Annotated in this window: 55 protein-coding genes, 1 riboswitch and 1 other annotated feature (2 of these 57 cut by a window edge); of the genes, 45 read left to right on the top strand and 10 right to left on the bottom strand. The window is 30.6% G+C overall.

The genetic code is table 11. The features are described from left to right. On the bottom strand, positions 1 to 470 hold the start of the coding sequence (locus tag RYO54_RS06945; RefSeq protein WP_315116990.1) for an AMP-binding protein. It extends 1126 nt beyond the left edge of the window; the window shows 470 of its 1596 coding nt (coding positions 1–470); it begins with the start codon at positions 468 to 470; the stop codon falls past the left edge of the window. Positions 471 to 782: 312 nt separating this feature from the next. Between RYO54_RS06945 and RYO54_RS06940 the strand changes: the two genes are divergently transcribed. Then, positions 783 to 2222 carry a sigma 54-interacting transcriptional regulator gene (locus tag RYO54_RS06940; RefSeq protein ID WP_315116988.1) on the top strand — a complete coding sequence of 480 codons (1440 nt, stop codon included), beginning with the start codon at positions 783 to 785 and terminating at the stop codon, positions 2220 to 2222. A 90-nt stretch (positions 2223 to 2312) separates the two neighbouring features. Here RYO54_RS06940 and RYO54_RS06935 read toward each other — a convergent pair whose 3' ends face one another. Beyond that, complete coding sequence (locus RYO54_RS06935; RefSeq protein WP_315116986.1) at positions 2313 to 3074, bottom strand: ABC transporter permease; 762 nt, start codon at positions 3072 to 3074, stop codon at positions 2313 to 2315. Then, the gene (locus RYO54_RS06930) at positions 3071 to 3721 is read right to left on the bottom strand and encodes an ATP-binding cassette domain-containing protein (protein ID WP_315116985.1); all 651 of its coding nucleotides are present in this window, start codon (positions 3719 to 3721) and stop codon (positions 3071 to 3073) included. The genes RYO54_RS06935 and RYO54_RS06930 overlap by 4 nt, the downstream gene beginning before the upstream one ends. 171 nt (positions 3722 to 3892) lie before the next feature. Between RYO54_RS06930 and RYO54_RS06925 the strand changes: the two genes are divergently transcribed. The 3 genes from RYO54_RS06925 to RYO54_RS06915 are packed head-to-tail and all read left to right on the top strand — an operon-like array spanning position 3893 to position 6987. Beyond that, entirely contained in the window at positions 3893 to 4789 is an 897-nt protein-coding gene (locus RYO54_RS06925; RefSeq protein ID WP_315116984.1) for a D-alanine--D-alanine ligase, read from the top strand. Positions 4790 to 4808: 19 nt separating this feature from the next. Further along, positions 4809 to 6251: a PLP-dependent aminotransferase family protein gene (locus RYO54_RS06920; RefSeq protein WP_315116983.1), complete on the top strand. Its 1443-nt coding sequence runs from the start codon at positions 4809 to 4811 to the stop codon at positions 6249 to 6251. A 10-nt stretch (positions 6252 to 6261) separates the two neighbouring features. Beyond that, complete coding sequence (locus tag RYO54_RS06915) at positions 6262 to 6987, top strand: Crp/Fnr family transcriptional regulator (RefSeq protein WP_315116982.1); 726 nt, start codon at positions 6262 to 6264, stop codon at positions 6985 to 6987. A gap of 278 nt (positions 6988 to 7265) precedes the next feature. Here RYO54_RS06915 and RYO54_RS06910 read toward each other — a convergent pair whose 3' ends face one another. Then, positions 7266 to 8498 (bottom strand): FprA family A-type flavoprotein, encoded by a 1233-nt coding sequence (locus RYO54_RS06910; protein ID WP_315116981.1) that lies wholly within the window; start codon positions 8496 to 8498, stop codon positions 7266 to 7268. A gap of 166 nt (positions 8499 to 8664) precedes the next feature. Between RYO54_RS06910 and ric the strand changes: the two genes are divergently transcribed. After that, positions 8665 to 9366 carry an iron-sulfur cluster repair di-iron protein gene (ric, locus tag RYO54_RS06905; protein ID WP_315116980.1) on the top strand — a complete coding sequence of 234 codons (702 nt, stop codon included), beginning with the start codon at positions 8665 to 8667 and terminating at the stop codon, positions 9364 to 9366. Positions 9367 to 9409: 43 nt separating this feature from the next. Here ric and RYO54_RS06900 read toward each other — a convergent pair whose 3' ends face one another. Beyond that, positions 9410 to 9916: a hypothetical protein gene (locus RYO54_RS06900; RefSeq protein ID WP_315116978.1), complete on the bottom strand. Its 507-nt coding sequence runs from the start codon at positions 9914 to 9916 to the stop codon at positions 9410 to 9412. Between the two features lie 232 nt (positions 9917 to 10148). Here RYO54_RS06900 and RYO54_RS06895 point away from each other — a divergent pair, with 232 nt between their 5' ends. The 6 genes from RYO54_RS06895 to RYO54_RS06870 all read left to right on the top strand — a co-directional run bounded on the left by RYO54_RS06895 (position 10149) and on the right by RYO54_RS06870 (position 19447). After that, positions 10149 to 10886, top strand: a complete 738-nt coding sequence (locus tag RYO54_RS06895; protein ID WP_315116976.1) for a hypothetical protein — start codon at positions 10149 to 10151, stop codon at positions 10884 to 10886. Between the two features lie 644 nt (positions 10887 to 11530). Next, positions 11531 to 12388 (top strand): AraC family transcriptional regulator, encoded by an 858-nt coding sequence (locus RYO54_RS06890; RefSeq protein WP_315116974.1) that lies wholly within the window; start codon positions 11531 to 11533, stop codon positions 12386 to 12388. 593 nt (positions 12389 to 12981) lie between these two features. Continuing rightward, on the top strand, positions 12982 to 16428 hold the full coding sequence (gene addB / locus RYO54_RS06885; protein WP_315116972.1) for a helicase-exonuclease AddAB subunit AddB: 3447 nt from the start codon (positions 12982 to 12984) through the stop codon (positions 16426 to 16428). Between the two features lie 52 nt (positions 16429 to 16480). After that, positions 16481 to 17299, top strand: a complete 819-nt coding sequence (locus RYO54_RS06880) for a MerR family transcriptional regulator (RefSeq protein ID WP_315116970.1) — start codon at positions 16481 to 16483, stop codon at positions 17297 to 17299. A gap of 109 nt (positions 17300 to 17408) precedes the next feature. Continuing rightward, positions 17409 to 18443: a PTS sugar transporter subunit IIC gene (locus RYO54_RS06875; protein ID WP_315116968.1), complete on the top strand. Its 1035-nt coding sequence runs from the start codon at positions 17409 to 17411 to the stop codon at positions 18441 to 18443. A gap of 17 nt (positions 18444 to 18460) precedes the next feature. After that, complete coding sequence (locus RYO54_RS06870; protein ID WP_315116966.1) at positions 18461 to 19447, top strand: D-isomer specific 2-hydroxyacid dehydrogenase family protein; 987 nt, start codon at positions 18461 to 18463, stop codon at positions 19445 to 19447. A 96-nt stretch (positions 19448 to 19543) separates the two neighbouring features. On the opposite strand, the gene RYO54_RS06865 is transcribed toward RYO54_RS06870, so the two are convergent. The 4 genes from RYO54_RS06865 to RYO54_RS06850 form a co-directional block, all read right to left on the bottom strand. Continuing rightward, on the bottom strand, positions 19544 to 19873 hold the full coding sequence (locus RYO54_RS06865) for a DHCW motif cupin fold protein (protein WP_315116964.1): 330 nt from the start codon (positions 19871 to 19873) through the stop codon (positions 19544 to 19546). A 193-nt stretch (positions 19874 to 20066) separates the two neighbouring features. Next, a complete protein-coding gene (locus RYO54_RS06860) occupies positions 20067 to 20864 on the bottom strand; it encodes a TIM barrel protein (RefSeq protein ID WP_315116962.1) in 798 nt (265 codons plus the stop codon). Between the two features lie 170 nt (positions 20865 to 21034). Continuing rightward, positions 21035 to 22633, bottom strand: a complete 1599-nt coding sequence (gene serA, locus RYO54_RS06855) for a phosphoglycerate dehydrogenase (RefSeq protein ID WP_315116960.1) — start codon at positions 22631 to 22633, stop codon at positions 21035 to 21037. Between the two features lie 22 nt (positions 22634 to 22655). Further along, on the bottom strand, positions 22656 to 23717 hold the full coding sequence (locus tag RYO54_RS06850) for an alanine--glyoxylate aminotransferase family protein (protein WP_315116958.1): 1062 nt from the start codon (positions 23715 to 23717) through the stop codon (positions 22656 to 22658). A gap of 61 nt (positions 23718 to 23778) precedes the next feature. After that, positions 23779 to 23983 (bottom strand) — a binding site (T-box leader). A 130-nt stretch (positions 23984 to 24113) separates the two neighbouring features. Between RYO54_RS06850 and RYO54_RS06845 the strand changes: the two genes are divergently transcribed. The 3 genes from RYO54_RS06845 (at position 24114) to RYO54_RS06835 (ending at position 29099) form a co-directional block, all read left to right on the top strand. After that, positions 24114 to 26426, top strand: a complete 2313-nt coding sequence (locus RYO54_RS06845; protein ID WP_315116956.1) for a diguanylate cyclase — start codon at positions 24114 to 24116, stop codon at positions 26424 to 26426. Positions 26427 to 26486: 60 nt separating this feature from the next. Next, the gene (gene cooS / locus RYO54_RS06840; RefSeq protein ID WP_315116955.1) at positions 26487 to 28610 is read left to right on the top strand and encodes an anaerobic carbon-monoxide dehydrogenase catalytic subunit; all 2124 of its coding nucleotides are present in this window, start codon (positions 26487 to 26489) and stop codon (positions 28608 to 28610) included. Between the two features lie 120 nt (positions 28611 to 28730). Continuing rightward, on the top strand, positions 28731 to 29099 hold the full coding sequence (locus RYO54_RS06835; RefSeq protein WP_315116954.1) for a DUF3232 domain-containing protein: 369 nt from the start codon (positions 28731 to 28733) through the stop codon (positions 29097 to 29099). Between the two features lie 83 nt (positions 29100 to 29182). On the opposite strand, the gene RYO54_RS06830 is transcribed toward RYO54_RS06835, so the two are convergent. Beyond that, positions 29183 to 30580: a PdaC/SigV domain-containing protein gene (locus RYO54_RS06830; RefSeq protein WP_315116953.1), complete on the bottom strand. Its 1398-nt coding sequence runs from the start codon at positions 30578 to 30580 to the stop codon at positions 29183 to 29185. 199 nt (positions 30581 to 30779) lie between these two features. On the opposite strand from RYO54_RS06830, the gene RYO54_RS06825 reads away from it, so the two are divergent. From RYO54_RS06825 to RYO54_RS06675, 31 genes are all read left to right on the top strand, one after another. Next, on the top strand, positions 30780 to 31682 hold the full coding sequence (locus RYO54_RS06825; protein WP_315116952.1) for a GNAT family N-acetyltransferase: 903 nt from the start codon (positions 30780 to 30782) through the stop codon (positions 31680 to 31682). A 32-nt stretch (positions 31683 to 31714) separates the two neighbouring features. Then, positions 31715 to 32617, top strand: a complete 903-nt coding sequence (locus tag RYO54_RS06820) for a hypothetical protein (RefSeq protein ID WP_315116950.1) — start codon at positions 31715 to 31717, stop codon at positions 32615 to 32617. Positions 32618 to 32741: 124 nt separating this feature from the next. Continuing rightward, positions 32742 to 33245 (top strand): GNAT family N-acetyltransferase, encoded by a 504-nt coding sequence (locus RYO54_RS06815; RefSeq protein WP_315116949.1) that lies wholly within the window; start codon positions 32742 to 32744, stop codon positions 33243 to 33245. A 16-nt stretch (positions 33246 to 33261) separates the two neighbouring features. Further along, on the top strand, positions 33262 to 33903 hold the full coding sequence (locus RYO54_RS06810; protein WP_315116947.1) for a lactate utilization protein: 642 nt from the start codon (positions 33262 to 33264) through the stop codon (positions 33901 to 33903). Positions 33904 to 34040: 137 nt separating this feature from the next. Further along, positions 34041 to 34186: riboswitch (cyclic di-AMP (ydaO/yuaA leader) on the top strand. A 2-nt stretch (positions 34187 to 34188) separates the two neighbouring features. Further along, complete coding sequence (locus RYO54_RS06805; RefSeq protein WP_315116945.1) at positions 34189 to 34788, top strand: C40 family peptidase; 600 nt, start codon at positions 34189 to 34191, stop codon at positions 34786 to 34788. 109 nt (positions 34789 to 34897) lie between these two features. Further along, complete coding sequence (locus RYO54_RS06800; protein ID WP_315116944.1) at positions 34898 to 35644, top strand: SPOR domain-containing protein; 747 nt, start codon at positions 34898 to 34900, stop codon at positions 35642 to 35644. A 180-nt stretch (positions 35645 to 35824) separates the two neighbouring features. Further along, positions 35825 to 36403: a Maf-like protein gene (locus RYO54_RS06795; RefSeq protein WP_315116943.1), complete on the top strand. Its 579-nt coding sequence runs from the start codon at positions 35825 to 35827 to the stop codon at positions 36401 to 36403. A gap of 18 nt (positions 36404 to 36421) precedes the next feature. Beyond that, positions 36422 to 37108, top strand: coding sequence for a DNA repair protein RadC (gene radC / locus RYO54_RS06790; protein WP_315116942.1), 687 nt, complete (start codon positions 36422 to 36424; stop codon positions 37106 to 37108). 19 nt (positions 37109 to 37127) lie between these two features. After that, positions 37128 to 38144: a rod shape-determining protein gene (locus RYO54_RS06785; RefSeq protein ID WP_315116940.1), complete on the top strand. Its 1017-nt coding sequence runs from the start codon at positions 37128 to 37130 to the stop codon at positions 38142 to 38144. An 8-nt stretch (positions 38145 to 38152) separates the two neighbouring features. Beyond that, positions 38153 to 38992: a rod shape-determining protein MreC gene (gene mreC / locus RYO54_RS06780; protein WP_315116938.1), complete on the top strand. Its 840-nt coding sequence runs from the start codon at positions 38153 to 38155 to the stop codon at positions 38990 to 38992. Between the two features lie 5 nt (positions 38993 to 38997). Further along, positions 38998 to 39489: a rod shape-determining protein MreD gene (gene mreD, locus RYO54_RS06775; RefSeq protein WP_315116936.1), complete on the top strand. Its 492-nt coding sequence runs from the start codon at positions 38998 to 39000 to the stop codon at positions 39487 to 39489. 14 nt (positions 39490 to 39503) lie between these two features. Continuing rightward, entirely contained in the window at positions 39504 to 42335 is a 2832-nt protein-coding gene (locus RYO54_RS06770) for a penicillin-binding transpeptidase domain-containing protein (protein WP_315116934.1), read from the top strand. 120 nt (positions 42336 to 42455) lie between these two features. Continuing rightward, entirely contained in the window at positions 42456 to 43088 is a 633-nt protein-coding gene (gene minC / locus RYO54_RS06765) for a septum site-determining protein MinC (RefSeq protein ID WP_315116933.1), read from the top strand. Between the two features lie 15 nt (positions 43089 to 43103). Further along, on the top strand, positions 43104 to 43901 hold the full coding sequence (gene minD / locus RYO54_RS06760; RefSeq protein WP_315116931.1) for a septum site-determining protein MinD: 798 nt from the start codon (positions 43104 to 43106) through the stop codon (positions 43899 to 43901). Positions 43902 to 43912: 11 nt separating this feature from the next. Continuing rightward, positions 43913 to 44179, top strand: a complete 267-nt coding sequence (minE, locus tag RYO54_RS06755) for a cell division topological specificity factor MinE (protein WP_216437931.1) — start codon at positions 43913 to 43915, stop codon at positions 44177 to 44179. Between the two features lie 207 nt (positions 44180 to 44386). After that, entirely contained in the window at positions 44387 to 45508 is a 1122-nt protein-coding gene (rodA, locus tag RYO54_RS06750; protein WP_315116929.1) for a rod shape-determining protein RodA, read from the top strand. Between the two features lie 11 nt (positions 45509 to 45519). Continuing rightward, positions 45520 to 45894, top strand: coding sequence for a methylglyoxal synthase (gene mgsA, locus RYO54_RS06745; protein ID WP_315116928.1), 375 nt, complete (start codon positions 45520 to 45522; stop codon positions 45892 to 45894). 223 nt (positions 45895 to 46117) lie between these two features. Further along, positions 46118 to 46885, top strand: a complete 768-nt coding sequence (locus RYO54_RS06740; RefSeq protein ID WP_315116926.1) for a M23 family metallopeptidase — start codon at positions 46118 to 46120, stop codon at positions 46883 to 46885. Between the two features lie 14 nt (positions 46886 to 46899). Next, positions 46900 to 47757, top strand: coding sequence for a M50 family metallopeptidase (locus RYO54_RS06735; protein WP_315116924.1), 858 nt, complete (start codon positions 46900 to 46902; stop codon positions 47755 to 47757). A gap of 123 nt (positions 47758 to 47880) precedes the next feature. Beyond that, entirely contained in the window at positions 47881 to 49728 is a 1848-nt protein-coding gene (locus RYO54_RS06730; protein WP_315116922.1) for a TIGR03960 family B12-binding radical SAM protein, read from the top strand. Then, positions 49712 to 50425 carry a TIGR03936 family radical SAM-associated protein gene (locus RYO54_RS06725; protein ID WP_315116921.1) on the top strand — a complete coding sequence of 238 codons (714 nt, stop codon included), beginning with the start codon at positions 49712 to 49714 and terminating at the stop codon, positions 50423 to 50425. Before RYO54_RS06730 ends, RYO54_RS06725 begins: the two co-directional genes overlap by 17 nt. Before the next feature lie 28 nt (positions 50426 to 50453). After that, positions 50454 to 51896 carry a ribonuclease E/G gene (locus RYO54_RS06720; protein ID WP_315116920.1) on the top strand — a complete coding sequence of 481 codons (1443 nt, stop codon included), beginning with the start codon at positions 50454 to 50456 and terminating at the stop codon, positions 51894 to 51896. Positions 51897 to 52014: 118 nt separating this feature from the next. After that, on the top strand, positions 52015 to 52329 hold the full coding sequence (rplU, locus tag RYO54_RS06715; protein WP_315117024.1) for a 50S ribosomal protein L21: 315 nt from the start codon (positions 52015 to 52017) through the stop codon (positions 52327 to 52329). Positions 52330 to 52334: 5 nt separating this feature from the next. After that, positions 52335 to 52664 carry a ribosomal-processing cysteine protease Prp gene (locus tag RYO54_RS06710; protein ID WP_315116918.1) on the top strand — a complete coding sequence of 110 codons (330 nt, stop codon included), beginning with the start codon at positions 52335 to 52337 and terminating at the stop codon, positions 52662 to 52664. A gap of 1 nt (position 52665) precedes the next feature. Continuing rightward, positions 52666 to 52974, top strand: coding sequence for a 50S ribosomal protein L27 (gene rpmA / locus RYO54_RS06705; protein WP_315116917.1), 309 nt, complete (start codon positions 52666 to 52668; stop codon positions 52972 to 52974). A gap of 56 nt (positions 52975 to 53030) precedes the next feature. Next, positions 53031 to 53576 (top strand): Spo0B domain-containing protein, encoded by a 546-nt coding sequence (locus RYO54_RS06700; RefSeq protein WP_315116916.1) that lies wholly within the window; start codon positions 53031 to 53033, stop codon positions 53574 to 53576. 24 nt (positions 53577 to 53600) lie between these two features. Next, positions 53601 to 54875: a GTPase ObgE gene (gene obgE / locus RYO54_RS06695; RefSeq protein WP_315116914.1), complete on the top strand. Its 1275-nt coding sequence runs from the start codon at positions 53601 to 53603 to the stop codon at positions 54873 to 54875. Positions 54876 to 54901: 26 nt separating this feature from the next. Further along, a complete protein-coding gene (gene yhbY / locus RYO54_RS06690) occupies positions 54902 to 55192 on the top strand; it encodes a ribosome assembly RNA-binding protein YhbY (protein WP_315116912.1) in 291 nt (96 codons plus the stop codon). A 25-nt stretch (positions 55193 to 55217) separates the two neighbouring features. Beyond that, entirely contained in the window at positions 55218 to 55820 is a 603-nt protein-coding gene (nadD, locus tag RYO54_RS06685; protein ID WP_315116910.1) for a nicotinate-nucleotide adenylyltransferase, read from the top strand. Between the two features lie 53 nt (positions 55821 to 55873). Continuing rightward, entirely contained in the window at positions 55874 to 56446 is a 573-nt protein-coding gene (gene yqeK / locus RYO54_RS06680) for a bis(5'-nucleosyl)-tetraphosphatase (symmetrical) YqeK (RefSeq protein ID WP_315116908.1), read from the top strand. Position 56447: 1 nt separating this feature from the next. Next, on the top strand, positions 56448 to 57671 hold the 5' portion of the coding sequence (locus RYO54_RS06675; RefSeq protein WP_315117023.1) for an LCP family protein. 45 nt of this gene lie beyond the right edge of the window; the window shows 1224 of its 1269 coding nt (coding positions 1–1224); the start codon lies at positions 56448 to 56450; the stop codon falls past the right edge of the window.

The raw sequence follows: 57671 nt of genomic DNA, 5'->3' as shown, positions 1-57671 counted from the left end.
TAGCTCATGTTATTATAATTAGAAGTATTGAGGCTATTGAAACTATTGTCAGTGTTATGGAGAGTAATATATTTGTTTATAGTAGTAATGTTATCTTTTAGTTGTTCTACTATAGGTGAAAATAAGTCTTCAAAGAATAATACATTAGGTTCTTCTGCATTCATAAGAAGTGTAAGTTCTTCAGATGAAAGTCTTAAATTATAAGGTACAAATATTGCTCCTAATTTACCACATGCAAACACGCCATCAAACATTTCTATTCTATTTCTGGATATAAAGGCTACCCTATCACCCTTTTTTATACCACATTGTTCCGACATAAAATTGGCTAGTCTGTTAGCGCGGTGATTTAAGTCTTTAAAAGTATAAGTAATGTTATTATCTAAATCTAAAATTGCCTCTTTATCAGGACTTAGTTTTGCTCGATTTCCTATTATATCCCCAAGCCATTCAAATTCTCTTACTAACATAATGCAACCTCCTAATATTAATATAGTTAATTTAATAAAGTTTAAATTTTATTACATATTTCATTTTCACAATATATAAAAGCAAAATATATGCCAATGTGTAAAAACTTTAATATAGTCTTAAACCACAGTGCATAACACTTATTTAATATCTAAATATTTTGAATTCGTAACATATTGATACGGTATTTGAAGTTTACATATGTATCATTGGTTAGCATAGATTGTAAAAAATCTGTTACATTCACATCATTTTAAAGGAAAATTATACAATAAAAGAGAATATACTGAAGTAATAAGTGGGGTGATTATATGAGTGAAATAATAGATACAAAGCTTACGGAAGAAGAATTTAAAAATCTTTTCGTTTCCACCATTTCTTTAATTTTTAATCAAATGCCTATACCAATAAACTTTGTTGATTCAGATTGTAATGAAATATTTATGAATAAAGCTTTTCTTAACTACTTAGGACTTGAACTTGAAGATGTAATAGGGAAGCATATAACGGAAATAGATCCTTTTGTTAGACTTCCTATAGTAGTTAAAACTGGTAGGGCAGAGATAGGGCAAAAACATAGATTTAAAGATGGCCGTGAAGTTATAGTTCATAGATTACCAATATTCTATGGGCAAAAGATTATTGGTGGAATAGGTATTATATTGATAGATGATTTAAACTACCTCTATGATTTAGCTATGGAAAGCAATTTAATAAATAAACTTAACCCTCATAAAAAGAGTAGAGCAGTAGACGTTTATAAAGCTAAATATACCTTTGAAGATATATTTACTCAATCTTCAGAGGGGAATAGCTGTAAGTTAAGAGCAGAAAAATATGCTAAAACGGATTTTACCGTTCTTATCACTGGAGAAAGCGGAACGGGAAAGGAATTGTTTGCTCACTCAATACATAATCATAGCAATAGAAAGGAAGGGCCTTTTGTCAGTATTAATTGTGCATCAATTCCTAAAACCCTAATTGAATCAGAACTTTTCGGGTATGAGGAAGGTTCTTTTACTGGAGCTAATAAATCTGGTAGGGTGGGTAAATTTGAAATAGCTAATGGGGGAACTATTTTTTTAGATGAAATAGGCGATCTCCCATTGGATATGCAAGCAAAGCTCTTAAGGGTGCTACAAGAAAATGAAATACAAAAGATAGGAAGTAATAAAATAATTAATGTGGATGTAAGAGTTATTGCTGCCACTAATTGTAATATAATGGAGATGGTAAAGGACGGGAAATTTCGTTCGGATTTATTTTATAGATTAAATGTATTAAATCTTAATATTCCACCACTTAGAGAAAGAAAAGAGGACATAAAACTATTAATTGAACACTTTAATACAGAATTATATCAAGATTTTAATATATGTAAAAAATTTAATAAGAATGTTATAGAAGTATTTTTATTGCATAAATGGCCAGGCAATATAAGAGAATTAAAAAATGTAGTTACAAGTAGTGTTGTGAATGCTTTAGATGATATTGTAGAAATAAAAAATATACCACAATATATAATGGATGACTTAGATTTTCAAGAAAGCAATTCTGAAGAAGTACCTGAAAACATTAAAATATCTATAGATAATAATTCATTAACAGATGCTGTTTATAAGACAGAAGAAAAGTTGATAATTGAAACTCTGAAATCTTGCAATTTTAATAAGACAGAAGCTGCAAAGAAACTAGGAATATCAAGAATGTCTTTATATAGAAAATTAAAAAATATACAGCTTGAAAGATAGAAACTGTACACCTTGAAAAGTAAAATTATAAGTATATAGTAATATCACTATATACTTACTTTTTATTATATTTATATTTAAAAATTTCAACTAAAGAAGCTGTTTTCGTTCATTAAAAAACCCTTTATATCCTAAATAACATGCTAAGTAGGAGGAGATAGAAGTGGTAGATAGTATCATAAATGTAACCATTAATTGATACTTTATAGCCTGTGCTGGGGAAGTACCTGCCAATATCAACCCTGTCATCATTCCAGGCAAGGAAACTATACCTAAAGTTTTCATTGAATCTATCATAGGAAGCATTCCTGTTTTTATAGAATCTCTTATAATTTCTACAGAAGATGTTTTTATGTCAGCTCCTAAGGATAGTTTTATCTCTATCTCATCTCTTTTACTTTTAAAGTTGGATAAAAGTTGCTTGTAACAAAGTCCTATAGCTATCATTGCGTTACTAATTATCATGCCACCTACTGGAATTACTTGGTTAGGTTCGTATTTTATACTTCCAGCTAGCACTAGTATTATTAAAGTTATAGAAGTACCTGATGCTATAGAAACAAAGGAGATTATATATTTGGACTTTATTCCATTTCCTCTTTTACCTGCATTATAAGAAGCATTTACTATCATGAATAGAAGTAATAATGAGGTATAAATAGGGCTTTTAAAGCTAAATATTAAATCTAACAGGTATCCAATCAAGGCAAGCTGGATAATTGCTCTTATTACACCAACCAAAGTTTCTTTTTCTAAATCTAATTTTTCTTTATAGGAAAAAAATAAAGATATAATTATTAAACAGGAGCTAAATAATAAAGAATAGGTATTCATAGCAACGGTAGTATTCATTTTAACACCTCCAAGGACTTTATGCTTCCATCTTCTATTGTTAAGAGCTTATTTGCATATTTAATACTTTGTTCTTTGTTATGAGTTATCCATAGAATAGTAATACCTTCTTCGTTTAATTTACAGATGATATTTTCAATTATAAGGGTGTTTTCACTATCTAAAGCTGAAGTTATTTCGTCAAGAAGTAGTATATTTGATGGGAAAATTAAGCTTCTCATTAGAGCCACCCTCTGCTTTTCACCACCAGAAAGATTTGTTATCTTTTCGTCTAATATTTTTTTATGTAAATTGAATGAATCACATAAGCACTCTATTCTTTTTATATCTAGGCCTTTATTTCTTATCTCATAAGGAAAGGATAAATTATCTATTACTTTATTTCCAAATAAATAAGGAGTCTGAAAACAATAGTTAATCTCTTTTCTAAGCTCAATTGGATTATAACTTAATATGTCTTTTCCTTTATATGATATATTTCCACCACTAGGGCTTATCAAATTATTGCATAATTTTAAGAATGTGCTTTTTCCGCTACCAGAGTGGCCTACTATGGAAATATAATCTCCTTTTTCTATATGTATATCTATATTTTTAAGTATAGCTTTATCATCGCTTTTATAAGAAACCTTTGAAAAACTTAACATATTATAACCTCCACTAAATCTCTTAATAAATTATATTGCCCCATTTTAAAAAAATCAACAAAAGCTTATGTTGAGCCACTGCACTTTCAAATTAGAGAGGAGGTGGTTCTTTCATTTTTAGAGTTAAATGAATAGAATATAATTGATATAGTATGTTAGGAGGTTTTTTATATGCAAATCGGTGTAGTTATGGGAGGAATTTCCTCAGAAACAGAAATATCATACCTAACAGGAAAGCATATTATTGATAGTTTAGATAAGGATAAATATGAGGTTTTGCCTATTCCTATAAATACTAAATATGAATTGATTGATGGAGTTAAGTGTTTAGAGTTTGCTTTTATAGCTCTCCACGGTAGCTTTGGAGAAGATGGTAAAGTTCAGGCTATTTTAGAGAGCATGGATGTGCCTTACTCTGGGTCAGGAGTATTATCAAGTGCTCTTTGTATGGATAAAAATACTTGTAAAAAAGTATTTATAGCAGATAGAATAAAGACTCCTAAGTGGGTTATGATAAAAAAAGTTGAGGAAATAGATTTTCAAGAAGTAGATAAAATGGGTTTCCCACTGATTGTTAAACCTAATAGCGGAGGATCTAGTATAGGAATTGCTTTAGTTTATAATAGAGAAGAATTAATGGATGCTGTGAAAGAAGCATTAAAGTATGATGAAGAAGTAATGGTAGAAGAATATATAAATGGGGAAGAGATAACTTGCTGTATGTTAGATGGTGAATTACTACCTATACTATCTATTAAACATGAGAAGGAGTTCTTTGATTACTCTTCAAAGTATGATGATGGCGGTGCTGAAGAAAAACCAATTGAGCTTTCAAAAGAGCTATATAGCAAAGTGGAGAAAGCTTGTAAGATATGTTGGAACAGTTTTAAGTTGAGTGTTTATGCTAGAATTGATATGATTATAAGAGAAGATGATGTGTACGTATTAGAAATAAACACTTTACCGGGTATGACTAAAAATAGTCTTTTTCCAAAAAGTGCTAAAGCTTTTGGATTAAGTTTTAGTGAATTATTAGATAGGATAATAGAATCATCTTTGAAAAAGTGATTAGCTTTGAGGTGAGTATATGTTTCATAATATAAAATTAGAGCAAGGAGAAACAGCCTATGGTCAAATATATAGCTATATAAAGGAAATGATTGAAAATGGAATGTTACCAGGTGGTAGCAAGCTTCCTTCCACAAGAGAAATGGCTACAATTATGAAAGTGAGCAGAAATACCATAATAAAAGTCTACGAAATGCTTGAAGATAGTTTTCTTGTTTATACTGAAAAGGGGAAGGGAACCTTTGTATCTAAGGTTGATATTAATAAGAATAAAGAGTGGCATATAAATTGGAATGAAAAGATAAATGAGTTTGGAAAAAAAGCCGAAGAATTAGATATAATGAAGCATGAGCAATTATATAAAAGAGGAATGATTTCATTTAGAAGTATAGCTCCTGATGAAAGTTTATTTGATGTTGAAGAACTAAAAAGGGCTTTTTTAAATAGAGTCGCTCTTGAAGGAGAAAAAATATTAAATTACGGTTATGCAAGAGGATATCAATATCTTATTGAGTATTTAATGAATTATATGGAAGAAAAGGGAGTTAACACAAAGGATAAAGAAATACTAATTACCAATGGATTCACAGAAGGATTTGATATAGTATTATCTTCTTTAACCAGTGAAGGTGACAAGATATTGTGTGAAAATCCAACCCATAATACTGCAATTAAATTGATGAGATTGTATGGATTAGATATTATAGGTTTAGATATAAATGAAAATGGTATAGATTTAGATAATTTGGATGAAAAATTAAATAATGATATAAAATTAGCCTATATAATACCTTCCTATCATAATCCTACGGGTATGGTTATGCCTTTTGAAGGAAGAGAAAGGCTCTACAATAAATTAAAAGAGCATAAGATTCCAATAGTTGAAGATGGATTTAATGAGGAATTACAATATCTAGGTACTCATATAGCTCCACTGGCTGCCATAAGTGGTGAGGAGAACTCAGTTATTTATATTGGAAGTCTATCAAAAATACTATTTCCAGGCATGAGAATAGGGTGGATATTTGCAGATAAGGAATTGATAGATATTTTTGAAAGTGTAAAAAGAAGTAAAAATATACACACTTCCTTTCTAGATCAGGCTATATTGTATGAATATATGAATAGTGGCTCTTTTGAAAAGTACGTAAAAAAGGCTAGGAATATTTATAAAGAGAAATATGAATTAGCTAAAAGCCTTTCAGAAACCTATATTCCAAATGAATATGTACTTGGAAATGGAGGACTGCATATATTTGTTAAGCTAAAGGATGTAGATGCAAGAGTGCTTTTAGATAGGTGCTTAAAAAGAGGAGTAATATTTACTCCAGGGGATATATTTTATACAGATGGTGGAGGAGAGAGCACCTTAAGAATCGGTTTCTCAAGAAACTCCCCAGAAGAAATAGAAGAAGGGATAAAAATAATAGGAGAAGAGGCATCTTTAATTAGAGGAAGGTGATTTATAACCTATGAAAGAAAACAACAAACCAATATGCTCAACTTGTAGTTGTGGTTGCCACGAAAAGTACTGTGCATCGAAAGTATTTATATTTTCAACTCTCGGAGAAGAGCAGTTTAAAGAAATATCAAAATTAATTGTTACCAGAAGATATAAAAAGGGAGAAAGCATCTTTTTTGAAGATGACTTATGGGATAGGCTTTATATCGTAAATAAAGGAAAGATAAAGGTATTTAAATATACGAAGGAAGGTAAGGAACAAATACTTTACCTGCTTTCAGAGGGAGATTCCATAGGAGAATTGAATCTTTTGAAGAGAGGAAAATTTGAATTTAACGGTGAGGCTCTAGAATATACTTCGATTTGTACTTTAAGCAAGGGAGATTTTGATAATATTTTAATAAACAATCCTAGTATAACTCTTAAAATACTAGAAAAGGTTCACGATAGAGTGGTAAACCTAGAAAATTTAGTTCAAATGCTTAGTACAAAGGATATCGAAACTAGAGTAGGAAATCTGTTACTAAATCTTATAGAGAATTTCGGAACAAAGCATGATGAAGATATAATTATAGATTTGCCTATTAATAGAGAGGATATGGGTAACTTCGCTGGTATAACTAGAGAGACGGTGAGCAGAACTCTCTCAGCCATGGAAGAAGCGGGAGTAATAAATGTAGTAGGCAATAAGAAAATTATCATAAAAGATATAGAGTATCTGAAGAACTTAATTTAAGTGTACACCTATGGAGTTGAAAATTAAGAGTGAAGATTAAAGGGTTATGGATGAAATTTCTTTAGGAATTTCTAAATTATAAAATTTGAAAAGATAATTTGTCACAATCTAATTCTGAAGACATATTTGCAAAATACAAAATAGATAAGCATGCTGTGAAATAGCGACTTTTTCTAGAGCGGCTTCACTACGTGCTTATCTATTTGTTTGTGGAACTAAATTATCTTCGTAGAAATCTATTCTTGAGAAACCAATTTGTTATATTTTTGAATATCCAATTATTTTAATAAAAATTCTCCTAGTATTCTACCAGTTTTTATAGATAGATTTTTTCCTTCGTTGTCATTATAAAATCTAATTCTTAAAGGAAGTTTTATTGAATTATCACTAGTAACTTTTATTATATAAGATGTATCTAATGCTTTACCATTGCTCTTTTTTAAATAGTCATTTATTATTTCAATAGCCTCTCCACTCCAGCCATAAGAACCAAAGGCAGCTAAGTATTTCTCTGATAAATCTAATTTTATTATCTCTTTAAGTATTTCTTCTGTATTGCCTATCATATCTCCATATTTTGTGGAACTTCCTATAAGGATTAAATCTGATTCTATAACCTTTTCTTTAATTTCCTCAAAGGACAAAGATTTTAAATTTAACACTGTGGTATCTATATTTAAACCTCTTAAACCTTCACTTATATTTCCGCCAATCTTTCTAGTATTTCCAGTCATGGAGTTATATAATATCAATGCTTTTTTACTTAGATTTTCAGTAGGAATGTCACTCATGCCGTCATATAATTTAATATATTTCTCAACATCTTTTCTAATTATAAAACCATGAGAAGGGGCTATTATTTGTATTTCTAAGTTCTTAATTTTACCTATCATGTCTTTAACATAGTTTCTATGAGGGCTCATAATAAGTTTGTAATAAGTCTTAAAATCTTCATCTATATCATCTTTTGATAAGTCGTTAAACAAATCATAAGTAGCTATATGAGAACTAAATATATCACAAGGAAATAAAATTTTATCTTCTAGAGCATAAGTTATCATAGTTTCTTCAGTATGAAGATAAGGAGTTTCAAAGAACTTTAGAGTTTTTCCTCCTATATTTAAGCTATCCCCATCCTTAACTATTAAATAATTTTTATCATAAAATTTAAACATTCCATTTAATAATTTCTGAGCCTTTGCATTAGTTACAATAGCAGCATTTGGGGCTTTATTTAGTAAAGCTGGCAAGGCTCCTGCGTGATCAGGCTCCACATGATTAATTACTATATACTTCAAGTCTTCTAGATTAATATGTTCTTTGAGATTTTCTACAAACTCTCTAGAATACATTATATCAACTGTATCTATAATAGTTGGTTTTTCAGTTTTTAACAAATAAGAGTTATAGGTAGTGCCTTTTTCTAGAATGAGCCTATGAAAGGGAACCTTTTTATCATCAATTTTTCCAATCCAATATATATTATCTTTTAAAAGTAAATTATTTTTCATGTTAACACCTCTTCTAAAATTTGTTTTTGTTTAATTAAATGATACAACTGATTTTCCATACAATATGTGATTAGAATCAATTTTAAAATTGATTCTAATCACATATTAGTTTTCCTATACTGGCTATAATGAAGGCATAAAATATAAATTTATGGAGGTATGAATAATGAATAAAGTTTTTAAAAGTTCACATAAAATAGGAGATATAGTTGTTAAGTTTCCAAAAGCTATGGATGTATTTAGAAGGTATGGTATTGATTTTTGTTGCGGAGGGAATAGACCTTTAATAGATGCAATAAAAGAAAACAATTTAAATGAAGAGGAAGTTTTAAAAGATCTTCATGATGAATATGAGGAGATTGATTCTCTTATAAAGGAAGAAGTGGATTGGTTAAATACAAGCTACAATGATTTGATAGACTATATTGTAAATAAGCATCATGGATTTTTAAATGAAGAACTTCCAATAGTAAGTGAATTGACTACAAAAATATTAAGAGTACATGGAGAAAACCATCCTGAATTAAGTAAGGTATATAAGTTATTTCATAATTTAAAAATGGAATTAGAGGAGCACTTAATAAAAGAAGAGGAAATAGTATTCCCACTAATTAAAAAATATGAAAATGAAGGTTCAAAAGAAGCTTTGAATAAGGCAGTAAAAATAATAGAAGAACTTGAAGCTGAGCATACTGGAGCAGGAGACATACTAAAGGAATTAAGAAAAATTACTCATAATTATGAAGTTCCAAAGGACGGATGTAACACTTATAAATACACTTATGACAAACTTGAAGAAATTGAATTAGATTTATTTACTCACATTCATTTAGAAAATAATATAATGTTTCCGAGACTTGGGAAATAAAAAAGAGGCAATTTAGCCTCTTTTGTTTTTGTACATTATAATTTTAGTTGAAATTTGAACCGCATCCTCTGCCGCCTCTACCTCTTCTCATCATTCCACTAAAACCGTTTCCTGATCCTGAGCCGACGCCTATGCAATTTTCTATGTTGTTTTTTAAGTCTTCTTTAAATCTTTCGCCTTCTTCTTTGGTGATTTCTCCACTACTCACTGCTCCGTCAATAGCTTTTGTTCTTTCTTCAAGCATGGCATTTCTAAACTCTTCATTGCTCATTCCTTTTTCTTCTGCTATTTCCCACATATGTTTTCCAGAATTAAGCGCATCTTCAATTTCTTTATCACTCATGTTTAATTTATTTTTCAACATTGATGTCATCATATCATAACCACCAGTGCCCATCATTCCTCCCATTCTTCTGAAGGATGATGTAGTGTCGTTAGTGGTATTTAATGGATTTGTATTTCTAGGTGATGCTGTAGCAGCATAAGCAGTAGCTCCTACCCCTAAAGCCAATGTTAAAGCTAATGTTGTTATAATATTTCTTCTTTTCATAATAAAATCCTCCTAAATAATTTTTTATCTATGAATACATGATAAGGCATAATTTTGATTAAACTATGAGGAGATTGTGATAGAATTGTGAAAATTATTTTGTGACTATTTTGTAATTGCTTTGTAACTATTTTGTAACTATTTTGTAATATATTCGTAAATTCAATGTAATCTATACTATGGTTAATTGTGGTAACATGTAATTAAGCAAAATATTAAGAGGAGAACTATTATGAATAAGGGATTAAAAAAGATTATATTAGTAATATCTGCAATTACTATAATATTTTCATTTACTGGTTGTGGAAAAAATAATAATATTTCTTCCTCACAAGAGAATAACGTAAAAGCAGAAATTAATGAAGATAAAAATGGCAAAGAATATAATAAAGAATTAGCAGCTTTTTTTTCTAAAGAAGATATGTTTGAGATGCATTACAGTGGCACCGCAGAATATAGTGAGGTAGTAAAGATTGATAAGGTTTCTGGAAGTAAAGAAACTTTAGTTATTAATTTAAACGGAAATATTATAAAGTTAGCTGAAGAGGGAGAAGAAGCTAGTGGAGATAAATTACAATTTGCAAAAGAATATACCATAGACAATGAATCTGTAAAAGAAGTGCAAAAGAACGGAGAAATTAAAAAGAATCAAGGAGCTATTGAAAAATCTACAATATTAAAACTACCATTAGAAAAGGAAAATAAGTGGCAAGATGAAGTAGAATTAAAAGGGAAAAATTATAAAGCTGAAACTGCTATAATAGAAGTTTCTAAAGACAAGGATGGAAAAAGAATAATAAAAACAGAAACTATTATTAAAGGAGTAGAGGGATATCCGGATAAAACTTACAAAGAAACAAAGCTATTTAAAGAAGGAAGAGGACTTGTGGAATTTAGCAATGTAATAGTATTTGAAGATGGAATTACTATGGACTTTTCATATAAATTATTTGAGATTGAGAATAAATAAATAGTTAAGAGTTAAAAGTTAAAAATGAAGAGTAAAGGAGAGAATTCCCGGTGTGGGAATTCTTAAATTTTTTAATTTAGAAATTCCTGGAGGAATTTCATCTATTAACTACTACGGTGAAAACTTGGATTTTGGCAAAGTCGGCATAAATCTTTTTCATTCAATATCCCAGCTGAAACGTCCGGTTTTTTCGATAACACACAATAAATTCTCTTTCACTTCCTACAACAACGAACACAGCGAAAATGCCAAACTTTATATAGAAAAATCACGCTGCAAACAAAATTGTTCGCAGCGTGATTTTTACTGTTTCCATGTAAATTGAGTGGTGTGATATAATACATAATTGAGGACGGCGCAACTATGGATAAAAACCTAAATGACTATATCGCAATCTATAAAGAATTGTTGGAGCAAGGCGATATTCAAATCGCCTATGAGAGATTGCGGAAATAATAGCATTAGTAATAAAGTAAGGCTACATAAGCAACGTTGGGGTATACACAACCACTTGCAGTCTGTCTTTCCATATTTGCAGGAAGTTTATTGCTATCATTCGGCTAACAGACAAAACTAAACACTAAAAATCGGGAAAAGCCCCTTTGAAAATCGTAAGATATAGGTACAGACAGGAGGTGTTGAGCATGGAGTGGACTGAATGTATTAGTAAAGCAATCAGCTATATTGAGGACAATATCACCGAAGAACTCACAATCGAAGATATTGCAAAACAGGCAATGGTATCATCGTTCTATTTTCAAAAAGGATTTGCTATGCTTTGCGGTTTTACGGTTGGGGAGTATATTAAGAAACGTAGGCTTACGCTTGCCGGCAGCGAGCTTGTTTCCACTGACAGAAAAATTATTGATATTGCACTCAAATACGGCTACGATTCACCCGATAGCTTTACAAAAGCTTTTACTCGGTTTCATGGTGAAACTCCAACTTCTGTACGAAAAGGCGAAACAATGATAAAATCTTTTGCTTCGCTAAAAATCAAACTTACATTAGAAGGAGGTTATACTATGGATTACAAAATCGTAAAAAAAGACGCGTTTACCATTATCGGTGTATCAAAGGTATTCAAGTATGATGAAGCGGCAACAGAAGTTCCGAAATTGTGGACGGAGTATTATCAAACAGGGAAAAGCGATATTGTTTGCAGTGTGTACGGTGTATCCATTGATGAAAATATAGGCGGCAATGAGTTTGAATATCTGATTGCGGATAACTACAACCCAATCAAGGAAATTGCTGAGGGTTTTATCACAAGGGTTATTCCTAAGCACACATGGGCTGTTTTTGCTTGCAGAGGTGCAGGTTCTCATTCTTTGCAAGATGTTCACAAGAAGATTTTCTCGGAATGGTTACCCAACAGTAAGGACTATGAGATTGCGGCGGGTTACAATATTGAAATGTATAGTGATCCTGCCGAGTATGAAAAAGGTGTGCAGGACGAAAAATATTACAGCGAGATTTGGATTCCTGTTCAGCAGAAATAAGAACTAAGAATGGCTATGAAATGCACAGCGTACCGCCAAGCGGATAATAAAAAAACCGTTGTTCGGCGGCAAGATTTTCATGTGCTTAACTAAATGCAAATAGCTTGACGGCGGTTTTGAAGTAAAATCAAAGCCGTCGTTTTTCCTTTTCAGCAGCCGCGATAAATAGCAAAGGCAGGGAAAGTCAAGAGGGCAAAAGTCGCGCGATTAGGGGCGAAAAACGCAGCGTTCATGCGGCTTCCAGAGCCTAAAGTTGAACCTTAACATAGGATGTAACCAATTTTTCTCTCAAATACTTATATTTATAATTTCATGTGTAAAATTTAAAATGCTATGTAATGTGGATTATGCATTTGAGCAAAATTTAGAAATTCTAGAAGTTCTTATTGCAGCGAATCAACATAAGAAGCATTGCATAGCATTTTTATATTTGTTGAAACTCATAAATGTTTTATGTAATATCTATAATCTTCAATTTTCATTTTAACTCTTCATTGAATTTCAGCCCTCCAATGAAAAAAGTAGTACCACTGTTTTTTCAAAATAAATTAGGTTACAATAATAATAACATTACTTATAAGGTGGAATTTAACATGAGTTTAAGATTTATTTATGGAAGGTCTGGCAGTGGTAAAAGTTATTATTGCCTACAGGATATAAAAAGAAAGATTGAAAAGGGAGAAGATACTACAAAAATTCTTCTTGTACCAGAACAATTTTCCTTTCAAAGTGAAAAGAATTTATTGGATTTTCTTGGAGAAGAGAATATAAATAAAGCACAGGTTCTTAGCTTCAAAAGATTAGCTTATAAAGTGTTTAATGAGGTGGGGGGAATTACTCATAGACACATTAAAGATTCAGGGAAGAGTATACTCATATATAAAATAATAAATGATTTAGGTGATGAGCTAAAAGTATTTAAAAATACCTCTAAAAGAGATGGATTTATTTCTACTATGTCTGATCTTATAACTGAATTTAAGAGATATAGTATTACTCCAGAAAGTTTACTTGAGTCTTCAGAGGGTATAATGGAAAATACTCTTAAAAGTAAAATTGAAGATTTAGGTCATATATATTTAAGATTTGAAGAAAATTTACATAACAAATACATAGATACCGATGATGATTTAACTATATTAGTAGATAAACTAGATAAGTCTAATTTATTTAATAATGCAGAAGTTTGGATTGATGAATTTTTTGACTTTACTCCTCAAGAATATAAGATATTAGAAAAAATACTTTGTAAGGCAAAAAGGGTAAATGTAACTTTAAGTACTGATGCATTGGAAGGAACCTCTCCAATAGATAACCTAGATTTATTTTATCCTAGTAAAAATACTGAAGAGAAGTTTTTAAATATAATAGAAGAAAACAATATAAAATATGAGAAACCTTTAGCATTAAACTGTTCACCTTGTTATAGATTTAAGGAGAAAAAAGAATTAATTCATTTAGAAAAAAATTTATATGCCTTTCCTTATAAAGAATATAGAGAGGACACAAAAGACATAACTTTATTCAGAGCGTTAAACAAGTATACAGAAATTGAAGATACAGCTAGAAATATTTTAAAATTAGTTAGAGAAAAAGGATATAGATATAAAGATATTGCGGTTATAACAGGAGATTTGGAGGGCTATGAGAATTTAGTCAGAGCGGTGTTTTCTCAATATGAAATTCCGTATTTCATAGATAAAAAACTTGAAATTAATAGCAACCCTCTTGTGGTATTTGTACTATCATCTATAGAGATATTTGCAAAGGGATGGAGCTATGAATCTGTTTTTAGATATTTAAAGACAGGACTTTCAGATTTGAAAGAAGAAGAAATTGATGTTTTAGAGAATTATGTTTTAGCAAATGGAATAAGGGGTAAGAAATGGACTGAAATCGATAGCTGGCAATATAGGATAAGATATGGATTCAGTAAAGAAGAGGAAATCTCTGAAGAAGAAAAAGAGGATTTAAATTTTATTAATTCTTTAAAAGAAGAAGTAACTACTCCATTGATAGAATTTCATAAAAGCTTAAAGGGAAGTAAAGGGGCTAAAGAAATGAGTAAAGCTCTATATGACTTCTTAAATGTTATGAACGTAAATAAAAAAATTGAGGAATGGATAGTCAAATTTAAAGAAGAAAATCAACTAGATAGAGTAAGTGAATATAATCAAATATGGAATATAATAATAGACTTAATGGACCAAATTGTAGAGGTACTAAAGGAAGAAGAGATAACCATAGATGTTTTTGGGAAGTTGCTTAAAAGTGGATTTGAACAATATGAGTTAGGATTAATACCTCCATCTCTAGATCAACTTTTAGTAAGTAGCATTCAAAGACTTAGAAGTCACCAAATAAAAGCCCTCTATATTATTGGTGTTAATGATGGTGTGTTCCCAGGGGTTATATCCACCGAGGGTATTTTAACAGATATGGATAGAGAAAGTTTATATAACAGTGGCATAGAGTTAGCTAAGGATACTAAGAGTAAAGCCTTTGAAGAACAATTTACAACCTATATAACCATGACTACTATGAGCCATTATTTAAGGATAAGTTATCCTATAGCAGACCATGAAGGAAAATCCTTAAGGCCCTCTATTGTTGTCTCTAGGATTAAAAGAATTTTCCCCAATATTATAGAAACTAGCGATATTATAAAAAGAGATAATATAGAAGAAAATATTGCTAAAGTTACTACACCAAAGGCTACCTTTAATGAACTGATTGTTAATTTAAGAAAAGATGATAATTTAGAGATTGATCCTCTTTGGCTAAGTGTATATAGCTGGTATGTTGAAAATCATGATTGGAAGGATAAATTAACTAATATATTAGGAGGATTTTCTCATAATAATGAAGCGGAGATATTAGATACTAAAAAAGCTAGAAAACTATATGGTTCAAAAATGAATATCAGTGTATCTAGGCTTGAAAAATATTCAGAATGTCCCTTTGCTTATTTTATAAAGTATGGAATAAAGGCAAAAGAACGAAAAATATATAAACTTACAACTCCAGGCATTGGTACTCTAATGCATGAAGTTCTTGAAGATTTCTCATATTATATGGAGGACAAAGAAATTCAGTGGGAAGATGTAAGCAGTGAGCTGTGCAGTGGAATTGTATCTAATATTGTAGATGAAAAAATTGAAGAGATGCCAGGTACTATATTTAAAAGCTCTCCAAGGTATGAATATATGGGCAATACAGTAAAAAGAATATTAACTAGAGCTGTGTCTATCATAGGAAAACAGATAAAGAAAGGGGAATTTAAGCCATTAGATTATGAATTGTCCTTCGGATTTAATGGTGATTTGCCCCCTATATCTATAGAATTAAGTTCAGGGGAAACTGTAAACTTAATCGGTAGAGTAGATAGAATAGATGATTTAAAGGGTAAAGAAGGAACATATATAAGAATTATTGATTATAAATCAGGAAGTAAAGAGTTTAAATTATCTGATGTTTACTATGGTTTACAGATACAGCTACTGGTGTACCTTGATGCTCTTTTAAATGAAATTGAGAAAAAGTACGGAGATAATGCTTTTCCAGCAGCTATGTTATATTTTAAATTGGATGACCCAATAATAAAAACTAAAGGAGACATAAGTGAAGAAGAAATAGAAAATAAAATAATAAAAGAGTTGAAGATGAATGGATTAATATTGGCAGATGCTGAAATAATAGGAGCTATGGATAAAAATCTAAAAGGTTCTTCAGATATTTTACCTGTAAGAATAAATAAGGATGGTACTATAGCTAAGAGCTCTTCTGCGGCGACTAAGGAGCAATTTCAAATGCTAAGAAAATATGTGAGGGATATGATAGTTAATTTATGTGAGGAAATGTTAGAAGGTAACATAAGTATAAAACCTTATAAAAAGAGTGATTCCTCTACTCCTTGTAGATATTGTGAATATTCTCCAGTATGTCAGTTGGACACAGCAGTAGATGGTAATGGATATAGATTTATCAATGATAAAAGTGATGAAGAAGTGTGGGAGTTAATAGAAAAATCTATAGAGTAACAATATTTATCTAAAAAAGAATGAACTAAGGGCATGGTTTGGAGGAAGAGCTGTGGAACATAAAAAATATAAAATTAATGAAGTTGCAAAGATGCATAATATATCTAAAAAAACTCTAATATATTACGATAAAATTGGACTTTTTAAACCCCAGTATGTTGATGAAGTGAATAACTATAGATATTATGATATGAAAGAACTTCCCATATTAAAACAAATTGTATATTTGAAGAAAATTGGTTTTTCTTTAATGGAAATAAAACATCTTTTAGATAATAGAGAGCATGATTTAATAATAGATGCCTTAAGCTCTAAAGATAATGAAATAGTTAAAGAAATTGAAGAACTCCAAGAGATGCACAATAGCATTGAGCATTTATTGAACTTTTATAAACGCACAAAATATCTAGATAAAAAGGATTTATATAAACCATCCGTTAAGATATTTACAGAGAGAAAAATTTTTTACTTAAAGTGTGAAGAAGAGGCTAATGAGGAAGAGATAATGCTGACCTATAGAAGAGCGTTAAGACATCTTCAAGAATTAAACTTATTTTCTCATAAGGAGTATGGCACCATATACTTAAAAGAAGGAATTGAGTCTGGATTTAAGTATAATGTAGGATCATTTATAAGCATTCCTGATAAATATCACATTAAAGAAGAAACAATCCTTCAAGAAGGAAAGTATATTTGTATGTATAAAGATGGCGGATATTATAATGAAGATGCAGTTAAATATCTTTTAAATTGGATAAAAGAAAATGGATATGAAGTTATAAGTGATATATATGAATATTGCATGATTGATTATACTTTTACAAAATCAGTAGAAGATATGATATCTGAAATTCAAATAAGGGTGAGATAATATCTCATCCTTTTATTATTGAAAAAATTGTTGTTGACAATGACCTTAGGGTACAGATTAAAGTGAAATTGTTAAAAAATTAATAATTGATTTAAGGAGTGAATAAATCATGTCAGAAAACAAAATTAATGCTAAGGAGTTTATTAGCAAAATTCTTACAGGTATGAGCATTGGTATTGTAGTTGCACTAATACCTTCCGCTTTGTTAGGAGAATTAGGTAAGGCTCTTAATATAAATGCTATAGTGGAAATTACAAAGATGGCTAGCAATTTATTGGCTATTGTAATGGGACTTTGTATAGCTATGCAATTTAAGATGTCTCCTATACAATCAGGAACTCTAGCAATAACTACAATGATAGGTTCTGGAGCTCTAAAAATAAAGGATAATGTTATTCAATTTGCTGGAATGGGCGATGTAATAAATGCTGGAATAACAGCGGCATTGGCGGTATTATTGATATTATATATAGGGGATAAATTAAAGGCTTATACAATGCTTTGCGTTCCAACAGTTGTTATTACTCTTATAGGATTTACAGGACTACAAATACTTCCATATGTATCTTCAATAACAAAATATTTAGGAAATATGGTCGCAGCGTTTACGACACTACAACCAGTACTAATGGGAATACTTACAGCTGTTACTTTTGCAGTATTGATAGTTTCACCAGTATCTACCGTTGGTGTTGCAATGGCTATTTCGTTAGCTGGAATTGGTTCAGGAACTGCAAACCTTGGAATATGTGCTGCTGGTTTTGGACTTGCAGTAGCTGGATTTAATGTAAATGGATTGGGAACTTCATTGGCTCATATATTGGGCTCACCAAAGATGCAAATGGCGAACTTTGTTAAGAAACCAACAATGATGTTGCCTATAATTGCAAATGCGGCAGTAGTTGGAGCTTTAGGTGGATTACAAAAGATACAAGGTACACCAATGAGTGCTGGATTTGGTGTTAGTGGACTTATAGGGCCAATAAATCATTTAAATATTACTGGATATAGTACAGGAAATCTAATAGCGACAGTAATGATGTTCATAGTAGTACCACTTATATTAAGTTTTGTATTTAAATATGTATTTATAAATGTATTGAAAATTGTTAAGGAAGAGGATTACTTAATAGAATTTAAATAATACGGAGGAGAAGTAAGATGAAAATTATTGCATATGCATATAGACCAGATGAAACTTTAGCTTTTGAGAAGTTCTCAAAGGAACTAAATTTAGATGTTACTTATGTAAAGGAATGTTTATCACCTGAAAATGCACATTTAGCAGAAGGAATAGAAGCTGTTGCAATATTAGGTAATTGTAATGCTAAAAGAGAAGTTTTAGAGAAACTAAGCAAATGTGGAGTTAAATACTTAGCTTCAAGAAGCGCTGGTTATAATAATATAGATCTAAATGCGGCTAAGGAACTAGGAATAAGGGTAAGTAATGCAACATACTCTCCAAATTCAGTGGCAGATTTTGCAACAATGCTTGCATTAATGTTAAATCGTAGGGTAATAGAATCAATAAAAAGAGGCCAAGGACATGACTATACATTAGGCGGATTAATGGGAAATGAATTTCGCAACCAGACAATTGGAGTTATTGGCACAGGTCGTATAGGACAGACTGTTATAAAAAACTTCAGTGGGTTTGGCTGTAAAATACTTGCTTATGATCTATATCCAAACGAAGAAATGAAGAAGTATGTAGAGTATGTAGATTTGGATACATTATTAGGAAAAGCGGATATTATTACATTGCATGCTCCATTATTTGAAAGCAACTATCATTTAATAAATAAAGAAACCATTGCAAAAATGAAGGATGGAGTAAAGATAATCAACACAGCTCGTGGAGAATTAATAGACACATTTGATCTTATAGATGGATTAAAGAATGGAAAAATCGGGGGAGCGGGACTGGATGTTATAGAAAATGAATTAGGCATATTCCATAGTGATTGTAGATTTAAAGCTATAAATCATGATGGATTAGCTATATTAAAGGGCTTACCTAATGTAATATTAACTCCTCATTGTGCATTCTATACAGATCAAGCAGTTAGCGATATGGTGGAATGTGGATTGAGAAGCTTACATTCATTTTTAGTAAATGGAAATAGCTCTTGGGAGATTAGTTTATAAAAATCTATGTTATTAGTCTATATAATTATATAATGAAGAAACCCAGAATTATATTTGAATAATTCTGGGTTTCTTCATTATAAGTATAAAATTATTTTAATCAACTATAAAAAGTTTAGCACCATTTTTAGTAGAGGAACGATGTGGATTTATACCATCAGCAACTTGATAGCTTGTACCAGCTTTAAGGGTAAATTTTCTTCCATCCTCTAATTCCGTTTCTAATTCTCCTTCTAACACAAGCAGTACGTGGCCACGGCTGCACCAATGGTCTGCTAAATACCCAGGAGTATATTCAACCATACGAACACGGATATTTCCCTGTTCAAAAGTTCTCCATATTGCCTTTCCAGTTATACCAGGGTGTTCTGTAGTTTCTACTTCACTCCAATTAATTGTACAGAATGGAACATCAACAATTTTCATATTTCTCTCTCCTTTATGTATGATTATGTATGATTATGTATGATAGTTGTATTTAGTTCCATTATATACTAGTTATGATATATAAGAGCGAGAGTAAAGCTTTGTTTAAGCTTAATAAGATATATAGCCTCTTAATACCTTGAAAATTCAGTTAAATTGGTATGAATCTTAGAATATTTAGAATATATTGTAATTAACAAAAATTACTTTGTAATTTTTTCAGGGATTTTACTGCATTTTCTCTCGGTCTAACTTCTATGATATATACAATATCCTTGCCCTCCATCAATGAAAAATGTTTTTTAAAGTCTAAGTTACCTGTGCCTACGATTTGATGGTCACTTTTACCGTTGTTATCATGCACATGGCAGGTTCTTATTTTATCAATATTTTTAATAAAGAAATCCACTTCGTTATATTTATTTTCATAGGAATGACCTATGTCCCAAGTTAGAGAGAGTGAGGTTGTATCTAGCAACTCTTGAAGGGTTTCTTGAATTAAGTTTTCTGTAAATCTCCCAGAGTTTTCAACACAAATCATTAATTTATTACCGGTGTGATTAATTAATTCTATTAAGGAATTCTTTAATATTTTTTTATACTCTTCTTTATGAAATTCCTCCATATAACTCTTCCTATCCACTAAGGTAAAACATACAGAAGGACCTACATGGAGAGTCAAGGCTCTACCCCCAATGTGTATTCCAAAATCTATTATTTCCTTCAATCTATTTAAGGTAGCTTCTCTAATGCTACTTTGAAGTTGAAGCAGAGTTATATCTTCAGGGGCATGCATGGATAAAGTTATTCCTTTATCTTCGGCATGTTTTTTTATTTTAGCCCTTTCTTCCATAGAAAAGTTCTCAGGAAAGTATATAGGAACATTTAAATTTATTTCCACAGCAGACATGGTATTTTCCTGTGCAAAGTCTATGGTTTTATAAATATTTTCTTCTCCAACTGTGGCAGCATAACCAATTTTTTTCAGCATTTTTATACACCCCTTTTTAATGAAAAATGAAAATTTAAAAGTGAAAAATCAAGGATAGAATTCTGGGTAGAGAATTCTTGTAATCATGATGATATTAGAATTTCTTGCAGAAATTCATCCTCTATTTTTCGCTCTTCATTCTTAATTTTTCACTAATTTAACTTTTAAAGTTAAATTTCAACAACTTTTGCCCACAAAATATTATCAGAAGATGTGAGTTTATTTAGAGCAGTTTTTGATATTCTATCGTCTATATTTAATATCATAAGAGCTTTATCCCCTTTTAGCTTTCTGCCAACTTGCATAGTTGCAACGTTCACGTTTTCTTCTCCTATGAAGGTACCAACTTGACCTATAACTCCAGGAACATCTCTGTTTTGTAATATTAGCATATAATTTGTTGGGTTCACATCAACCTCATAGCCAAGTATTTCAACTAATTTTCCATCGCCTTTATTAGATAGTGTTCCTGATAGGGTAAATTCCTTTCCCGCATCATTTGTAATTTTAATTCTTATTAAGTTTGAATAGCTATTATAGTGCTCACAGAAATTTTCACAGGTTATACCTATGCCACTTTCTTTTGCTTTTACTAGAGCATTAATATAATTAACTCTGTCATCCATTATCGGCTGCAGTAATCCTTTAATAAAAGCTATGGTAGCCATTTCAGTATCCTGACAACCTATTTCTCCCCAATAGGTTATATCCACAAACTTTATTACTTCTTTGTTTACTTGATAATATATTTTCCCTAGAGATTCCATTAAATCAATATAAGGTTTTAAAACTTTTAATTCATCCCTGTGTATTAGAGGAAGATTAACAGCATTAGGTACAATTTCACCTTTTATGCCATAAAGTACCTGTCGAGCTACTGTTAGTCCAACATTTTGCTGAGCTTCCACAGTAGTGGCACCTATATGAGGAGTAACTACTACATTAGGGAAGTTATATAATTCTGCACTGTATCTAGGTTCTTTATCGTGAACATCTAAGCCTACGCTGGCAATTTTACCACTGGCAAGTCCATTGCATAGAGCTTTTTCTTCCATTAGTTTTCCTCTGGCAGCATTTACAATTCTAACTCCATCTTTCATAAGAGCTACTTCCTTTTCGCCGATGATACCTATAGTTTCTTCTGTTCTTGGTGTATGGATAGTTATATAGTCTGATTCTTTTAATAACTCTTCTAAGGCATTTTTCTTTTCCACATTATATCTTTCAAATCTCTCATCTGAAATGTATGGATCATAGGCAATAACTTTCATACCAAAGGCATTCATTCTTGTAGCAACAAGAGCTCCAATTCTGCCAAGGCCTATAATTCCTAGAGTTTTGTTGAATAACTCGTTTCCCATGAAGCTATCCCTATCCCAGTTTCCATCTTTTAAAAACTTATCTGATCTAGCTATATTTCTTGAGGTGGAAAGTAAAAGTCCTATGGTCAATTCGCAAGCTGAAATGCTATTGCTATCAGGAGTATTAGCTACTATAATACCTCTTTTTGTAGCCTCAGGAATATCAATATTATCTACTCCATTTCCAGCTCTACCTACAATTTTCAAATTAAGGGCTCTATCCATTAGTTCACTGTCTACTTTTGCATCACTTCGTATTATGAGTCCTTGATAATTATTTATTATATTTAATAGTTCTTCTCTTTCTATACCTATTTTTACGTCAACTTGGAAATCTTGCTGATTTTGCAACAATTCTATTCCCATATTATCTATTTTATCAATTATTAAAACTTTATTTATTTCCACAACGAATACCCCCTATAGTATTTTATATTATCTCTTTAATTGCATTTAAAGTTCTATATATCATCTCTTCGTTTATACATCCCATGTGACCTACTCTTATCATTTTTCCTTTTGCAGTTCCTTGTCCTCCGGCAACTATAATATTGTATTCTTTTTCTAATCTATTTTTTATATCGCTAGCATTTTCAAAGGAAATAGCGGTAATAGTATTGGAAAGTGCGCTTTCATCAGTAAAGATTTTTAATCCCATACTTTTCACTTCTTCTCTGAATTTATCTGCTAGCATTTTATGTCTTAAAAATACGTTATTTAAGCCCTCTTCCTCTATCATAGTTAAAGCTTCATTAGCAGCTGATATAAGAGAGACTGCAGGAGTATAAGGGTTTTGAGGATCATCTTTTTCTAAATATTTGTTAGCATTTAAGAAATCAAAATAGAATTTAGGTATATTTGAAGCCTTGCAATACTCAAAAGCTTTTTTGCTCACACCTACAAAAGATAGACCAGGAGGAGACATCAAAGCCTTTTGAGATGCTGTTATTAACACATCTATATTCCATTCGTCCATTTTGATATCTATTCCTCCAAGGGAGCTTACTGCGTCTACAATGTAAAGAATATTTTTATCTTTTAAATATTCTCCTATTTCTTTTATAGGATTAACTGCTCCTGTAGAAGTTTCATTATGAGTAATAATAAGACCTTTATGATAATCTTTTAAGTTATTTTTAATTTCCTCAAGAGAGACAGCTCTCCCCCAAGGAACTTTTATTTCATCAACTATTAATCCATATATTTTTGCTATTTGTATAAATCTGTCGCCAAAATCACCAATTGATACGGCTAAAATCCTATCACCAGTACTAAAGCAGTTAGCTATAGAGGCTTCTAAAGCACCTGTACCAGCGGATGGGAATGTTAAAACATTATTTGAAGTTTGAAAAACAAATTTTAATCTTTCGTTAAATTCTCTAAATAAATTACTATATTCAGATGTCCTATGATGAATCATTTTTTCATTCATCTTGTTTAATACTCGCTCAGGAACGTTAGTTGGTCCTGGTGTCATTAATAACTTTTCCATATAGAAAACCTCCTATCAAATAAAATAAAATTAAAATAAAAAAACCCGCCCATTAGAATAATCTAAGGACGGGGGATAGCCACGTGGTACCACCTTAATTTTGCTACTTGCAAGTAGCCTTTGCATGATAACGGTTTTTAACCGGCATAGGTTGTTACCCCTATACAGCTCCAGGTCGGATTCAACAAGCTTCAATGCCGATTCTCACCATCCATCGGCTCTCTTAAAATGAAGGATTGTTTACTACTACCTTTCAAAACATCAATGTGTTAAGTCGTATTATATAATATATCAAAGCATAAATCAATATTAAATTTTAGTATTTTTATTCTTTAATCCTACATATAATTTATAGAAACAACAAAAGTATTATAGTAAAAGGAGTGTAAATTATAGATGATTGGGGATAGGGGTGTTAATAATAAATATAGTGAAGTCATGGAAAATATGTTTGATGGATTCATATATAGCAAGATTATTTTGGATGATAATTCCGTACCAATAGATTTTACTTTTGAAGAAGTGAATGATAAGTTTATAAATATTTTAGAAGTAAGTAGAGAAAATATAATGAATAAAAAAGGAAGTGAAGTATTAAAGAAGTATAAAGGGGGAGATCTGTCCTCTATTTATATTTACGGAAATATAGCTTTAAATGGGGGAATGGCTAGGTTTGATGAATACTGGCAAGGTATTGACAAGTGGTTTTCAGTATTTATTTACAGTGATAAAAAGAACTATTTTGCTATGACATTAATAGATATAACAGGTACGAAAAAAACTTGGAATAAAATTAATAAATTATCTGATAGTTTGGTTAGGTATCTACAGTTTCCCTTTGGAAATATAGATTATAACATTATTTGTAAGGATATATTAAAATTATCTGAAGGAAAAATAGTGGCTCTTATTATGTATGATAAAAATAATAAGAGCTTTAAATTTAAATCTTTACAAGGACTAGATAATGATTTAAAAGAATTTCATAACATTATAGGATGTAGGTTACTAGGAAAAAATTTTCCTCTAGATAAAAGAATAAATAAATTGCTGAAAGAAGAGGGAAATGTTAGATTTTATACTATTGGAGAGTTTTTAAGTGACATAGTTAGTGAAGATAAAATACATGATATAAAAGATAAGATAAATGTTGATTATTGTTGTAGTGTAACAGTTAAAGAGAGGAAAAATATTTTAGGAGAACTTATAATATTTATGCCAAAATATAAGCCTATATTCGATAGCAGTATATTTGAACTATATGCAAATTATTTAAGCTCATTTTTAATGAGACAGAACCTGGAAAAAGAACTTAAAGAAAAAGAGGAAAGATGGAAATTTGCTATTGAAAGCAATGGAGATGGGGTTTGGGACTGGAATATTAAAAGCAATGAAGTTATATTTTCTAATACATTTTTACACATGTTAGGTTATGAGGAAAATGAAATATCAAAGGATTTTCAGTCCTTTATAAATTTAATTGCCACAGAAGATTTAAATTTATTTTATGACAGTCTTCAAAAACATTTCAATGGTGAAAGTGATATTTTGAGGATAGAGCATAGGTTAAAATGTAAAAATGGATATTATAGAGAATATTTGACTAGAGGGAGAATAGTAGGATGGGATAATAATGGAAGTCCAAATAGGATGATTTGCACCCATACGGATATTACGGAAAGAAAAAGAGCTTTCCAAAAGGTAGCTTATCTTTGCTTTCATGATAATTTAACAGGGTTATACAACAGGGCTTTTTTAGAAGAGGAAATGAGAAGATTAGATACTAAAAGGCAGCTACCCCTAACCATAATAATGGGAGATGTGGATTGTTTAAAGTTAGTTAACGATGCCTTCGGTCATGATGAGGGCGATAAATTGATAAAGAATGTAGCTAAAATACTTAAAAAGTGCTGTAGAGAAGAAGATATAGTTGCTAGAACAGGGGGAGATGAATTTGTAATAATGCTGCCTAAGGTAACAGAGGAAAGAGGGCTTAAGATAGTAGAAAAGATCAAAGAGATGTGTAAGAGAGAAGTAGGTTGGACTATACAACCTAATATTTCCTTAGGAGTATCAACGAAAAATAACAATGAAGAAAGTATTGCTGATGTATATAAAAAAGCTGAAGAGAGAATGTACAATAATAAATTACTAGGAAGTAAAGAATTAAAAAAGAAAATAACTAATTATTTAACTGAAATACTCAATAAAAAATCTCAAAATAAAGAAGAAGACTTAGCTATGGTAAAGGATCTATCTTTGAAAATAGGTGAGCATTTAAATTTAAGTAAAGAAGAAATGGATGCCCTATTAACATTATCAACTATATATAATATAGGATTAATTGCTATGCCGGAAAAATTATTAGAAAAAGAGGGAGGTTTTAATGAAATAGAGATGGAGATAATTAAAAGACATTGTGAAACAGGATATAGAATAGCATCTTGTATTCCAGATTTTGCTTATATTGCAGAAGACATATTATGTCACCATGAATATTATAATGGGGAAGGTTACCCACAGGGATTAAAGGGAGAAGAGATCCCCTTATTATCTAGAATAATATGTGTTTTAGAGGACTATATTAAAAATCAGGATAAAAAGTTAGCCTTAGAAGAGATAAAGCTACAATCTGGGAAAAAATATGACCCTAAAATAGTAGAAGCCTTAGAAATAGCTGTAAAGGGTTATAAAAATATGGATAAATAGAATAATAGAAAAACCTTCTGGTAAAACTATTTTGTAATAAACTTTACAGGAGGTTTTTTTATGTCTGATAAAGATATTAAAAGCTCATACGAAGAAAGTGCGAAAAGAATGAGCGGTGCTAAAGAAACTCTAGGATCTAAAGTAAAAGATACTAACGATCCTAATGAACACAATGATTTGCATGAAAAGATTAATGTAAACTACAGTAATTCAGCGGATTTTTCTTCTATGGAAGAAGTACATAAGTGGCAAAGAGAGCATGTGAAAAAAGAACAAGGAAAAGATGGATATCCGTTAAACGTAATAATTGATCCGGCTATGAGGGAAATGTACAAGGTTGTACACGATGCAGGTTTGACTAATGTATTTGATAGATTTTCACAACAACAGCCTATACAATGTAAGTTTTGTATAGAAGGATTGTCCTGCCAACTGTGCGCAAATGGACCCTGTCGTATAAATGAAAAAGTACCAAGAGGAACCTGTGGTGTTGATGCGCATACTATGGTGGCTAGAAACTTCATGTATAGACATGTTACCATAGGAACTTCAGCGAATATATTCCACTGTCATCAAGCTGCTCGTACATTAAAAGCAGCAGGAGAGCATCCTGAAAGTGGATTGAAAATTAGAGATGCGGAAAAGCTTAAAAAATACGCCGATATGGCAGGTCTTGATGCAAATAAGCCAATTGAAAAGCTAGCCATAGAATTCGCTGATTGGGTTATGAATGATATTCATGCTCCTTATCATATACCATCTAAAACAGTTGAAGCTTTTGCTCCTACAAAACGTAAAGATTTGTGGAGACAGCTTGGTTTATTCCCAGGCGGAGGATATAGTGAAGTAGCTTATGCTCAAACTAGATGTATGACTAACTTCACATCAGATCCAGTAGAGTTTCTATTAAATAGTGTAAGATTAGGTATAGCTAATGAGTACCAGGGACTATTTTTATTAGATATTATTCAAGAAATACTTATGGGAACTCAAGAAATAGCTAAAAAGAAACAAAACATGGGATTACTAAAGGAAAATATGATAAATGTAGTTACAAATGGTCATATGCCATTACTTGCTCATGTTGCTATCGACTTAGCTTCAACAGATGAGTGGCAGCAAAAGGCTAAAGCTGTAGGTGCTGAAGGCATTCAAATATTAGGTCATGTATGTGAAGGACAACAGCTTATAAACTATGAAGGTACCCATAATCAAAAGGGCTATGGCGGTCAAGAAGGAGAATGGTTGTCACAAGAATATTTATTAGCTACTGGTGTAATAGATTTATTTATGTTTGATTATAACTGTACTGTAGCTACAATGCCTATTTTTGCAAAGAGATTTGGAACTAAGTTATTGAGTACTCATCCAGTAATTAAACTTCAAGGAACCGAAACCTTAGATTTCGTTCCTGAAAAAATGAAAGAACAAGCAGAAAAAGCACTAGAAAAAGCACTTGAAGGCTTTAAGCAGCGTAAATCAGAAAATAGGAAAGTATATATTCCACCATATGTATCAGAATGTACTGTAGGATTCAGTACTGAGTCAGTTAAAAAAGCATTAGGTGGAAGCTTTAAACCTTTAATAGAGCAAATAGTAAATGGAAACATCAGAGGTATAGCTACTATTGTAGGATGTACTACTGCTAGATATGGTCAAGGTGGAAGTAATATATTTAAAATCACTCAAGGCTTAATTAAAAATAATATAATAGTATTATCTGGAGGATGTACATCTAGCGTAATGGAATATACTGGTCTTACTAATCCAAAAGCTGCTGATGAATGTGGAGAGGGATTAAAAGCTGTATGTAAGAGTTTAGGAATATCACCAGTGTTATCTTACGGTGCTTGTGTAGATATAGGAAAAATGACTCATACAGCAAAGGAAATTGCTGACGAATTGAATGTAGATACAAATAAATTGCCTTTAGTAATTGGAGCACCTGAATACTTAGAGCAGAAGGCAGTAGCAGATGCTTGTACTGCAGTAGCTTTAGGTTGGTTAGTGCACGTAGCTCCAGTTCCTTCAATAACAGGAAGTGATGTAGTAGTGAAAACTCTTACTGAAACTACTGAAACTCTTGGCCTAGGAAAAGTAGTAGTTGAAATGGATGCAGAAAAAACAGTTCAAATATATGTAGATCATATAGAGAAAAAACGTAAAGAATTAGGATTAAGTTAACATAATCAAAGAGCTTAGGTACTTAATAATGCCTAAGCTTTTTTTATTAAATATGAATATATATGGATAACATTTAATAATATATATAAACAATATTTCTAAAAGGGAAGAAAAGGTATTATGATTGAGAAAATAAGAGAAGTTGCTGATAAGATATCTAATTCAGAGGATTTAGACTGCATCGAAGTATTGGAGGATTTAATTTCATCAGCTGGAGAATTTGTTAAAAAGGTAAATACATTAGAAGGAGGGAGCATAGTTTCTAAATATTATAAAGATGGAGATGAATTTAGAGAGTATATGACGGATTTGGACAAGGAGAGATTTTTAGCTCATAATGAACTTATAGCTAATATTAAAATAGTTAATAGATTGTGTAAAAAATATAATATTCCTGTTATATATATTGGAAATGAAGAAGATAGGAGAGCTATTGGAGAATTTGGACTTGCATTAACCAATGAAATATTTTCTTCAAAAAGAACATAAAAGCATGTAAATTAAATACATGCTTTTTTTATGGAATTATTCAACTAAAATTGATTGTTTTTATAGGTGTGATAAGGATTTTATTAGATGCTTATATAATTTTTAATTAAAGAATAAGGTATTTCAAATTTTACTACGCCTAATGCATAAGGAGCAATTTCATAAGGCTGGAAATAAATAACCAATCTATCTTTTTCTATATAAAAACTTTGATCTTCTTTTATACCATCAAAACCAAGAATAGAGCAGTTTGCATTATCTTTATTTCTTTCTTTTATCAGTTTATTTACCTCAGCATTTATAATTTTTTTATAATCTACTCCACTTTTAAATATATCTTTTAAATATAATTCCTTACCAGTAGTTAAATCAATATTATAGGGAGTAACATTATAATTACCGTGAGCTCCACCTGTATATTGGTTATATAAAACTGTAAGGCTTAAAATCTTATCATCAACTAAATATATTGTATAATCTGTATCAGCTGCATAATCTATAATATTGAAACCCATTTGTTTAGATTCTTTTGCGAAATCTATTCCCTCTTTTTTTAACGAATTATTAAACTTTAATGCATCATTTTTTAATAGTTTATTTAAGTCTTCCTGTATATTTTTATCTTTTAATCCAGTTATAACGGGAATTCTAATATCGCTTTTAAACCCTGTCTCATACTCCTTTATTAAATCTGTATATATTAAAGGGCTATCTTTTTTTAATTGCAAATCTAAATTAATACCATTTTTAAAAGATTTAAATGGTATTTTAAATTCTTTAAAGCCTCCAGCGTAAGGAGCAATTTCATAAAGATCAAAATAAACTACTACACTATCTTCTGTTATATAAAAAGGTTGATCCTGTAGAATTCCTTTAAAATATCTGCTTATTTCTTCATAGTATTCTGAAGGGTTTTCTTGAATTTTTTCTCGTACTACGGTATTTATTATTTCTTTGTAATCCTCACCAGGGTTAAATAAATCCTTTAATGATGCATTAGTGCCTGTTTTTGTATCTATATTAAAAGTTTTTTTATTAGTCATACCATGAGCCCCACCGGTATGTGAATAGTAGGAAATTGTAAGGCTTAATAGGTTGTTTTTATTATAATGAACTTCATAATTTACGGAAACTTCGTATGGATTCATAAGGGTTTTTTCTTTTTTACTTTCAAGGGCAGATTTTTTTATGTTCTCTTTAAAATCTAATATGTCCTTTTCAATTTCTTTATTTAATTTTGCTTCAATATCTTTGTGTTTTGATAATGAAATTACAGGGATTTTAATATTTACGTTCATCAAAGTGTTGCTTTCTTTTAATTCTTTTGTAGATATTTTAGTATTATTTTCAATAGCTTTTGCCATTGTTTGAATCTGTGAGCTTTTTAGCGGGGATTTATCTACTAAATTATTTGCAAGAGCAGGGGTATAAGTATTTATGGACAACATTCCAGTGAGTGTAGCTATTAATAATTTATTCATGATAATTACCTCCATTAAAAATACGTTTAATTTATGTTTTAAATATACTATATTTTCCAATGAAAGAGGTTACAAAATAACTAATTTGAAGTAACAAATTGGTAACAAATTGGTACAAACTTTTAAATGAGCATATAATTAAGACTTTGTAGTATAATTATATGGAAGTTTACTTGAAAGGAAAAGGGGAGTATATTTTATGGAAAATAATATGGATGTGTTTCCAAAGCTTGAAACTGAAAGATTAACATTAGAAAGCATAGATGAAAGCAATGCAGAAGCTTTGTATAAATACTGGTCTGATGAAAAGGTAACAGAATTTATGGACATAGATAACTTTACAGATATTAATGAAACGAAAAAAATGATAAATTTATTAAATAATCTTTATAACCAAGGGAAAGCAATTCGTTGGGGAATATATAGTAAAGAAAACCACACTATAATAGGAAGTTGTGGATACAATAGTGGACTAGAAGATGGCATGACCACAGGTGAAATAGGGTATGAAATAGGAAGAGAATATTGGGGAAATGGATATATGGAAGAGGCTTTAAAAGCTATAATTGATTATGGTTTTGAAAAGCTCGATCTCAATAGAATTGAGGCTTATGTTGCAAAGGATAATGAAAAATCTTCAAAGCTACTATATAAATTAGCATTTAAGAAGGAAGGTTTATTGAGAGGCAAAGGCTTCTATAAAGGGAGATTTTGGGATGAGTTTATCTTCTCTTTAATCAAAGATGAGTGGGGAAAAAATCAAATAAGCAAAGTCCTTTTTCATGTAGATGAAAAAGAAAAGCTAGACTTAGCTTTTAGAAATATAAAAAATTTATTGAATGATTTAGGTGAAGAAAATACTTATGTAGAGATGGTTGTAAATGGTGGAGCAGTGGAGGAATTAAGAAAAGAGGAGTTTAAATATCATAATATATTAAATGAATTAATTTCCTCTAGGGTTAAAATAGTTGCTTGTAAAAACTCATTAAATGCTATGGAAATTAAGAGTGAGGACTTAATAGAACAAATACTTATAGTATCTTCAGGTGTAGGAGAATTAGCAAGAAAACAAATGAATGGCTGGGCTTATATTCGCCCATAAGTTTTGTTGATCTTAACTAAGGAGATGATTTTATGAAGGACATAATAATCGAAGAAGTAGTCTACAAAAGTTTTGGCAACTGTGTAAAAATGAGCAATGGTGAAATAGAATTATATATTACTATAGATAAAGGTCCTAGGATTATAAGATATGGATTTATAGATGGAGAAAATGAATTTTGTGAGGATATTCCAACAACTATGCATGTTTTAGGGGATACTTGGAGTTTGATGGGAGGACATAGGTTATGGCATAGTCCAGAAGATAATCCAAGAACTTACATTCCGGATAACAAGCCAGTAAAATGGAATAGAAATGGCGACTCAATAACATTGGAAATAGAAGAACCTTGGACACAAATAAAAAAAGAGATTGAAATATCTTTGAAATGTAAAGGAACAGAAGTAGAGGTTTCACATAGATTAACTAATAAAAATGCTTGGGCTATAGAGTTATCTGCCTGGGCTATTACAGTTATGGCTCACGGAGGTGTTGAAGTGATTCCGCAGCCTAAAAGGGAGACAAATTTACTTCCTAACAGAGTTATAGCACTATGGCCCTATTCAAAGATGAATGATGAGCGTGTATATTGGGGAGAAAAGTATATATTTCTAAAACAAAATAAAAATAAAAAGGATCCATTTAAACTAGGAATTTCAAATGAAGAGGGATGGGGAGCTTATTTCAATCATAATAATCTATTCATAAAAAAGCACGAGCATCTATCTAAAGAAAATTATCCTGATTTTGGGGTATCCTATGAAACTTATACAAATGAATACATGGTAGAAATGGAAACTCTATCACCTTTAAGAAAATTGCTTCCAGGTCAGTCCGTTGTACATATAGAGAAATGGAGCCTCATAGGGGATGTATCTTATCCAGGAGAAGATGAAAAAGAGATAGAAAATATACTAAATATACAGGGTATTTAGTAGTTTAAATGTATCATTAAAGGTTTTTGAAGCAAGTTCAAAAACCTTTTTTAAATTAATTAAAGTAAAAAAGGAATTTATTTTTATTTGTAGAATAAAAATAGTAAGGAATGAGGTGAAAGCTATGTTGGACATAGAATTTGATTTGCAGGATATAAATATTTTGAATATTCAAAAAGAAGACGAGGAGATTATTCAACATTGGCTTTATGAACAGTGCGAATTTTATGAAGGAGATATATATCCGATAGAGATAGACAAGTTGCATGATAGATTTTTAGAGTATTATATAAGTGAAAATGAATTTTTTGTAAAAATTCAACATGATGGAAAGTTGATAGGTATAATTAAAGGTAGAATAGAATTTAAAAACCCGACAGAAGCATGGGTATGGTGCATAATGTTAGATTACAGATATAGGAATTTAGGAATAGGAAGTAATATAATAAACGAGTTAAATAAATATTTGATTAGAGAATATGGAGTTGCAAATTTATACACTACAATTGTAGAAAACCCTAAAACTATAAATTTTTTAAAGAAGAATGGTTATAAAATTATACGGAGTTCTAAAAATTATTATGACATAAATGGTAAACAAATGGATATGTTAATTTTGAAAAAATAATTTTGGAGGGGATAGGATGGATAAGAATCTCTTATGGTATCTAGAAAAGAAGGTAGGAAAAACTATTGAAGCATTAAAAAGAAACAATATGGATGGATACTTTGTAAAAGATGAATCTGAGTTAAGGGAGAAGCTTAAAGAATTGTTAAAAGAAAAATCAACTGTTTCAGTTGGCGGGTCTATGACTTTATTCCAAACTGGAATTATTGACCTTTTAAGAAATGGCGATTACAAGTTTTTAGACAGATATGATGAGCACTTAACACCAGCAGATATTAAGAAATTATACAAAGATACATTTTATGCAGATACCTATATTTGTAGCACAAATGCATTAACAGAAGGAGGAGAGTTATACAATATTGATGGAAATGGGAATAGAGTAGCAGCCATGATGTTTGGCCCTGATCAAGTTATTGTCATAACAGGAATGAATAAAATAGTAAAGGATTTAAAAGAAGCTGAAGACAGAGTAAAAAGATTGGCAGCTCCAATAAATGCTAAAAGACTTAACAAAAATACTCCTTGTGCAAAGGTTGGCTACTGTACGGATTGTAATATAGATGATAGGATATGTAGTGATTATGTAGTTTTAAAAAGGCAAAAAACTAAGGGAAGAATTAAGGTTATAATAGTTGGCAAAGAATTAGGGTATTAATTTAATACCCCTTTTTATCCAATAATTGGATTTTACTTTATATATACGTATTTAAATTGAAAAAGTTATGCGAAGAAACATGTAATTATTAAAAATTTGTTAAATATTCTTGACTTTATATTTAGATTTCAATTATAATGAAAGTAGTGCTGAATCTTAAGTTTTTCTTAAGTACGGAGGAACCAATAATTGGGGGTTAATCTTAGTAATATAATTTAGGCTAAGTAGGGTAACCTTTGCCCGAACCCGTCAGCTAACTTCGGAAGCAAGAAAGGTGGATAAAAAATGAACTCTTCAAAGCGAAAGCTAAGCTCAATTTTAGTATTTTGTCTTTTTTTAGTAGGTTTTACTGTGTTAAAATGCGATTTTGTTAAGGCAGATGCGTCAATTGATTTGAATAGTAAAGGTATGGAAGTAAGATCAGCTACAGTAAAAACAGATAAGGTGATTATAGTTCCAAAGAGAAATGATGAAAATAGCTCTAAATCAGCCAATGCTTCAAAGTCATATAGTAGAGGTGGAAGAAGTGATATAGTATCATACTCATACAATTTCTTAGGGAGACCTTACGTGTGGGGAGCAGCAGGACCATCAGCTTTTGATTGTTCTGGATTTACGCAGTATGTTTATTCCGCATTTGGAGTAAGCTTAGGTCACTATACAGGATCACAGTATGAAGTAGGACAACCAGTTAAAAAAAGTGAATTGATTGCTGGTGATTTAGTTTTCTTTAATACAGATGGAAGTATATCCCATGTGGGAATGTATATAGGAGGAGGACAATTTATACATGCCTCTTCAGGAAGTAAAAAAGTTACTATAAGCGAACTTTCAGGAAGCTACTATACTCAAAGGTATGCAGGAGCTAGAAGAATATTTAGATAATTATTGCCCGACAGATTCGTCTGTCGGGCTTATTTGTTTTTTATTATGTTTTTATCATAAAATTGCCCCTTAATTAATAGTATTTAATAAGAAGTATTTTTAAAACGGGGTGATAAAAATAAAGTATACAAGATATGATCTTAAAAGAAAAAGAAAAGATAAATTTTTCTCCTTTATTTTATTATTTTTATTAATACTATGTTTATTGCTAGTTATAGGATTTTTGTTTAAAACTCCATTAAAAGAAAGTATTAATAGCAGTATAGATGGTAAAAAAGAAGAGATAAATATAACAAAAGGAGAGTCTGAAAAAGAAAAAGAACCTAAAAATGCCAAGGAAGTGAATTTTGTTAAAGGTGAAGTTGTAAAGTACGCAGCTGTTCAAGGTGGGATGTTTAAAAATGAGGAATATGCTAAAGAGACAAAAAACAAATTATCTTCCTTTGGAAATTCATTTATAGTAAATGAAGGAGAGCTTAAAAGAGTAATTTTAGGCGTATATAGTGAAGAAGAAAGTAAGAAAGTAATGGATGAATTGACAAAGAATAAAATAGAAAATTCTAGATTAGTATTTGAAATAAAATATAATGACACATGTGATTTTGAAATAGCTCAAATAGCTAATGCTTATTTACAAATATTAAATAAATTATCAGAGAAAAACGTAAAACATATTCAAACAAAGCAGTTAAAAGAATGGGTTAATTCGTTAAATGATATAGATGCTAACAGCAAAAATATAGATAAATTAAAGGAAATTAAAAGTAAGGTAAATTCCTTACCAGAGCAAATTAGCAAAGATAATTTAGAAGAAAACTATATATTTGTGTATAATTATCTGAAAAAATTTAATTAATTATGTTAGCCCATCATTTAATAAATGATGGGCTAATTTTTAACTTTATAAAAAATTTATTAACATTATATTATACATACTTGTTAATAAATTATATAAATGATAAACTATAAAAGGTAAAAGATATAATTTTTAATAATATGGCAATAATTACTAAAAAACGATATAGGAAGTGCAAAAATGAGAATTATTTTAGCGTCAGCTTCAGAAAGAAGAAGAGAATTATTAAAAAGAATATTATGTGACTTTGAAGTTATCGTGAGTCAATTTGATGAAGATAACATAGGGTTTGATGGAGATTGTGGAAATTATGTCATAGAATTAGCCAAAGGAAAAGGAATGAATGTAGCTTCAAATATCGAAGATAAAAATTCATTAATTATTGCTTGTGATACAGTAGTGTTCTTCAATGGTAAAGTATTAGGTAAGCCTAAAAATCAAAAAGAAGCTTTTTCCATGCTTAAAGAATTAAGCGGAAATGTTCATTTGGTTTACTCAGGTATATTTATCTATAATAAAGAAAATAATTCTATAATGACAGATTATGTATGTACAGAAGTTAAATTTTCTAATCTTTCAGATGACCTTATAGAAAAATACATAGAAAGTAAGGAACCTTTTGACAAAGCTGGTGCTTATGGAATTCAAGGCTATGGAGGAGTTTTTGTAGAAAGAATAAATGGATGTTATTATAATGTTGTAGGTCTTCCTCTAAATAGTCTATATAAAATGTTAAAGGAGATGGGGGTAAATCTTTAAAAGGAGTAGTTAAATTTAATGAAAAACAATTTAAAACTAAGGGATTTACCTATCAATGAAAGACCGAGAGAGAGATTACTTAGATATGGATGTGAAAGTCTTTCTAATGTGGAATTATTGGCAATTATTTTAAGAACAGGTAGTAAAAATGAAAATGTTTTAAGTTTATGTGGAAATATAATGGAGATATCTAAAGGCTTAAATGGTATTTTAGAATTATCTAGAGAAGAATTAATGCAAATCGACGGTATTGGAGAAGCTAAGTTATGTCAACTTTTAGCTTTATCTGAACTCTTCAAAAGATTCAAGTCTTTTAAGTCAGGAGATAATTACCAAATAACTAAACCTCAGGATGCAGCTTTTTTAGTCATGGAAGAGATGAGGTATTTAAAACAAGAATATCTTAAAGTAATAATGTTAAACACTAAAAATGGTGTTATAAAGGTTAAAGATATATTTATAGGGAGTTTAAATAGTTCCATTGTACATCCAAGAGAAATATTTTGTGAAGCGATAAAAAATAATAGCTCATCAATAATTATTTGTCATAATCATCCGTCTGGTGATCCTATGCCAAGTAAGGAAGATATTAACATTACAAAAAGGATAGTGGACTGTGGTAATATGATAGGTATAGGCCTATTGGATCATATAATAATTGGTGACGGAGTTTATATAAGTTTAAAAGAAAAAGGTATGGTGTGATTGAAAGGAGAAATCATAGATGGCATTGTTTGGAATATCTAAAGATATGGGAATAGACTTAGGAACAGCAAATACATTAATATATGTAAAGGGAAAAGGAGTAGTTTTAAGAGAACCTTCTGTTGTTGCAATAAATAGCGACACAAAAAGGGTATTGGCAGTTGGTGAAGAAGCTAAGCAGATGATAGGAAGAACTCCTGGTAATATAATAGCTATAAGACCTTTAAGGGATGGAGTAATTGCAGATTTCGACGTTACTCAAACTATGTTAAAAAAATTTATTGAGAAAGTAAGCTCTAAAAGTGCTTTTACTAGTCCTAGAATAATTGTATGTTTTCCATCAGGAGTTACTGAGGTTGAAAAAAGAGCAATAGATGCAGCGACGAAGCAAGCAGGAGCAAGGGAAGTATTGCTTATGGAAGAACCTATGGCAGCAGCTATTGGAGCAGGGCTTCCAGTTAATGAACCTACAGGAAGTATGATTGTAGATATTGGTGGAGGAACTACTGAAGTTGCAATTATTTCTTTAGGTGGAATAGTAACCAGTAAATCTTTAAGGATTGCAGGAGATGAGTTTGATCAAGCAATAATAAGCTATATAAAAAAGAACTTTAATTTAATGGTTGGGGAAAGAACAGCTGAAAATGTAAAGATTGAGTTAGGGTCTGCATATGACACTGGAGAAAATAATTCAATGCAGATAAGAGGTAGAGATTTAATAACTGGATTACCTAAAGTTATAGATATAACTGAAGAGGAGATAAGAGGGGCTCTAGCAGAACCTGTAGTCTCTATTATAGAGGCTATAAAAAGCACTTTAGAGAAGACACCACCAGAATTAGCTTCAGATATAATGGATAAAGGTATAATGCTCGCTGGTGGAGGAGCTACATTAAAAGGATTAGATATACTTATTAATCAAGAAACCCATATGCCAGTTCATATAGCAGATGCTTCTATAGATTGTGTTGCCATAGGAGCAGGAAAAGCATTAGATACTTTAGATAAATTAATAGATAGTAAAAGAAAAAGATAAAGATAAATATGGGATTTTTGAAAAATAAACTGGCAGTAGTTATAATTGTGCTGTCAGTTACATTTTTAGTTTTAATCGGGTATAGCTCTAAGAGGCAAAAAGTATCTTTTGTTGAGAACGGTGTGGGGGTAGCAATTAATCCTGTCCAAGGATTTTTTTATAAGGCCAATATGAAGGTGAAAAATTTTACGGAATTTGTCACTAGTTTTTCTGATGTTAAAAAAGAAAATGAAGAGTTAAGACAGAGAAATATTGAATTAGAGAGTAAAGAAAAAGATTACGATGTATTAAAGGCAGAAAATGAAAGACTTAAAGGAATGTTGAATTTCAAAGAGCAGAATTCCGAATATGACTATATAGGTTGTGACATTATAGGAAGAAGCGGAGGAAACTTTTTGGAGGAGTTTACTATTAATAAAGGTAAGAAAGATGGAATTGAAAAACAAATGGCTGTAATGACAAAAGATGGATTGGTTGGACAAATAGGTTCGGTAGGAGATAATTGGGCAATAGTTCAAACCTTATCCAATGAAAATATAGCCGTTACTAGTATAGTACAAACTACTAGGGAGAGTGTAGGGGTAACTAAAGGTTATAAAGATGGTAGAAATAAAAAGTTAGCAAAACTTTATTACCTTCCCTTGGAATCTGAGATTAAAACAGGAGATTCTATATTGACATCAGGCACAGGATTATATCCAAAAGGTATTAGAATAGGTCATGTAGTAGATGTTGAAGAGGACAAAGGTAAGGTTATGAAAAATGCTATTATACAACCTTTTGTAGACTTTTCTAAGTTAGAAGAGGTTTTAGTAGTAGTTCCTAAGAATAAATTGAATATAAGGTGATGGGTATGAGAAAGATATTAACTTTATTTTCTATAGTCCTTATCCTTTTCATAGGAGATAATTCAATTATACCTTTTCTTGCTGTTAAAGGATTTAGTCCTAGCCTCTTGTTTGTATTTATAGTGAGTTATTCAATTATAAATGAAAGTTGGGAAGGGTTATGGCTAGGTGTTTTTGCAGGATTGCTGCAGGACGTTTATTTTTCAAATGTTTTAGGGATAAATGCATTGGTTAACATGTTGAGCTGTGCAATAGCAGGTTATGTTGGAATCAGTATATTTAAAGAAAAGCTGTTAATTCCAGTAGCAACTAGCTTTTTGCTGAGTATTTTTAAGGGTATACTAGTGTTTGTATTGTTATATACTGTTAATGTAAATATGCCTTTAAGAAATATACTTTTTAATTCCCTATATAATATGTTAGTTTCAATTATAATGTATAAATTTGTATTTAAATTATGTAGTAAGGATTACATGAAGAAAAAATGGAAGTTTTAAAGGAATGGTGAATTATGAAGGATAAGAAGAAAAAACTCAATAGATTCACAGCCTTTTTTTTGATAATTGCTGTGATATATTCCATTCTGATTTTTAAATTAGGAATTCTTCAGATAAAAGATAGTGAACAATATAAAGAAAGAGCAAGTCGTACAGCTATAACGGAAGTTCCTGATGCAGCACCAAGAGGACCTATAATAGATAAAAATGGCTCCATATTAGCAACAAATATTCAAAGCTATATATTGGTATATAATGAAACAAGTGATAATAAAAAGTATTTTTTTGAAACCATGGATAAGGTATTTAATTTGTTAGACAGTAATGGTGAGAAAATTCAAGATGAACTTGAGTTAAAAATAAATCCTTATAGGTTTGAGTTTAAGACTAACGATGTAGAAGCTAGAAAAACATTGGAGATTAGATTTAAAAGAGATAGAGGATTAAATGAAGCTATTCAAAAAAAAATATTTCCAGACAAAAAGGATAATTTTACAGAGGAAGAGATAAAAGCAGTTAATGAAGAGTTGTTAAAAATAACTCCAGAACAAACATATAAGCTGTTAGTAGAAAAGTATAAAATTTATCCTAAAGAAGATTTTAAAAATTTATTAGAACAATACGTAATTACTCCAGAGGAAACTTATCCAATAATAGTAAGTAGATTTAACATAAAATCAACTACAGAATTTAAAGACAAACTAGATAAGTATAAAAATGCTAAATCTAATAAAAAGAAAGAAATTTTAGAGGGCATTATCAGTGAATATGGAATAGATAAAATGGAATATCCTTTAGAGAAACAGAGAAAGTATCTTATAATAAAGGATACTATGACGATGCAGAGTTTTAGTGGATATAAACCTGTAGTAATAGAAAGTAATATTAAAAGGGATACTGCTTTTATATTTTTGGAGAGATTAAATGATCTTAGTGGTATAGATGTTATAACTCAACCCGTAAGATACTACCCTAATGGTAAATTAGGATCAGCTTTCTTAGGATACATTTCTAAGATTAATAATCCAGACCAATATAAAGATAAGGGTTATGATATAAGTTCAGATTATGTTGGAGTTTCAGGGTTAGAAGCGGTTTTTGAGGATAGATTAAAAGGTTCTAAAGGCGGAAGAATTGTAAAATTAAATAGACAAGGAAGAATTATTGAGGAATTATTTAGAAAAGAACCATATCCTGGGCAAACTATGCAGCTTACTATTGACAATAATGTTCAAAAGGCAGCTGAGGATGCTCTAGAAAAGACTATGCAAAATTTAAGAGATAACCCAAATGTAAGTTATGATGGAGTTAATACGTCAAATGCTACAAGGGGTGCCGCAGTGGCTATTGATGTGAACACTGGAGGTATATTAGCTTTAGTTAGTAACCCTGGATTTGATCCAAATATTTTTTCCATGCCTGGAAAATTGACAAGTGAACTGTATCAAAGTCTTTTTAATCCGGATTATGAAGCTTTTGCCAAGGATTATATAGCAAAAAGAAGTCTTAGTGTAACTGTAGATGAGTTGTTCCCTATTCAAAATAAAGAGAGTGGAGCAAGAAAAGATGAATATGATATTTTTCCTAAGCCTTTCTTTAACTATGCAACGTCATCTTTTATAGCACCGGGATCTACTTTTAAGCCATTAACAGCTATAGCGGGATTAGAAGAAGGATTGCTGGGACCTAATGAAACTATATATGATAATTTAGTTTATACTAAGCATGGATATCAAGGTAGGAGCTGGAATTATTCAAGTAAAGGTAGCTTAAACGCGGTGGAAGCTTTAGCATATTCAAACAACTATTTCTTCTTTGAAGTTGGAGATAGGTTATATGAAAAAGGTTTGGATACTTTAGCTGAATATGCATGGAAGTTTGGATTAGGTGCTCCACATGATGTTGAAAAGCCATCAACAGGAATAGAAATACCGGAATTGTTTGGTCAGGTATTTAATGTTCAATCTGAAAAAAATAAAGCATCTAATATATATATATGGTCCTTATATGATGAATTGCTTCAATTAAGAAAAGTGAAAGGTACAAATGATTACGAAGGCATAGATTTAAGAGCTAACGATACGGATAGCCAAGAAGTAAAAGATTTAAAGAAAAAAATATACGATACTATAATAAAACACATGAGATATAGAGATGTACCTAACTTCTCTGATACGGTAAAAGCTATGTTAAAGGAATTGATTCAAAAATCCCCTACTATGAGTGCGAAAAAATTTACTGATGGAGATATATCAGCTGCTATGAGCAAAGTTTATAAGTTTGTATATGCAGTTGAAGAAGAAGCTTTAAGACCAGGTAACGTATATAATGCTTCTATAGGGCAAGGTTCTAATTATTTTACACCACTTCAATTAGCTAATTTTTCAGCAATGATAGCTAATGGAGGAACAAGATATAAATTACATCTTGTAGATAAATTTTTAGATGCTGAAGGCAATACTATTCAAGAATATAAACCAGAGGTAATGGATAAAATAGATCTTAAGCCAGAAACCCTTAGAGTAGTAAGGGAAGGTATGCACGCCGTTTCATCCTATGATGAAGGTACAGGTGCATCAGCATTTAGAGATTTCCCTATAGTTACAGCAGGTAAAACTGGTTCCTCTACTTTTAGAGAAGGAGGAGTTCAAGAAAAAGTAGGAAGAACTTCTTCCGGTGTTTATATAGGATATGCTCCTTATGATAACCCTCAAATTGCTGTTTGTGTAATAATATTTGACGGTGGACACGGTGGATCTGTTAATCCCGTTGCAAAAGCAATGTATGAAGCTTACTTTAAAGAGGAATTGACAAAGCAAAATTACAATTTTCAGCATATAGATTAAATTTAAAAAGGCATATACAAAATTGTATATGCCTTTTTTAAAAAGAATATGATAATTTAGAAGGAATTAGGCAATATTTGTTGAAATATAAACTTATACCTGCTTTGGAGGGGTAAAATTATGTTAGATGACAGTATAATAATAAAAGGAAACAAAGAAGGAATAAATGCAGTAATAAACATGAATAAATTTAAAGATTTTGACGAAATGCTCGAATCTTTAATTGAAAGATTATCTAAAGGTAAGGTGTTTTATAAAGGTTGCACTTTAAAAATTACAACGGAATTACAATACATAAATGATAAAGAATTAAGAAGGCTTAGAGATATACTTTTTGACGAAATTTTAATTAAAGATTGTATCTTCGAAAATGTAGAGGATAAAAATAATAAAGTTTTTTCGGGTATATATGAAGGTAGAACTAAGTTTATAAGAAGGACTATAAGAAGTGGGCAGGTCATTAACTATTCGGGCAATATAGTAATAGTTGGTGATGTTAATTCTGGTGCTGAAATATATGCAGGTGGGAATATAATCGTTCTCGGTGTTCTAAGAGGTTATGTTCATGCAGGAGTGGGTGGCAATGAAAAGTCAATAGTTGCAGCATTTACTTTGCAGCCGCAGATACTTCAAATTGGAGGGATAGCTACAAGGGCCCCAGAAGAGAATATTAAACCTCAATATCCTGAAGTAGCTAAAATAAAAGGAAACACCATAGTTGTAGAACCTTATTTACCAAACAAATTTATATAACGGAGGGAAAATTATATGGGACAAGCTATAGTAATAACATCAGGTAAAGGTGGAGTTGGTAAGACAACCACTACTGCAAACATAGGTACAGCCTTAGCATCTATGGATAAAAAGGTGGTAGTAGTAGATGGAGATACTGGATTAAGAAACTTAGATGTATTGATGGGACTTGAGAATAGAATAGTGTTTACTTTAATGGATGTAATAGATGAAAATTGTAAATTAAAGCAAGCACTTATTAAGGATAAGAGATTTCCTAACTTATTCTTACTTCCAACAGCTCAAACTAGAGATAAAGATGATATATCAAAGGAACAGATGTTAGAAGTTATTAGTGAGTTAAAAGAAGATTTTGACTATGTATTAATTGATTGTCCCGCTGGTATAGAACAAGGCTTTGAAAATGCTATAATAGGTGCTGATAGAGCTTTAGTTGTTGTTAATCCAGAAGTTACGTCTGTTAGAGATGCAGATAGAGTAATAGGAAAGTTAGAGGCTAAGGGAGTAGAGGATCCTCAACTTATTGTAAATAGAATCAATTCAGACATGGTTAAAAACGGAGATATGTTAGATGTTAATGATATATTGGACAGTTTGGCAATAAAATTAATAGGCATTGTTCCAGATGATAAAAATATCACAATTTCAACTAATAAAGGGGAACCTATAGTTTTAAATGATAAAGCTGTATCAGGAAAAGCTTTTAACAATATAGCTAGAAGAATTATAGGGGAAGAAGTTTCATTTTTAAACATGGATAGCAATGAAGGTGGATTTTTATATTCATTAAAAAAACTCTTCGGAATTAAATAGAGGTGATATTAATGGATTTTATGGGGTTTTTCACAAAGAAATCTTCAAAAGACACGGCTAAGGAGAGATTGCAATTAATATTAATCCACGATAGAGCAACAGTTTCTCCTGAACTTTTAGATAATATTAAGGAAGAAATAATGAGTGTAATATCCAAATATGTTGAAATTGATAAAGATGAATTAGAAATAACTATGACTACTTCTGATGAAGAAGAAGGTAATTCTCCAGCATTAGTTGCAAATATTCCTATAAAAAAAATGTTGAAAAGAAGATAATTTTAAAAGCTATGTATAAATTTATGCATAGCTTTTTTTGATGCACATTGATATAATCATATTTATTAGATAGTTAACCATCAGAAGGATATAAGAACTGTTAAGCTCATGAATAAGTTCTTATAAGCTTCAGCTATAAGTAGATATTTCTTATAAGGAAACTCCATCTGAAGCTAAGAACCACTTGATATTGGAGGGAATTTTACAATGTTCGACAAATTGAAAATCAATAAAAAATTATTAAAAGAATTAGATTTTGGATTAATATTCCTGGTTTTAGTTATAGCTGTTTTTGGAGCATTAAATATATATAGTGCTACGAAAACTTGGGCAGGAATTGCAGTATTTAAATCTCAAATAGTTTGGATATGTTTAGGATTAGCTGTGACGTATTTTATTTTATTGATAGATTACTCTGTTATTCAAGGATATGTTAAAATCATTTATTGGTTTAGCGTAATACTGCTATTTTTAAATGATACAATATTTAAGTCAACTGTCAATGGAGCTGGATCATGGATGAAAATAGGATCAGTAACTATAGGACAGCCCTCGGAGCTTGCTAAATTAGCATTGGTATTAATGCTAGCAAAAGAACTTCATGATATGGAGGGAAATATAAATAATTTAAAGAACTTTTTAAAGTTGTCTATGTATGCAATTATACCGATGCTACTAATAGTTATTCAACCTGATATGGGAATGACTATGGTATGTTTTTTTATAGTGTTGGGTATATTTTTTGCAGCAGGATTAGATTTAAAAGTTATAGGTGGAGGAATAGTTGGAATAGTAATATTGATTGCTGCAGTATGGAATTCGCCTTTAATGCATGATTATTGGAAGGTAAGATTGATTTCATTAATAGACCCTGCAGCTGATGAGTTAGGTGCAAACCTTCAGCTTACACAATCTCAAATAGGAATAGGTTCTGGAGGAATGTTTGGTAAGGGATTTACTAAAGGAACTCAAGTAGCAGGAGGTTTTATACCAGAAGTTCATACGGATTTTATCTTCTCCGTTGTGGGAGAGGAGTGGGGATTTATAGGGGCAATTGTTCTGCTAGCTTTGTATGGAATATTATTATATAAATTTATAAATATAGCGAGATCATCGAAGGATATCTTTGGATCTATGATATGTATTGGTGTTGCTTCTACTTTTATATTTTCTATACTTCAAAATATTGGTATGACTATTGGAGTTATGCCTATTTCGGGTATTACATTGCCTTTTATGAGTTATGGGGGAAGTTCTCTTACCACAGCTTTTATGTCTGTTGCTCTTATTTTAAATGTGGGAATGAGAAGGAAAAAAATAAATTTCTAGGGGGAATCATTATGAACATAGCTTTAATAGCTCACGATAAGAAAAAAGAAGATATGATTGATTTTGTAAGAAGGTACAAAGAAGTATTTATGGAGCATCAGCTTTTTGGAACAGGTACAACAGGAAGATTGATAGAGGAAAATACTGGGTTAAAGGTTCATAAATTTCTATCAGGACCACTGGGAGGAGATCAACAAATTGGAGCACGTGTGGCAGAAGGTAAGATGGATTTTATAATATTTTTAAGAGATCCATTAACTGCACAACCTCATGAACCAGATGTAACTGCTCTTGTGAGATTATGTGATTTGCATTGTGTTCCATTAGCAACAAATTTAGGTTCTGCTGAGGTGTTTGTTAAAGCATTAAAAGCACACAACTTTTAAGAATTGAGAGTTGAGAGTTGAGTGAAGAGTTAAAAGTGAAGAGTAAAGGAGAGAATTCCCTTGGTTGGGAATTCTTTTATTTTATAATTTGGAAATTCCTAAATTCTCAATTATTAATTAATAACTTTCGATTAACTAGCTTCCAACTAAATAATAGTAATATTTAAAAATTAATCTCAATATATATTTTATATATTGTATTTTTATTTAAGGGGGAAGAAACATGGGGAGTTATAATTCACAATATGAAGAGTATTATAGAAATCTGAAGAAGAGAAAAGAGGTAAATAACTATTATTCGAGTAAAGGTAGGAATGACAATATTGTCTCAAATTACATAAGCAGAAGGATAATTAGAGATTTATCTGGAGCTACTATGTTATTCTTTTTAGTTCTTGTGTGCAAAGTAGTAGTTACTCCCAAAACCCAGCTTGTATACAATTATTCTAAAGAAATAGTAAATAAAAATATAGATGTGTCCTCTTTATATTTAAATATAAAAAAGTTTAACTACAAAGAACTAGAAGAAAGAACAACCAATATCATTGAAAGTGCAAAGAGTAAAATAACAGGTAAAAAGACTATGAATCAAAAAATAGGAGAGGAGTTTGCGTTACCTGTCAATGGCGCTGTAACTTCAGGTTATGGATATAGGATAGACCCCATAGATAACAAAAGCAAATTTCATTATGGGGTGGATATAAGTGCTAAAGAAGGTACAGAAGTAAAGGCAGCTTACAATGGTAGAATTAAGGATTGTGGAGAGGATCCAGAGCTAGGCAATTATATATTAATTGATCACGGAGAAGGAATAGAAACAAAATACGCTCATCTAAGCTCCATAGATGTAAAAAAAGATGGAACTGTTATTAAAGGAGAAGTAATTGGAAAGAGCGGAAAGACAGGAAAGGTTACAGGAGAGCATCTTCACTTTGAGCTTCTTTTTATGAGTGAAAGTAGAAATCCTGAAAATTACTTATCAATCAAATAGGATGGGAAAATGACTTGATAAAAGTAAATAAATACTTCATTCCATATTTATTAATATTGTTTTATATAGGGTATCAAAAAAAATTTTTGATTTCACTTCTTATAGTAATTTTGCATGAAGGTGTACATTACTTAGTTGCTAGATATTTTGGATTTGCAGGTTTTCAAATAGAAATTTTACCTGTAGGGACAGTTTTAAAGTTAAGAGATATAGATGAAGCTTCAACCAAAGAGGAGCTGATTATATCTCTGTCCGCACCTTTGGTCAACTTAATTTTGGCAGCGGTATTTTATATGCTATTTAGCCTTAAACCTTTAAATATATATTTATTATTATATGAATGTAATTTAATTATAGGGTTGTTTAATTTAATTCCAGCCTATCCCTTGGATGGGGGAAGAATAATAAGAGGAATGTTGAATTATAAATATATTTATAAAAGAGCAAATTTGATTACGGTTTATATTAGTTTGATTTTAGGTATATTTTTAATATTTATTTACCTTTTTTTATTTTTTGCAGGGAAGAGTAACATGAGTTTAGGACTTATAGCTTTATTTATTATTATTTCTTCTATAAAAGAACGAGAAAGGATAACATATATAATTATGGGGGATATTATTAAAAAGAAAAATAAATTTTTAAAAAGGGGATATATTGAAAATAGAAGTATTTCTGTCAATTACAAAAAGACCTTGGTAAGTATTTTAAGTATAGTAGAAAAAAATAAATATAATATATTTTATGTATTGAATGATGAGATGAAAGTGATGGATCTAATATTTGAACAAGAAATTATAGAGGGATTAAAAATATATGGCAATATAACTTTAGAAGAATTAATGGATATACAAGATAAAAATTATGGATAAGGTACCTAAAAAGAATAACTAGTATACTCACTAGTTATTCTTTTTTACATAGGGAAAATTATTTTCAATTTCAAAGTTAATATGGTATTATATAAAAATAAGAACCTAAGAGGAGGTATATTGATGAACTTAATTCCTGATGATATTCTCTTTAAAGTAGAGAAACCAGTTAGATATATAGGAGAAGAATTTAATTCATATAAAAAAGATAAAGAAAATATTGATATAAGATTTGCATTTTGTTTTCCAGATGTTTATGAGGTAGGAATGTCACATCTAGGAATGAAAATACTTTATTATGTGTTAAATGAAAGAAAAGATACTTATTGTGAAAGGGTATTTGCTCCATGGCCAGATATGGAGAAACTTATGAGAGAAAACAATGTTCCTTTATACGGATTAGAAAGTAAAGATTCCATAAAGGATTTTGATTTTGTAGGATTTACCCTTCAATATGAAATGAGTTATACAAATATATTAAACATGTTAGATATGGGTGGAATTAATGTAAGAGCTTCAGAGAGAGGAGAAGATGAGCCTCTTGTAATATGCGGCGGCCCTTGTGCATATAACCCTGAACCTCTTTATGATATAGCAGATATATTTGTTCTAGGAGAAGGGGAAGAAGTTTTACATGAATTATTAGACCTTTATAAAGAGTTTAAAGGAAAATCTAAGAGTGAATTTTTAAAAGAGGCATGTAAAATTAAAGGTATATATGTGCCTTCTTTATATGAGGTAAATTATAATGAAGATGGTACTATAAAGGAGTTTACACCTTTATATGAACATGCACCAAAGAAAGTTCAAAAAAGAATAGTTAATAATTTTAATGAAGTTGCTTATCCGGATAAATTGATAGTTCCCTATACTGAAATTGTTCATGACAGAATCAATTTAGAAACTTTTAGAGGGTGCACAAGAGGGTGTAGATTTTGTCAGGCTGGAATGATTTATAGGCCAATAAGAGAAAAGACAAAGGATAAGTTAATGGAGTTAGGAGAACAACTTCTTAAAAGCACAGGTTATAATGAAATATCACTAACTTCATTAAGTATTTGCGACTACTCAGATATAAGAGGATTGATAAACTCTTTGATAGAAAAACATCAACATGAAAAAGTAGGAGTATCTCTTCCTTCATTGAGAATAGACTCATTTTTTGTTGATTTAATAAATGAAATACAAAAGGTTAGAAAAACTGGGTTAACCTTTGCACCTGAGGCTGGAACTCAAAGAATGAGAGATGTTATAAATAAGGGTGTAACTGAGGAGAATTTATTAAATGCTACAAGGAGTGCCTTTGAATCAGGATGGTCCACTATAAAACTTTATTTTATGATAGGCCTTCCTTATGAAACTATTGAAGATGCTATAGGTATTGCTACAACTTCAGAAAAAGTAGTAGATGAATATTACAAAATACCTAAGGATAAAAGAAAAAAAGGGTTAAAGGTAACATCTAGTGCATCAATATTTGTACCTAAGCCATTCACTCCATTTCAATGGGAGCCTCAATTAAAAGAAGAGGAAGTAATGGAAAGAGTTTACGCTATAAAGGATAATATAAAGAGTAGGGCTATATCTTTCAACTATCATGCATCTAAAGTAAGCTTTATGGAAGCTGTCTTTGCTAGAGGGGATAGAAGAGTATGCGATGTACTCATAGAGGCATGGAAAAATGGAGCGAAATTTGATGGATGGTCTGAGTATTTTGATTATAATAATTGGATGAATGCTTTTGAAAATTGCAAAGTTGATCCTAGTTTTTATGCATATAGAAAAAGAAACTATGAAGAAATATTGCCTTGGGATTTTATAGACATAGGGGTAAATAAAAAATATCTTATGAAAGAAAATGAAAGAGCAAAATCAGGAGTAATAACTCCAGATTGCAGAGAGGGCTGTACTGGTTGTGGTGCAGATATTAATCTAGAAGGGAAGTGCTTTGAGAATGCGTTATTTAGTTAAATTCACAAAAGAAAGTAATATAAAGTTTATTTCCCATTTAGATCTAATGAGAACTCTTCAAAAGATAATTAAAAGAGCGAATCTTCCTATTGAATACTCAAAAGGATTTAATCCTCATATGAATATATCTTTAGCTCAACCTCTTTCAGTAGGAATGTTTTCTAAAGGAGAGTACATGGATATAAATCTTAGTGAAGATTTAGAACCAATGTATATTAAAGAAAAGTTGGATGAAAACTCTCCTTCTGGTGTAAAATTTATTAATGTAGTAAAACTAAATAAAGAGAGAGAAAACGGGAAAAAGATACCACAATCTATGGCAGCTGTGGATGGAGCTACTTACGCTATAGGAATAAAATATGATAATACAGAGCATTTAGAAGAAGAAATAAAGAAAATATTCGATATGCAAGAGTGGAAGGTTATAAAAAAGGGTAAAAGTGGAGAAAAGGAAATAGACATAAAGCCAATGCTTAAAAAAATCCAGTATAAAATTGGAGAAGATGTATTGTCTATGAATGTATTGGTTAGTTGTGGAAGCAGGGAAAATTTATCAGCAGATATTTTAAGTAAATTTATTTTAGAGAATACTAGCAATGGAAATAAAGATGCTTTTGTCTTAATCGAAAGAGAAGAAATGTATGGAAGATTAGACAATGAACTTTTTCCACTTGATGAGTGTCTAGGGAAGATGTAATACTCTAATTTGACTAGGGGTGTTGAATTTGAAAGAGATATTTGTAGAACGAAATGGTTCTATATTGAGAATAGCAATAAAAAGAAATAACAAATTAAAAGAGTGCTATATTGAAGAGGATTCAAGGGAGCCATTCCCAGGGGAAATATATAAGGGAATAGTAAAGAATATAATTCCCGGCATTAAGTGTGCCTTTATTGATATAGGACATAAAGAAAATTGTTACATGTATATAGATAGAAAGTTTAAAAACACCACAATTAAAAAGGGCGACGAGATTTTAGTAGAAGTAGTTAAGGAAGCTATAGGGAAAAAAGGACCTAAGGTTACAACTGCAGTATCCGTTCCAGGAAGATATTGTGTTTTAAATACCCTAGATAATGAGGTAACTTTCTCTAAAAAAATAACTGATGAAGATTTAATAGCATATATTAAACATGGATTAGATAAGCCAAAGGGAATAGGGCTTATGATAAGGACTAATGCCTCTAAGGTTCCCGTAGATGTTATAAATGAAGAAATATCCTACCTTTATAAAATCTTTGAAGACATAGATAGAAAAGTGAAATATTCTTTAAAACCTGGATTGCTCTATAAAGCAGGAGGAATATTAGGTAGGATTTTAAGGGATAAATTAGATGAAGAGACCACAAAAGTATATGCTAATAATATTGAGGATCATGAAGAGATAAAGGCTTATATAACTAACGCCAAGGATGCTAATGTTTTTTTAGAACTTCATAATGAAGAAATAGGATTATTTCAGTATTACGGCATAGAAAATGAAATACTGAAACTTAGAAATAACAAAGTGCAATTGAATTGTGGTGGATATATAATAATTGAAAAAACTGAAGCTATGTATACAATTGATGTTAATTCAGGTAAAAACACTAAAGGTGAATCCATGAGGAAAACTGCTTTTATCACTAATGTTCAGGCAGCTGAAGAGATAGCTAATCAAGTTAGGTTAAGAAATCTAAGTGGGATAATACTTGTAGATTTTATAGATATGAAGGATGAAGAAGACAAGGAAAAAGTATTAAATAAATTAAAAGACGGCTTTATAGAAGATAAAATCAAGACGGTTATATATCCTTTTACAGAGTTAAACTTAGTTCAGATTGCTAGGAAGAGAGTAGGAAAGCTAATAGAGGAATATATGGATGAACCTTGTAGTTGCTGTAAGGGTAGGGGGAAGAGATTAAAGCTTTCTTATATAAATCTACTAATAAAAAATGAAATAGAAAGAATAAAAGAAAGCAACAATATTAAGCATATTTATATAGAATTAAATACTGTATATGAAAAGCATGTGAAAGAAGATATTATTTCATTTATTAAGGAAATAGAAGCTTTAGACTTAGAAGTTTATTTAAATTTCTTTAATGGAGAAGAGTATTATAAAGTGGAACCTCTATTATTTTCTAATCAATTGGAAAACTTAAAAATGTATAAGATTTACGGTTAAAAAACTTTACAAAGCTAGCCATATATGTTAAAATGGCTTTTGTAGACCGCACAGAAAAGGTTGAAAACATAGTATCTATGTACCTTAAATGGCGAGACTGGTTACAGGAGGTGTTTTTATGTACGCTATAGTTTTGACTGGAGGAAAACAGTACAAAGTTTCCGAAGGAGACGTAATTTACGTTGAAAAGTTAGAAGCTGAGGTTGATTCTGCAATAGAATTAGACAATGTTCTTGCTGTAAGCAAAGAAAATGGAGAATTCGTTGTTGGAAAACCAGTAGTTGAAGGAGCTAAAGTTACTGCTAAAGTTGTAAACCAAGGAAAAGGCAAAAAAGTTGTTGTTTTCAAATATAAGAGAAAGAAAGCTTATAGAAAGAAACAAGGACATAGACAGCCATACACTAAACTTCAAATAGAAAAAATTAATGCATAATATTTATGATTAAGGCAGTATTTAAAAAGAAAAGAGATAATATAGTTTCATTTAATATCAAAGGACATGCAAATTCAGTAGAAGAAGGATATGATTTAGTTTGTTGTGCTATTTCAGCTATATCTTTAACTATTGCCAATGGCATTACTGAAATTTGTAAAGTAGATGCGGATATAAACACAGAAGACGGTTTTCTAAGCTTAAGTTTAGAAGACAAGGATTCATTGCAAATACATAAATGCCAATGTTTAATGGAGACTATGTTACTTGGATTAAAAAGTGTAGAAAAAAGTTACGGTGAATATATAAAGATTTTAGTAGAGGAGGTGGAGTAGTATGTTACTAATGAACCTTCAGTTATTTGCTACAAAAAAAGGTGTAGGTAGCTCAAAGAACGGAAGAGACAGTGAATCTAAAAGACTTGGAGTTAAGTCTTCAGATGGCCAATTTGTTTTAGCAGGTAATATATTGGTAAGACAAAGAGGAACAAAAATTCATCCAGGAAACAATGTTGGCAGAGGTGGAGATGACACTTTGTTCGCTAAAGTGGATGGTATAGTTAGATATGAAAGAGTTGGTAAAAACAAAAAAAGAGCTTCTGTTTATCCATTAGGAATAGAAGAAGTTGTAGTAGCAGCTGAATAATGTAAAGCACCCTGGTTTAGGGTGCTTTTTTAAAATTTATATATCGGGGGAGAACTATGGGGGATTTTGAGAAGACTATAGAATTATTGAGAAAACAAAGGCACGATTTTATGAATGATCTTCAAATTATATATGGTTATCTTCAGATGGGAAAGGAAGATAAAGCAAGGGAAAGTATAAAAAAACTAAGTATACATAATGAAAGTATAAGTGAAATATATAACTTAGGAGATATTTATTTAGCCTATAGCTTAGAAGAAAATATAAAAAGAATACTAAGAAGAAAAGTTGATGTAAATATAAATATAGAAATATCTAATTTTTCTAAACCACCATTTGAAATAGAGTGCGATAAAAAAATAAATTTAGTAAATAATATATTTGATGAAATAGAAAAAAGTGAATTAAATTTAGTACATATATATTTTTTTGAAGATAAAATAGGGCAGAGTCTTTTTATAGCCAATAATGAAGAATTAATTGATGAAATGAACTGGATGGAGAGCTGGGAAAAATTAAGCATAGAAATAGAAGGAATTTCAGTATACAGATGTATTTATGGAGATAATATTGCTTATAGAATTGTATTGATAAGAAATTAAAAAGTAGATTAAGAGGTGAAGAATTTGTTTATAGACAGAGCAAAAATATTTGTTAAATCAGGAAACGGAGGCAACGGCGCCATATCCTTTAGAAGGGAAAAATATGTTCCGTTGGGAGGACCAGATGGAGGAGATGGCGGAAAAGGCGGAGATGTAGTATTAGTTGTAGAACCTGACATGACTACTCTTTTAGATTTTACATATAAGAGAAAGTATGTATCTGAAAGAGGAGGAGATGGCACAGGCTCGAAATGTTTTGGTAAGGATGGTGCGAAGCTATTAATAAAAGTTCCAATGGGAACTGTAGTTAAAGACGAGGCTTCAGGTAAGATAATGGCAGATTTATCTCATGCAGGAGATAAATATGTAGTGGCTAAAGGAGGAAAAGGGGGAAAAGGAAACGTAAGGTTTACTACTCCCACAAGACAAAGTCCTAACTTTGCTGAACCTGGTATGCCAGGAGAAGAGAGAAGCATAGTATTAGAACTGAAGCTTCTTGCAGATGTAGGACTAATAGGTTTCCCTAATGTTGGAAAATCAACGCTATTATCCATTGTTACTAATGCTAAACCTAAGATTGCCAACTATCATTTTACAACATTAAGTCCAAATTTAGGAGTTGTATCACAGCAAGGAATAGAGCCTTTTGTTATGGCAGATATACCTGGTATTATTGAAGGAGCAGCTGAAGGAGTGGGCTTAGGACTGGACTTCTTAAGACATATAGAAAGAACAAGATTGCTGATTCATGTAGTAGATATATCAGGAATAGAAGGTAGAGATCCTTATGAAGATTTCTTAAAAATAAATGAAGAATTAAAAAAATATAGTGTAAAGCTATGGGATAGGCCTCAAATAATAGCTGCAAATAAGAGCGATATTCTTTTAGATGATGAAATATTTGAAGATTTCAAAAGAAAAGTTGAAAAATTAGGATATAAACAAGTATTTAAAATATCTGCAGGAACCAATCAAGGATTAAAAGAGTTAATTAAAGAATCAGCTAGAATTTTATCAACTATACCTGTAATAGATTTAGAATTAGAAGAAAAGGATATGTATGTTGCAGAAGAAAAGAGATTTACCTATGAAATAAGAAAAGAAGAAGATGCTTATGTTATAGAAGGAAGTTTCGCGGATAGACTTCTTCAAAGTGTTAATGTCAATGACCCAGATGGATTACGATATTTCCATACTGTATTAAAAAATAAAGGTATTATGGATGAATTGTTAGAGATGGGAATAGAAGATGGAGACACAGTAAGATTTAAAGACTTTGAATTTGATTTTGTACTATAACAATCGATATATTTAGGAGGATGAGAATGATAACTGGAAAACAAAGAGGCTATTTAAGATCATTAGCTAATACCTTAGATCCTATTTTTCAAGTAGGAAAGGGCGGAATAGAGGAGAATTTTATAAAACAGGTAGATTCAGCTCTAGAAGCCAGGGAAATAATCAAAATTTCTGTATTAAACAATAGTGGATTAACTGCAAGAGAAGCCTCAGATATGATTTGTGAAGAGTTAAATTGTGAAGGAGTTCAAGCAATAGGAAATAAGCTAGTTGTTTATAGAAGATCAAGTAAAAAACCAAAAATACAATTACCATAACGGTATATAAGGGGTTAGTTGTAATATGGAGAGAAAAGCTATATTTGGAGGAACTTTTGATCCCATACATAATGGTCATCTTCATATAGCCTATGAAGCTTTATATAGGTTAAACTTAGATAAAATAATTTTTGTGCCATCAGGAAATCCACCACACAAGTATGGAAAAGATATAGCGGATTCTAGGATTAGATATGAAATGGTTAAAATGGCTATTAGAGAAGAAGAAAAATTTGAAATAAATGATTATGAAATAGCGAAAAAAAATGTTAGTTATACTTATGAAACCTTGAATTTTTTTAAGCACAATTATCCTAAAGTCATGTGGTATTTTTTAACAGGAGTGGATTGTTTAATGGAATTCGATACATGGAGAAATATGGATGAGATTATGAAAATGTGTAAGCTCATCGTATTTAATAGGCCTGGGTATGACAAAGAAAAAATATTACAACAAAAAGAAAGATTAGAAAGTAAACATAATGAGGAAATAATATTTCTAGATATACCTTTATTGGAGATATCCTCTACAGAAATTAGAAAAGCTGTAAGAGAGAAAAGAAATATAAGATATTTTTTACCTGAGGGAGTATACAATACTATAAAAGAGTTAAAGTTATATATATAACTTTTTTATAAGGTGTGCAGAACTTTTTATATTGTGTCTAGGAGTTGATTTGGATGTGGAGTGAGGAGCGTATAGAGGCCTTTTTAAAAGAGAACTTGGATAATAAAAGATATCAACATAGTTTAAGAGTGAGAGATACTTCTAAAAACATGGCCAAACATTTTGGCATAGATGAAAATAAGGCAGCTATTGCAGGATTAGTTCATGATTGCGCTAAAGGATTCAGTGCTCATGAGCTAATTAATATTGTTAAGAAAAATGGGTATAAGGTAAATGAAGTCTGTGAAAAAAGTCCTCAATTACTACATGGATTAGCAGGAGCGATAATTGCTAGAGATACCATGGGAATTAAAGATAGAGAAATATTTAATGCAGTAGCTTATCATACTACTGGTAAAAAAAATATGACATTATTAGAGAAAATTATATATCTTGCGGATTATATAGAACCTTTAAGAAAATACGCAGGAGTAGAAGAAATAAGAGAATTATCCTATAAAAATATAGATAAGGCCATGATTAAATCTTTCGATTCAACCATAAAATATATAATAGAAAGAGGACAAATGTTACACATTAATACTGTAGAGGGAAGGAATTATATTATAAAAACTGTAGGTGAATAAAATGGTTAATAAGAAAAAAGGGGATAATAGTAGTAAAAAAAGCAATAAAAGAAAGAAGAAAAAAGGTGGAAGAAAATTAATAGTATTGCTGACAATACTATTTATTATAACCTTTGCATCTAGCTTTCTATATTTCTATTTATTGAGCTTTAGTAATAATTCAAAAATAGGGAATGAATTAGCCAACGTAGAAAAAAAAGAAACTTCAAATAAGGAACCTGTAAACATATTGGTAATGGGCGTGGATATCGGAGGAACATCCAGTAAAGATGAACCTAAAAGAACAGATACTATGATGTTAGCGAGTTATAATCCTAAAGCTGAAAAATTAAGTATAATATCAATACCAAGGGATACTAGAGTGCAAATAAATGGGAAGGTTCAAAAGATTAATGCTGCCCATGCCATAGGTGGACCTAAATATTCAATAGACTCTGTAGAAAATTTATTAGGCATAGATATACATTATTATGCTAAATTGGACTATGAAGGTTTTAGAAAAGTCATTGATAGTATAGGTGGAGTAGAAATGAAAATTGAGCAAAACATGTACTATGATGATGATAGCCAAGATTTACATATAAGATTTAAAAAGGGAGAAGTAGTTCATTTAGATGGTAAGAAGGCAGAGGAGTTCTTTAGATGGAGACAGAATAATGATGGAACAGGACTAGCAGATGGAGATTTAGGAAGAATTAAAAATCAACAGATGTTTGTAAATAAGGTTATAGACAAATTTAAGAGTCCGGCTATTATTACTAAAATGCCGTCTATTATGTCTACCTTACCTAAATATGTAGAGACTAATATGAAACCAGATGAAATAATTAAATATGGTTATCTATTCATGAAGGTAAACAAAGATAATATGGATATGGCTACATTAGAAGGGGAAGCTAGATATGTAGGAAATATATCTTATTTCTTGTATGATGAGAAAGCCAACAAGGATTTAGTTAATTCTATAAAAGGAATAACTAAAGAGACTCAAATACAAAGAGAAAAGATAAAAATACAGGTTTTAAATTGTACTGCTAAAAATGGTTTAGCATCAGACTATTCATCTAGTTTAAAAAGCAAAGGATATACTAATATTTCTATAGGAAATGGAGATAAAAGAGAAAAATCTAAAATTATTATTAAAGGTGTAGATAAAAGTTTAATTAATGATATAAAAAAAGATTTCAAAATAGATAAGACAGAAAGCAGTAATTATAAAGAAGGG

The sequence above is a fragment of the uncultured Clostridium sp. genome, assembly GCF_963515715.1.
Lineage (GTDB): Bacteria > Bacillota > Clostridia > Clostridiales > Clostridiaceae > Clostridium_AW.
This window is presented reverse-complemented; position numbering and strand designations above follow the sequence as displayed.

Bases quoted from the DNA above. Each gene is read 5' to 3' on its own strand.
- rpmA (WP_315116917.1), top strand. From the start codon at position 52,666: ATGTTACTAATGAACCTTCAGTTATTTGCTACAAAAAAAGGTGTAGGT.
- ric (WP_315116980.1), top strand. From the start codon at position 8,665: ATGAATAAAGTTTTTAAAAGTTCACATAAAATAGGAGATATAGTTGTT.
- RYO54_RS06740 (WP_315116926.1), top strand. From the start codon at position 46,118: ATGGGGAGTTATAATTCACAATATGAAGAGTATTATAGAAATCTGAAG.
- RYO54_RS06810 (WP_315116947.1), top strand. From the start codon at position 33,262: ATGGATAAGAATCTCTTATGGTATCTAGAAAAGAAGGTAGGAAAAACT.
- RYO54_RS06935 (WP_315116986.1), bottom strand. From the start codon at position 3,074: ATGAATACTACCGTTGCTATGAATACCTATTCTTTATTATTTAGCTCC.
- mgsA (WP_315116928.1), top strand. From the start codon at position 45,520: ATGAACATAGCTTTAATAGCTCACGATAAGAAAAAAGAAGATATGATT.
- RYO54_RS06850 (WP_315116958.1), bottom strand. From the start codon at position 23,717: ATGGAAAAGTTATTAATGACACCAGGACCAACTAACGTTCCTGAGCGA.
- RYO54_RS06875 (WP_315116968.1), top strand. From the start codon at position 17,409: ATGTCAGAAAACAAAATTAATGCTAAGGAGTTTATTAGCAAAATTCTT.
- rodA (WP_315116929.1), top strand. From the start codon at position 44,387: ATGTTCGACAAATTGAAAATCAATAAAAAATTATTAAAAGAATTAGAT.
- yhbY (WP_315116912.1), top strand. From the start codon at position 54,902: ATGATAACTGGAAAACAAAGAGGCTATTTAAGATCATTAGCTAATACC.
- radC (WP_315116942.1), top strand. From the start codon at position 36,422: ATGAAAAACAATTTAAAACTAAGGGATTTACCTATCAATGAAAGACCG.
- RYO54_RS06895 (WP_315116976.1), top strand. From the start codon at position 10,149: ATGAATAAGGGATTAAAAAAGATTATATTAGTAATATCTGCAATTACT.
- RYO54_RS06865 (WP_315116964.1), bottom strand. From the start codon at position 19,873: ATGAAAATTGTTGATGTTCCATTCTGTACAATTAATTGGAGTGAAGTA.
- RYO54_RS06795 (WP_315116943.1), top strand. From the start codon at position 35,825: ATGAGAATTATTTTAGCGTCAGCTTCAGAAAGAAGAAGAGAATTATTA.
- RYO54_RS06910 (WP_315116981.1), bottom strand. From the start codon at position 8,498: ATGAAAAATAATTTACTTTTAAAAGATAATATATATTGGATTGGAAAA.
- mreC (WP_315116938.1), top strand. From the start codon at position 38,153: ATGGGATTTTTGAAAAATAAACTGGCAGTAGTTATAATTGTGCTGTCA.
- RYO54_RS06940 (WP_315116988.1), top strand. From the start codon at position 783: ATGAGTGAAATAATAGATACAAAGCTTACGGAAGAAGAATTTAAAAAT.
- minC (WP_315116933.1), top strand. From the start codon at position 42,456: ATGTTAGATGACAGTATAATAATAAAAGGAAACAAAGAAGGAATAAAT.
- RYO54_RS06785 (WP_315116940.1), top strand. From the start codon at position 37,128: ATGGCATTGTTTGGAATATCTAAAGATATGGGAATAGACTTAGGAACA.
- RYO54_RS06925 (WP_315116984.1), top strand. From the start codon at position 3,893: ATGCAAATCGGTGTAGTTATGGGAGGAATTTCCTCAGAAACAGAAATA.
- minE (WP_216437931.1), top strand. From the start codon at position 43,913: ATGGATTTTATGGGGTTTTTCACAAAGAAATCTTCAAAAGACACGGCT.
- RYO54_RS06830 (WP_315116953.1), bottom strand. From the start codon at position 30,580: ATGAATAAATTATTAATAGCTACACTCACTGGAATGTTGTCCATAAAT.
- RYO54_RS06770 (WP_315116934.1), top strand. From the start codon at position 39,504: ATGAAGGATAAGAAGAAAAAACTCAATAGATTCACAGCCTTTTTTTTG.
- mreD (WP_315116936.1), top strand. From the start codon at position 38,998: ATGAGAAAGATATTAACTTTATTTTCTATAGTCCTTATCCTTTTCATA.
- addB (WP_315116972.1), top strand. From the start codon at position 12,982: ATGAGTTTAAGATTTATTTATGGAAGGTCTGGCAGTGGTAAAAGTTAT.
- rplU (WP_315117024.1), top strand. From the start codon at position 52,015: ATGTACGCTATAGTTTTGACTGGAGGAAAACAGTACAAAGTTTCCGAA.
- RYO54_RS06930 (WP_315116985.1), bottom strand. From the start codon at position 3,721: ATGTTAAGTTTTTCAAAGGTTTCTTATAAAAGCGATGATAAAGCTATA.
- RYO54_RS06890 (WP_315116974.1), top strand. From the start codon at position 11,531: ATGGAGTGGACTGAATGTATTAGTAAAGCAATCAGCTATATTGAGGAC.
- yqeK (WP_315116908.1), top strand. From the start codon at position 55,874: ATGTGGAGTGAGGAGCGTATAGAGGCCTTTTTAAAAGAGAACTTGGAT.
- RYO54_RS06920 (WP_315116983.1), top strand. From the start codon at position 4,809: ATGTTTCATAATATAAAATTAGAGCAAGGAGAAACAGCCTATGGTCAA.
- minD (WP_315116931.1), top strand. From the start codon at position 43,104: ATGGGACAAGCTATAGTAATAACATCAGGTAAAGGTGGAGTTGGTAAG.
- RYO54_RS06915 (WP_315116982.1), top strand. From the start codon at position 6,262: ATGAAAGAAAACAACAAACCAATATGCTCAACTTGTAGTTGTGGTTGC.
- RYO54_RS06710 (WP_315116918.1), top strand. From the start codon at position 52,335: ATGATTAAGGCAGTATTTAAAAAGAAAAGAGATAATATAGTTTCATTT.
- RYO54_RS06825 (WP_315116952.1), top strand. From the start codon at position 30,780: ATGGAAAATAATATGGATGTGTTTCCAAAGCTTGAAACTGAAAGATTA.
- RYO54_RS06805 (WP_315116945.1), top strand. From the start codon at position 34,189: ATGAACTCTTCAAAGCGAAAGCTAAGCTCAATTTTAGTATTTTGTCTT.
- RYO54_RS06820 (WP_315116950.1), top strand. From the start codon at position 31,715: ATGAAGGACATAATAATCGAAGAAGTAGTCTACAAAAGTTTTGGCAAC.
- RYO54_RS06900 (WP_315116978.1), bottom strand. From the start codon at position 9,916: ATGAAAAGAAGAAATATTATAACAACATTAGCTTTAACATTGGCTTTA.
- RYO54_RS06700 (WP_315116916.1), top strand. From the start codon at position 53,031: ATGGGGGATTTTGAGAAGACTATAGAATTATTGAGAAAACAAAGGCAC.
- RYO54_RS06870 (WP_315116966.1), top strand. From the start codon at position 18,461: ATGAAAATTATTGCATATGCATATAGACCAGATGAAACTTTAGCTTTT.
- RYO54_RS06815 (WP_315116949.1), top strand. From the start codon at position 32,742: ATGTTGGACATAGAATTTGATTTGCAGGATATAAATATTTTGAATATT.
- RYO54_RS06835 (WP_315116954.1), top strand. From the start codon at position 28,731: ATGATTGAGAAAATAAGAGAAGTTGCTGATAAGATATCTAATTCAGAG.
- nadD (WP_315116910.1), top strand. From the start codon at position 55,218: ATGGAGAGAAAAGCTATATTTGGAGGAACTTTTGATCCCATACATAAT.
- RYO54_RS06845 (WP_315116956.1), top strand. From the start codon at position 24,114: ATGATTGGGGATAGGGGTGTTAATAATAAATATAGTGAAGTCATGGAA.
- RYO54_RS06860 (WP_315116962.1), bottom strand. From the start codon at position 20,864: ATGCTGAAAAAAATTGGTTATGCTGCCACAGTTGGAGAAGAAAATATT.
- RYO54_RS06725 (WP_315116921.1), top strand. From the start codon at position 49,712: ATGCGTTATTTAGTTAAATTCACAAAAGAAAGTAATATAAAGTTTATT.
- RYO54_RS06730 (WP_315116922.1), top strand. From the start codon at position 47,881: ATGAACTTAATTCCTGATGATATTCTCTTTAAAGTAGAGAAACCAGTT.
- cooS (WP_315116955.1), top strand. From the start codon at position 26,487: ATGTCTGATAAAGATATTAAAAGCTCATACGAAGAAAGTGCGAAAAGA.